Source organism: Bacillus sp. GbtcB14, from assembly GCF_019091205.1.
In the GTDB taxonomy this organism is placed as follows: Bacteria; Bacillota; Bacilli; order Bacillales; family Bacillaceae_G; genus Bacillus_A; species Bacillus_A cereus_AG.
Genome location: NZ_JAGXJT010000016.1, coordinates 1 through 56795 on the forward strand (window position 1 = coordinate 1; position 56795 = coordinate 56795).

The following is a 56795-nucleotide window of genomic DNA, read 5'->3' on the forward strand; positions in this document are numbered from 1 at the left end:
GGAGCCACTGGTTCTACGGGAGTTACAGGTCCTACCGGAGCTACTGGTCCTACGGGAGCCACCGGTTCTACGGGAGTTACAGGTCCTACCGGAGCCACTGGTCCTACGGGAACCACTGGTTCTACGGGAGTTACAGGTCCTAGCGGAGCCACTGGTTCTACGGGAGCCACCGGTCCTAGCGGAGCCACTGGTTCTACGGGAACTACAGGCCCTACCGGAGATACAGGTCCTACGGGAATTACAGGCCCTACGGGAGTTACAGGTCCTACCGGAGCTACTGGTCCTACGGGAGCCACCGGTCCTACGGGAGTTACTGGTTCTACGGGAGTTACAGGTCCTACCGGAGCTACTGGAGCTACAGGCGCTACAGCAACAACTTCTACAAAGGCTATCCTTTTTGGTGGTACTAATGCGGGATTTCAGCGCATAGCAGGATCACCTGGTGCAGATTCACAAACGCTCCCTTATGTAACAGCAGGAGCTGGTAGTGTTGTTGCGTTTTCTGCTTCTATAAATGTAAATAACTTAGGTACAGGTGTATATTTGTTGCGAGTATGTGATAATGTACCTACTAATCTAGCTTCACCGGGTGCTGGTCAAATAGTCTCTACAATTACGCTTACACTTACAGCCAATATTACTGGAACTATAGTGTTTTCGATTAAACCAACTGATATTGGAGCACAACCTGTAAAGGTATTTAATCCTAATCCAGTGGTAGCCCCTGCAACAGTTACATGGACTAGTACAATACCTGGTAATCCAGTTGCAAGGACAGATGCTATCTCACTTTTTATAACTCCAGGAATTACTCAAAGTGCTGTATACTCTGTATTTATATCTACTGCAGTTTAAAAAAATTAATACTATATACATACAATACTAGTTTTGAAGGACTACTATTGTATACGAATTTATGGTAGAGCCCAAGGGATATAGGGCTCTTTTTTTATGGATTAAGACTGGGATTTTACATTTGATATATACTAATCAAATTATACTTAGTTAAATGTTATAATTTGTATAATAAAGGCTATTCTCATGTCCCCTTATAGCATCTGCAGAGATCTTTCTACAAGTGGTTAAAGAATTAACCGTATATACAACATTGCCCTACATAACTTTAAACTACCTAAACTAAAAAATAAAAATAAATTCTTAAAGAGAGGAAAACGGAAATAATGGGAGTTAAACAATTACTGTCGGAGGCACAACGAATTGAGTTAATGGATTTATCACGTTTAACAGAATGGGATTTGGTAACATTTCATACCTTTTCTAAACATGACTTACATTTAATCTTCAAGCACCGTAGAGGATATAATCGTTTAGGTTTTGCTCTTCAACTGGCATTAATTCGTTATCCTGGATGGGCTTTAACCGAGTATAAAGATATTCCTATGTCAGTAATCAAGCATATCGCAAGACAGCTACAGATTCCTGCAGAAGAGTTTTCTAGATATGCCAATCGTAGTAATACATTATGGGAGCATCTTAGTGAAATTCGTGAGGAGTATAATTTCACTAATTTTTCTTCTAGCCATGAAGAAAATCTGTTGAAACATCTCACACAACAAGCTATGGAAAACAGCAATTCACTTCATTTAATTGAAATAGCACTGTCCATGTTACGGAAATCAAAAGTTATTCTTCCTGCCATGTATGTAATTGAAAATATAGTTTGGGAAGCCAAACAGCAAGCAGATCAAAAAGTATACAGTATTTTGTATGATGACTTAACATCTGAGCAAAAGAAAAGAATAGATGCTTTACTTCTACCCACAAATAATGGAATTTCGCCATTGGCTTGGTTAAAACAACTTCCCTCTCAACCATCACCAGAGTCTTTCCTCAAGGTTGTGGAGCGATTTGAATATGTAAAAGATATAGGGCTTGTAGTTGATACGAGCAAGATTAATTCCAACCGCCTTCGGCAGCTTGCAAGATTAGGATCAAAATATGAACCATATGCCTTTAGAAGGTTTGATGAAGTGAGAAGATACAGTATTTTAGTTGCTTTTATGCTAGAAATTACACAAGATTTAATCGATTATGCAATTGAAATACACGACCGTATTATGATGAATCTTCAATTAAAAGGAAAAAAAGCACAAGATGAGATGCAAAAAGTAAATGGTAAAAAACTGAATGAAAAACTTGTACAATTTATCAAGATATGTGGAGCACTTATTGAAGCGAAAGAAGTAGGAAAAGATGCTTTTACAGCTCTAGATGACGTTATGCCGTGGGATAAAATGGTGGAATCGGTTGAGGAAGCCAAACAGTTATCAAGACCTATAAGCTATGATTATTTAGATTTGTTGGAGACTAGATATTCTTATATCAGGCGGTATGCGCCTACCCTATTAAGGGTCTTCCAGTTTGGATCAACTAAATCGGCAGAGCCAGTACTTCAAGCGCTTCATACTATACATGATTTAAACATAAACGGAAAGCGAAAAGTACCGATGAGTGCACCTTTGAATTTTGTATCAAATCGCTGGCAAAAACATGTGTATGACGACGAAGGGAATGTTAACCGACATTATTACGAACTTGCAGCATTAACAGAGTTGCGAAATTACATAAGATCAGGAGATGTATTTGTTTCAGGAAGTAGACAGCATAAGGCATTTGATGATTACTTAATATCTGAAGAGGATTGGAGAAACATAATAAATGCGGAAAATTACTTGGCAGTTCCTTTAACGGTCGAGGAGTACTTAACAGAAAGGATTACTTCGCTAAACCAACGTTTGGACTGGTTATCAAAAAATAGTGAAAAATTAGAAGGTGTTGATATCAGCCAAGGAAAGCTATATGTGGAGAGGTTAGATAAAGGGACTCCAGAAGAAGCAAAAGCATTTAGTATCCGTCTACATAATATGTTACCAAGAATAAAGCTCACAGATTTACTATTAGAAGTTTCCAGCTGGACTGGATTTCATGAGCAATTTATTCATGCTTCAACGAACAAATCTCCTGATAAAGAAGAGAAGAATGTAGTATTAGCAACTCTGATGGCAATGGGAACAAATATTGGTCTTACAAAGATGGCAGAGGCTACTCCTGGAATCTCTTATAGACAAATGGCAAACACTGCGCAATGGAGAATGTATGATGATGCTATGGTTCGAGCTCAGTCTGTTCTAGTTAACTTTCAACACAGGCGACAATTAGCAACATATTGGGGAGACGGTAATACATCGTCTTCAGATGGAATGCGGGTACCTATTGGCGTTCGCTCTTTACATGCTGATTCAAACCCGCATTATGGAACAGGAAGAGGAGCAACTATCTATAGGTTTATAAGTGATCAATTTGCTTCCTTCTATTTAATAGTAATTAATACAAATGCCCGAGATGCACTATACGTCCTTGACGGTTTACTTCATCATGAAACAGACCTCATGATTGAAGAACATTATACAGATACCGCCGGATATACAGATCAAGTTTTCGGATTAACACATCTTCTAGGCTTCCGCTTTGCACCACGTATTCGTGACTTAATGGATACAAAACTTTTTACTATTAACGGTGTGCAAGAATATCCAAATGTTCAGTCACTATTAAAAGGGAAAATTAATTTAAAGGTTATTCAAGAAAATTACAATGATGTTTTACGGTTAGCATACTCCGTAAGAACAGGTAAAGTATCTAGCTCACTTATAATGGGGAAACTTGGATCTTATGCAAGACAAAATAAATTAGCGACCGCCCTTGGTGAAATGGGTCGAATAGAAAAAACGATCTTTACCTTAGATTATATTTCGAGTAAATCAGTGAGGAGAAAAATACAAAAAGGCTTAAATAAAGGCGAAGCCACAAATGCCTTAGCCAGAGCTATATTTTTCGGAAAGAGCGGAGAGTTTAGAGAAAGAGCCCTCCAAGATCAATTGCAACGGGCCAGTGCACTTAATATTATTATTAATGCGATAAGTGTATGGAATACGGTCTATATGGAAAAAGCCGTAGAAGAATTAAAAGATACAGGCGAATTTCGAGAGGATTTAATGCCGTATATATGGCCTTTAGGTTGGGAACACATCAATTTCTTAGGTGAATATAAGTTTGAGGGATTACATGCAACAAGTTTACAATCCTTACGCCCTTTGAATATAAAAGAGCCGATTTACTCTTAACGGAGTAAAATACGGCTCTTTTTTCATATAAATTTGCTTAGCGTGGTTTTTTTCCGAAATGCTGGCTGTACCCCTTTTAGGGCATATAAAAGCTAAGTAGAGCTTTGAGAGGCATTGAATAAATAAAGAAAAGGAGAAATGAAAAATGAAAATCGGTGTATCTGTATGGAGAGTTCTTTGCAAAGAAACAAAGTTGAAATTGCTTCAAAACGCTATGCAAGAAAGTAAAAGCCGCTTTACAAAACAATCCCTTTCCATTGCCATAAAGCAACAGAAAGGGGAAGTGTGATGAGTGATCGTATTGGTGAAGGGCACAAGAAATAAGATGCCTTCAAAAATATTTTAGCATGTTCATTTAGGAAATAAAGGGGGAATTTCATGTGATGAAAACAGTTCAATTATTGAAAAGTGAAGAATTTGAAATTGGTACAACGGATAAAAACGGGCACAAATTAAGACAGTCTGATTTTGTTGTCACACAAGATGACTTTGAAGGTATTAGTATCTGCCAAATCTTATACAACAGTATTGCAAAAGAATTTGTGGCTATGAGTGATTCTAATTGGTGGATACCTTATCATGATTTATCTGTTGCAACAGAAAGGCTAGATCATGTCATTGCAAAAGAGTTTTTGGGGCTAGAAAAATGCGGTACATATTGGGGGAAGAATTGTACACCATTTATTAGAATGCCAATTGAATATTTCAATCCTGTTGAGGAATCCACTTTTATTCTAGAAAAATTAGGGAGGCAATATGACGATCTATTGAGTGTAAAAGAAAAAGGGTGCTGGTACCTAACAGTGAACAAGAAAATATATAGTGAAAAGCGTCTTGGGATAGCCGCTTGTTTAGCCGCAATTGATACCGTAAGAAATAATAAGTAGGGATTTGATTTTAAGGAAGAAATACAAATTAAAATTATAAATAGGGGGAATCAAAATGTTACATGCAGTTATGCAAGAGCAAAATTACTGGAAAGGCCAAAAACAGAAATTCCGAAAAAATAATAAGAAGTTATTAATTTCATTAGAACCACATTTGCATGAAAGATTGGAAGAGTTCGCATTGTATAACGAAAATTTAGATCAAATTGCATCGGAGTTAGTAACAGAAGGTTTAGACTATATCTATATGGAGGATATACCTGTAAGGCAATCTTATGCTTTTCAGCACTTTGTAGAAATTGAATTATCACCATTTCAGCAAAAACTCTTACAACAATTGGCACTCAAACGAGGATGTTCAACAAGAAAAATGGCTTATACAGTATTACATTTTATGCTCAAAACAAAGTAAAAGAATCCAATCATTAAAGAAGGATTCTTTCACCAGGTATTCGTTGGCAAATGACTTCACCCGAAGAATTGAGTCTGGACCACTCAATTCTTTTTTATGTTATAAAAAACAATATAATTTGTCAAAAAGCATTTGCTATAGAATAACAAATGCTTTTTGTTGAACTTGAATTGAACACTTTCAGAAAGTATTTATATTGTTTGCCTTTTTCTCTTGAAAAATTGTACCCTCAATCACTAATTTTAACATAGAATATAAAAAATGTAGCGTTTTAATATTAAAAAACCTATTGGTTTTATATGGATTATTTCTTTATAATAATGAGAGGTAGTTCCCGAATGTAGATAGGCTCTCATGCAAAAAGCAAGAGAGCCTATTTACATAAAAAAAGATTGGATATTTGCCAACCTTTTTCGTGTAAGGGGTTTAATGACAGCTTGTTACTACAACTCGTTTTTATTTCAAAACAATTAATCAGAAAATTCAATCTAGGTTGTTTTTGCCCAAATCTCCGAAAGGGGGCATTAGCTAAATTTATTTTAAAAATACAACTTATATTTATTTGAAACATGTCAATTAAACTGTATATGTTTTGACATATTCATTTTTAAAAGAAGTAAAAATCTTTATTTTAAAGTATTTTTTGCTATTCCCCCTTTTCAAGGGGATGGGCAAAGAAACCCATATAGGGGAAAAACGAAAAAGGACGCTTAACTCCATAGAGTTAAACGCCAAAAGTGAATAGATAAATTAAAATAAGTACATAGAAGGGGAGTGATTCCCTTACTTATCATGAGTATATCACAGAATCAGGTTATAAAGAAAAACAAATGATAGTTAAGCTGGTTAAGTGATGAGGGGAAATATAGAGTAAGAGAATAAAGATCAGGAATCAAAATAAGATTCTAGAAAAAAATAACATGGAAACACTTGTTTGATTATGCAAAATTTGAGATAATATAGGTACGTGAGTAATTCCTATGTAATGTCTTGCCCTATAATGGGATGAAGAGGTTCGTTATTCTTTTAGAAATTTAATGCGGTGTCATTCAGTCAGCAACCATCAACCATTTTAAAATTAAAAATAATTAAAAATGGGGTGCTGATACATGTTTAAGTTTTTCTTTAAGAGAGATAAAGATTCAAATACAACAGAATTCTATTTTCATGTTAATTTTGATGTTGTTATCTCTGCTGTCATCATTGAGTTGATTAAACGATCTTTGAACATATAGAAATTTGAAAAAGGGAATGTGGAGATAATCCATGTTCCCTTTTTGTATGTAATGCTATCATTATAAAAGGGGAAATTTATTAAAACTAAGGGGGATGAAATAAATGGCTATTGATATAAGAAGGGTATTTCCTAAGTTTTATCGTGTTATTCCAGTAGAAGTACAAGAAGATAATGGGGAATCTAGAGAATATTCTTGTTTAGCTGATGAAAGAGGCACTGTTTATTCAAAAGAAGATGTAAAAGCATTGTTTGAGGAAATTAAAGAGTTTTATATGCGTGAAGATATGCCTAATATAGATGACTACAATAAACATATGCAGTTATTAGATTATATGAGGTGTGTATCTATTTCGTTAGAAGAAGATGAAACGGGTAAATATTTGATTCCTAAGGCTAGGTATACATATAAGAAGTTTAATAGTGATAAAAGAAATTGGTCTTTTAAGTGTAATTGGTGTGGTGAGAAAGTATCTAGCAAGACTGATGAAGGTTACTATTCAGCATATGACCGTAATTTTAAAGCTGATAATTTTGATAGAGGTTGTTCGGAGGATTGTGCTAAGTTAATTTGGAAAGATAATTTTAAACATTGGGCAAATGAACATGGGTATAGTAAATTCTTTGCATAAACAAGAAATTCCCCTACCAATCAATTAAGATCAGTAGGGGAAAGTATGAAGATAGGTTGTTTTTTCCCAAATCCCCGAAAAGGGGGAATTAGCTAAATTTATTTCAAAAATACAACTTATATTTATTTGAAACATGTCAATTAAACTGTATATGTTTTGACATATTCATTTTTAAAAGAAGTAAAAACCTTTATTTTAAAGTATTTTTTGATACTTTTTTTTGCTATTCCCCCTTTTCGAGGGGATGGGCAAAGAAACCCATCTAACGTTTTTTCTCAATATGGCTTTTCATATTTTTGAATTATAATATAATTAATTCTTTTTATTTCTATATCTGTCTCTTATCTTCCTGTTATGAATCCTTATTGAATTAAGGATTCTTTTTTATCCTAATTTTTTGATCTAATCGATATTTCCCCATTGCTTCATAGATTAAAAGGTCTAATTTTTGACTAAAATCAATTACTTTTTGATGGCTAAATCCATATTTTTTTACAAGATTGCTCAATTCTTTTTTTTGATCTTCGATCATGTCATGTAGTAATCTCATTTCCACTTTTTCTTGTAAACTCCTTTATACATAGAATCTCGAAAAAATTGTACCCAAAAAATTGCAAACAAAAACAAGGCTGAAACCAGCCTTGCCCTAAAGGAAAAAAACTAACTCTTATATCTAAGAGTACATTATGTATGGTAATTTTTGAAGTGGATATCCCATAAAAGGATAAAAAAGTTATTATTGTAATATTTTTAAAGGTTTTTTATTTTATAAAGAAACAGTCGAAATTGCTTGTTTATAAAGGAACTGTTGCTTTCCATTGCTTAAAACTAATACCGAAAATTTATCAACAGCGATAATTTTGCCAGGTACTCTGACACCATTTATTAGAAAAATCGTTACTTCTTTTTTTTCTTCTATTAATTTTTCATAAAACTTCTCTTGTGTATACATCATTTTGATGGTTGCAACTCCTCTCCTTTTTTTGAACGGTTCATAGCTTCTAAGAATACATATTCTTTTACTGTTAATTCAACAGTTGGGCAATATTCAATCTTTGATAATTCGTGAAATAAAGAAAGGTTTTTGTTTAGTTTTTCAATCATTTCATCTAAAGTGATTTCCCCTACACCATACTCGATTACTGGATTTAAAAATACGTCTATATCTATTAAACTTGGTTCAATTAGAGAAACAATTTCTTGTACCTTTGGTAAAATAATTGTTTCATAACGTTGTTTGAATAGTTCTAAGTCCTCTGGTGCGGATTCATTCTCACATAGCTTTTTGAAAGATATTACACGAATGTCATTTCGTAATGAATCAATACGCTCTTCATAAAACGCTTTGTCAAATCCTTCTTTGTCAGCAACATCATAATGAAGTTCTGTTTGTGACCTACGCTTTTTCTTATAAGAATCCATAAGGATTTTTTCTTTTGCATTAAACATCATAATAAAAACAGTACGTTCTAGATTCATGATTTGGTTTGCTACGCTTAATGTTTCATCTAACACTTTTGCGCGTTCTTCTTCACTTAACTTTTTTATAGAGGATGGAACAAGGTTTTTGACATTCTCAAACGACTCTGAATTTGTAATGTGTTGAAGAGAAAATTGAGCGACCTCTGGTAAACAAGGATCAGTGGTTTTGTCTAAGAGTAACAAATCTTTAATCGTTCGCACTGTATTTTTGATCTCTTTTTGAGCTTGGCGAACTTTTTCTATGCTTCTTTCCATGTATTCTGGTTGTTTGAGACGATTGAAAATGTATTCTCTTCTTTCTTCAAAATGTTGCTGTAAAAGTGACATAGTTGTTTCCCCTCTCTAAGTGTCTTACGGTTTTAAAATCCTTCTTATGGATGCAAAAGGAACAGTATAATTATAACATTTTATACTTTGATACGATTTTAAAATTCTTATATTTCGGAATTTTTGAGAAGACGCTTCTTTTTCGTGTTGTACTTGCACAAGTTTCATAATGTCGGCATATAGCTAATAGCGTAAAGCACGCTGATAGCTAATGATTAAAAATGTGGCCTAAAAGGGTCATTGTTTTATGGGAAAAGTGATATTACCGCTCATATCGATTAAATAAAAAAGTAGAGAATTTTTTTGTATAAAAAGGTGAATAACGTACAAACAGAAAGGAATACGTTTTAGTAATACCGATATTATCGGTCACATCGGGGAGGGTGAACAGAATGGAAAGATCAAAGTTTAGTAAACCTGTAGCATTTAATAAGAAGAATGAAAAGGATCGGATCATGTTACAGCATGTAAAGCGTAAAAATTTTTCGGGTTATGTAAAGAAATTAATCTGGAACGATATACCCGATAAACATAAAAAAATAACATGCGAAGAGGATAGAAAACAAGTACCTTCACCAATTCGACAAGACGAACAGAGTGTAACAGGAAAGAAGAAATTAAGTGCCGCGGCACGTATTGAACAAATTAAGGCGCAAACAAAAAGACAGGAGCCTTCAAAAAGCTCACTGCCTGTATTTTTACCCAACAAAAACATTAACAAGTGATCCAATAATCGCGCCTACAGCGACAGCAATTGCAACATGCATATCGTTAGACCTCCTACTTTTCATTTATAAGTAGTATGTGTAGTTCTTTTAAAATTATACGAGGGGTGTTGCATCATGACTAAGACAGAAACGATTTCTTTTCGCTCTTTTATGGACCAAAGTTATAAAAAGAAAGCACATAAAGAAACAAATAGTAAGAACGTACTTAAAAAGGTTTTTACCGCTACAGGGAGTTCATTAATATTAATACTTCCAAAAGTAACATTTGCCGCGGGAGTTAACGGGACGTTTGGCAATGTTCATAGTGCCATTATGAACGGGTTTGATGCGGGCGTAGTTTTAGTTATTATCTTTTCGGGCGCGGCCTGGGCATTGGGTCACCGTACAAAGGCAATAGAAATTTTAATTGGTGCATGTTGTGGGTATATCTTGGCTAGACATGCGGTTGACATAAGAGACTTTTTAAAGGGAATTTAAAAGGAGGGGTCCTTGTGAAATTCATTTTAGAAGGTGGAAAAATGATTGCGGCTAATACAGCTGGGTATATTGGAGAAAAGGCAAAAGAGGGTTCTTTTTTAGATCAATTAAATAATTTTAGTGATGCTATTGTAGGGAAGGAAATGGAATGGATTTTCAAGCCAGTTGGTGAATTTATGGTTGATATAGTAAGCGAATTAGGTCATTGGTTTATTCTAAATTTGCCCGATATTATGGGATATGGTGCATTGGTGACAGCTGGATTTATCATGATAGGTTCAATGACAAACAAAGGCGGAATGATGAAGCCGCTTGCCTATTTTGCAGGCGGACTTATCTTAGCAATATGTATATTAGGAGGGGCCTAAAATGATACAGGGAGAAGGCTTTATTATATGCGATATAGAAAATACAAACCTTCCTGTTTTGGCACAAAATGAATATTTGCCAGTAGTATATGAACCTAAGAAAATAAAAAAATCCTGGTTTAAAAGAAAAGAGATATATTCTTTAAAACAATTTTTACAAGTAGAAAAAAACAAAATGGTTGTATATCGGATTATTCCTCATGCGGATGTATCTAATAATACAAAGCGTTTATGGCGGGCGATCTATAAGATGTATGAAATGTACGAAAGTATGGGAAGTCGTATAGAAAGAAAAGGGATTACATTTCATTATCGTGAAAAGGACTATTTCTGGTTTGATGTTGTTTTCAAACAGAAAAAGGGCCAGAAGAAAATTGAATTTTATGTAGCAACTAGCGAATACCAAGCATTAAAGCTCAAAAGAAAACTAGAGAACAAAATGAGTGTGACAATTAAGGAAGCCGAAATAACAGATTTGCAAATTTCTAATGAAAATACAATCGTACAAGAAATGCGATATTTGAAACATGACATCTTTTCCTTAAATACAAATAGCAACGATACAAAAACGCCTATTGGTAATATTTTAAGTGTTATTGATGAACTAAGTTATGATGGAGACATTTGCCGATTGAGTATCTGTAATGAAGCGGAAAACCGCCAGAAATGGGTGAAAAACGCTTCCTGGGCCATTGAAAAGTTAAAGAAGGGTAAACCACCCCAACGGGTTAATATGAGCGGCAAACGACTTGTAACAGGGGCTAAAATTGGTGTTGCGGCTGTTATTAATGAAATAAATGATTTATTAACTGATACATTCCAGGCGTTCTCGAACGCTTTTTTTAAATCAGATAAAAAATTTAGCAAAGAGCACATCATTAAAAAGGCACATACAACCGCTGATGAAGTTGGAACAAATCGTGTGAGTTATGACAAAGGAAATCAACCTGTTTTTAAAACGCGTATACGGGTGGCCTCACATTCCCATGATCGGTTAACCAGGGAGACAATGGGGGAAACCTTAGCACTTTCTATGATGGATTTATCAGAAACGAATGAACTACATGGCGTAAAAATAAGAATGAGAAAACGCCAAACAGAAATATTACAGGAATTAAACACATTCGAACTATCAAGCAAGACAAAGTTTGATCCGAATGTAAATTTGATGAGTACCGATGAAATGAGCAAATTAGCTTTGCAAATGCCTGTAAAAGAGTTGCAACGAAAATATGCAGATGCATTGAGTGTAAAAAAGAAAGTTGAAATTGAGATACCAGCGATTATGCGGGATGAGAAAGGAATATTTTTGGGACATTCGGAATTGAAAGATCACAAAATACCAATCTATATGCCAATAGATAATCCAGACAATTTTTATAGAGGTTACGTCTTTATAGGAGGACAGGGGGCTGGTAAAGATACATCAATTAAGAATTTTGTTATTGAGGGAAATACAAAACATAAGATTAGTTTTATCATACCAGATGCAATTGTAGAAGAAGGTGGGCGGGGTATGGCAGACGGGATTCGTGATGCATTACCACCAGAAAACATTATTGATCTGGATTTAAACGACAGTGATTATATCCCACCTCTAGATTTAACAGAAGTAATTACAAAGCTAGGGCGGAACGGTGCTTCAAGATTTGCGGATGAAATGATTGATTTCATGCAAATTGAAGGATTAAGCCGAAGTGAAAAATATTTAACGGATGCGGCCAAAGCAAGTAAAGGAAGTCTATTTAATATTAAACGTATTATAGAAGATGAGGACTTTCGGGTAAATCGTATTCAAGAATTAGTGAATGAAGGGAATTTGCGTCTTGCGAATGAGCTGATACAGTGGGGAGATAATGAACAATTAGGGAATAAGTGTGATCCCATCATAACCAGATTAAACCGCTTTTTTGGGAATGAAAGATTGTATGATATCTTTGCACAAGACCCATTGAAAGAACTTGATTTTGGTAAATGGATGCAAGAAGGAAAAGTTATTATTTTAAGGGTTCCAAATGCTAGGGGATTGGGGGAACATGCAGTAAAAACCCTGGTTCACTGGATCACACTAAAAACCTTCATGACCAGGCTATTAATGACTAAAAAAGAGCAAGAAAATGGGGCGTTTATCATTTTTAATGAACCCGAGCAATATGAAAGTGAAGGATTAACTAAATTGATGGGTAGAGTGGGTACAGAGGGCAGAAAAGAGAGACTAGGAAGCATCTATGCATTTCACCATTGGAACAAATTGAAACCGTCATTACAAGAGAATTTACAAGGTGGCGGCGTACAGCAATTCCTATTTATGAACGATCATACAAAGACATTTGAATTATCTAAGTATCGATTTGAGGATACAATTTCACTAGAACAAGCATATAAAATACCAGCACATCACGCGATTATTAGTGTAAGAGCTGGGGGAGAAATGCAACCATCGTTCATTTGTAAAATGGCTCCACCGGTTAAAGCAAAATACGATAATAGTTTCCTAACAAAAAGGCATTCTCGTATGTATGGGCGATCGTGGATAGAATTACAACAAAAGTACGGATAATTCAAATGAAAAGGAGTTGTTTGTTATGAATGATTTAGCAAAAGAACTCAATGAGACATTTCAAAAGTATCAGATCGGCCCGCATGAAATTGCATATTGGATGTATCTCACATTAGAACGAATGACAGAGGATCATCGTGAGATGTATGAACAAGAATATACAAAAGAAGAAATGGAACGGTTAGAAGGCATAGCAGACGCCTTAAACAAAATTACAAATCAGTGTTGGTGGTTACTTAAATAATAAATGAAGCACAAGACATTGTCGCTTGTGCTTTTTACATTCTCCAAAAATCATGCGGTTGTGCGTAAGGGTCTATTTTTCTAATAGCTTTCAAGAGTTTTTTCATTACAAGGGGTGTTGGAATATAGGTTTTATCACGACAAGCCTTTGTCATTGTTGGTAAAGAAATACCCGCGGTACGCGCAATTTTTTGTTGCTCTATTCCGTGACGATCCAGCCATTTTTTTAACATGGTTTTATTATCTTTAAAAAACACTTTGCATCTCTCCTAAACTTGTATAATTTGGTTACAAGTTTGGACAGATTTTTTAAAATCTATTCTTTAGAGTTTAATATTTTTTTAAATATGGGAAGAAAGCGAAATTTTTATGAAACAATGAAACGAACGATTCTTTTAATTTTTAGCTAGTAATCTGGTATACATATAATGCAAAGATTTGACTTACGCATCATACAACAAATCTTTGCAAGGCGGTTTCCAGAAATACTTTGACATTTACATGTAAGAAAATATAAAAAAAGACTTAAATTGCAAACAGTAAATTAAAATTTAGTTTTGAAGAAAAGTAATTAATTTCGTTAAAACAAAATGAAGACGTATTATACAATTTTCATCATACGTCTTCATTTTTTGAAAAGAGCTTAGACCAGAATCCTTGTTTTTCTTTTGGAGCATTAAGAGCTTGTTTACTTTCTTTTAGCTCTACATGCAATTGCTCAATTTGTTTGGATTGTTTTTGTAATAGTTTTTTTTGTTCAACCATTTCTTCTGAAATGACACCTAAAATTTGTTTCAACTCACTATTTTCTTGTGTTAAAGTCTGTAATGCTTCCATTACATTTTCATAACGCGTTATGTGATGCGTGTTTTCGTCTGTGACGGGGGGCGTAATGGGCACCAAACTGTTAGGCTGATTCATTGATATAATAGCATTTGCGGCATCATCTAGCGTCATAGACTTACTTTTACTTAATTCTTGTATTTTTCTTAGAATAATAACGTCCTTGTCAAAAAAACCTCGTTGGTCATGGTCGTTACGGTGGAAGTTATAGCCGCGATCTTCTAATAAACGGGCATACTTGCGTATAGTTCCTTCCTTAACTCCTAATAATTCAGCAACCTCGCGGGTCCAGTAAACATTTTGTATATCTGTTACGGCGTCATGTGACACGTCACATACACCTCCTTTTCGGATAATATTATACACTTTTTAATAGAATCCTTGTGTATTTAATAAAAAAAGAGTTGTTCTTTTATAAAAGAACAACTCTTTTTGATTGTATTATGCATATGGATCATCTTCTAAATCATTCAGTTTATTCCATGATGTATTTTCTTCTTTATCATTGGATTCCCCAGGATTCGTTATCTCTTGACTTGTTTCGATATGAGTTTGAACCGAAACAGGTGTATGAACAGTTTTTGAACCTTCATCGTGTTTGATTGGTAAAGGTTGTGTTTCGTTATCTAATGTAAATGTGTATTTACGCGGTAAAATTTCCGCTACATCTGTATTACCAATTTGTTTATGAAGTTGTTGCGCCGCATACAAAAAGAACATTGTAAGATCACTTTGTTTGTTAATAAAATCGATCATGTCTGGTGAAATGTCTTTCTTAATATAGACATTTGCTCTATCACCAGCTTTGTATATTTTACGAGCCATTATTTTTCACCGACAGGAGCAAGCGCTTTTTCTTTTAATTCTTCAAATCTTGGAGAGCATGTGTACACAAGTAATCCGCGTGCATTTACGAAAAGTGGGTCTTTTAAGAAAATAACATTTGTTAAACGTCCTTTTTGCTCTAAAATTTGTTGTAGGCTTTCTTTTACGATTGCGGCACCGCCACCATAAATGAATACATACGGATCATCTTTCATATCATCAATTTTATTAATAATATCAGTTGCAATTCGATTTGCTAAACCCAATAACGCGCCACGTGATGCCTCTTTTAAACGAATATGACGAGGATGTTCAGAATCAAGATAAATTGCATTAAATTCAGCAATACTGTCTATTGTCTTTTGTTTATTGTTTAAGTTCCAAACCTTGATAATATCAAGTAAAGTTTCTTTCACTCCATATGGTAAACCACGACTCATTTTATGTTTAAAACTAACACCATGAGAAACAACTTCTTCTGTCGTACCAGCGCCAATATCGAAAGATAATATTGTTTTGTCAACAAAGTCTATTTCTGTAGTTTTGCCTTCTGTAGCTTCTACTTTTCTTTTGATGGTTTTACCTTTTTCATCATAAACGATTCCCCATGAACCCGCCGCACCTTCTGGTAAACACTTGCAAAATTCAATTTGGATATTAACTACTACTTCACGTCCGCTTGGGTGATGGAATTTTACCGTATGATGATTCATATAACGCTCTACAAATTCTTGTGCTGTTTGAGGCGTAATTGTTGCTACAGGTAATGCAACAGAAAGATCATAAGTAACATCAATTTTATTTTTATTTGGTTGTTTTTTCATAGCTGTAATTGCTAAACCAGCTAATGTAACAAGTAGCACAAGATCATCTTTCGATTTATCCGATTTCTTTTCCATTTCAATACCTTTAATGTTTTCATCAATCACTTTTTGACCAATAATGTAACGCAGATTGTTTGCTTTTAAGGTAGGTGATGAAATTGTAACATCAATGTTGTTTTCTAAATCTTCAACAGAAATATCCTCATCACTCAAAATGTTTGTTGCTTCTCCAATGTGATGTGAATAAATACTTGGTATGAATAAAGGATCAAGACCTAATACATTTAACTTTAAACCACTATTTCCCGCATCCGCACCAGCTTTAAGAATTGCCATATATAAAAACCTCCTAAAGATTAATTTTTATCGATTAACTTAATTCCATTATATGCTAAACTCTTTTAAAAAGTCAATACAATTACACACAAATTAATACATTTTAATACAAGTCAATACAAAAAATATTAGTGAAAATCTATAAAAATCATTAAAATACAAGTGTTTTTCGTATTGATTCGTATTTACTTGTATTCATTTGTATTGACTTTTATTGATTTTTACATAATTTAATTGTTTTTAGATCGTGGGGCCGACTGTCTTTTTGAAATAATCCACCTGTTACCTATTTTTTTAGCTTTTACTTCTCCCGCGGCACATAAATTTTTAATTGTTCCTGGTGGCATATCCCACTTTTCGGCGGCTTCTTCAACGCCCATGACTTCTTCTAATGGGTCGCTATCATCATTATTGTAATTAATCACTAATAAACGTAATGTTTCGCCTGGGGCACTTGTTTTTTTTAGAAATTGCTCCCAGACATCGTCTGGAAGCCTAAATTTTCTTTGCATAAAATCCCTTCCTTTCAATTTCGCAATGATATTGCTTTGCAAGCTGATCCGCATATTTTAAAGCCAGGTGACGTTCTCTACCTGTAAACATTTTTTCATGTTTGTAAAAACCGTACACCCGTTCATTTTCTATATAATCTGTACTGACGTTTGGTCGCATTTCTAGTTGTACATGGTATTTCACATGATTTGTAGAATAATCTCTTCTTCTAACAAGTGTCACAACGCTTTTAAATTCAGTATTTGCAACAGTTTGAGCGTGATCGTAGATATCCATTTGATAATTTTTAAGCTTTTTTATAATTTCTTCTAATCTTTCTATGTCCCGATCCACCATATCACTATAACTCTTTAATCTTTTCATATCATAGATGTGCTTGAATTTTTCACAATTTGCATTTATATACATGTGGGCATCTCCTTTTTTTAGAAAGATAAGAGGGGAAAACCCCTCTTATGCTTCAAGTTTCGGCTTGTTTTTCTTAATTCGCTTTACCTCGTGCATTGATCTGATTTCATCGAGTGAGAAGTCTTTGTTATGAAACTTCTTGTACTCTCCTTCATACCAATACCAAGCCTTTTTCTTAGATGCCCATTTAAATCCAAGTTGCTTTAATTCAGTTTTCAATGAGTAAGTGTTGCCTGTGAGCCAAATCCAGGTTCCAATGATCTCAATTTCAATATCGTATTTGATAAGTTCGTCTATGATGTTTTGGTATGCGCCTGTGTTTTGTTTTCCAGAGTTACTATGTAGTTGTTCAAAAAGTCTGTCATACTCTTTCTTTAATGCGATAAAGTCTTCATGTTTCCCGCCTAAGTCTGGATGGTGTTTCTTTGCTAGTTTCTTATATTGCTTTTTTAGTTCTTCGATGGAAGTGACACTTTGAAAAAATTTCATGGTCAACAGCTCCTTTTTAATATTTTAATGCGCTAGCGCATTTCTTAATTATATTTTATCATGCGCTAGCGCACAAAAACAAGCATTTTTTTACTTATTTTGAATTTTTTAGAAATTAATTTAGGGTTGAAAAATAGTGTAAAAAAGCCCTAGTTTTGCTGGCACCAGGGCTTTTTTATGCTTATATAAAACTCTTTTTATTGCTGTTTATTCCAGAATTGAACGTATCTATGCAGGGCCTCAACGCTTTTTAATCCTAAAAATGCTTTAATTTCAATGGGTTTCATGCCATTCTGTAGGGCATTTAATATAAAACGGTTCCGTAGCATAGTAGGCGTTATATGGATTTCAGCGCGTTTCGCTTCTTTCTGTAACATGCGTTGTACAGCGATTCTAGTTAAAGCGGCGGGTTGATCGTTTTCATAGTCCCATCGGAATGTTTGCGGGCCAAAATCAAACGCCACAAAAAAGGGATCACCCGTTTGTTGGCGCGGCCTTACAAGGTTAGGAATCTTGTTGTAATAAGATAAGGCAAGTTTTACATGCTCTTTTGAAAGGGTAATAGATCGTTTGTAGGCGTGCATCCCTCCTGGGGTAATGGTATTCGTCCCAAAGTGTATATCATGCATAGAAAGCGTGAGAATGTCCTGGATAGATAGCCCATAATCTAACATGAAATGAATTAATAAAAGATTACGCTCTAGAATAAACTTTCTTCCTGTTGCTTGGTAGTCGGTTAATCCGTTATAACTACGCATGACGCGGAATAGCTTTTTTATTTCTTTATCCGATGCAAAGTGTTTAGAAGTTAATCCAGGAGGGGAGACATCACTTTTTAAATCCTGGGCCGCACCATGAAATTGTAAAAAGTTAATTAGAATACCTCGTACACGTTTGATATTAGAAATTGACGCTCCACGTTCTTTTTTAAACGCTTTTAAGTATCTGTCTAATACATTTGTATCAAAAGAACGGAAAAACGATTCTGGAGGCAATTTGACGTGTTTCTGAATCCAAGATGTAAAAAGTGTGAGATCGTAGCGGTATTGTTTAACGGTGGAAGATTTACGGCCATGTTTTAATAAATCAGAAAGGAAAACATCAACAGAAAGTTCCCATGTCATTTTTATATACTCCTTTGTCCTAAAAATTGTGTACCGCAATTATAAGCGAGAACCATACAAACAAGCAATAGGGGATTCTAGGTCGTGACGTTTTTCGAGGGGGCTTGTGTGAGATGCCATAGCCGAGACATTGCGGGGCTATGCGGAGACATATGGGCCTGGCTAGAGAGGACGTGTAGTTGTGATATAGGGGGATATATAGATGTACGGGAATGTGTAGAAGGCGAATGATGGGCCGAGATTGAGGGAGGACGATATGCGAGGAATGGGAATGGCCGCCGCCCCGCCTACGTAGTTTTTTGAAAATCTGCCTGGCAACGGAATCTGATTCATAGCTGAATCAAGATACCCTTACCAGGAGAGCTTCGTTTTTCTTTTTCTTTATGTAAGTAGAAAAAAGCTAGAGTTTACATATATCAAACTGACTTTGCACTCATGCCGAAATGATGCCGCCTTTCATCATGTATACACTACATAGGAATCATATTTGCATCACTTTGGCATAACATAGGCATCAGTATTTTTGCTGTATGTTTAGATGGGATTAGAAATGATAATAGATAAAAGATCATCATGATATGTAGGAAAATAAACGAATAAAGCTACTCATAAATAGTGTGTTTGTTCGGAAATATGTTGAGTAACTAAAATATTGTAGATTTGCATATTAAGAGAAAATGAGGATTTTATTTTCGTATATAGATCAATTTAGGAATGATATGTAGAAGTTTATAAAAAAAGAAACTCCCAATATAGGATACTTTTTATTAATAAATCTTGTTTTAAAAAAAATTAAAACAATTAAATACATTAGGATTTATTTTTGCCCAATAAGCCTTACTCTCACAAGGGATTAGAAAATTTTTCTTATTTAATTACTAATTTAAAAGCAGGTTCAATTCGGGTTTAAATTCATAGTGGATTTGTTGTGAAAAACACCCTTATTTTGTAAAAGTATAATAGATTGATAATATGTTTAATCTATTAAAATAAAGAATGGCATGACAAAAAGCCTTGTTAGGGGGGAATTTTTTGAACAAGGCTATCAAACAATTATTTTTTTGTAAAAAATACGATTTAAGCGTTTGGATCGAGCATCTTTTTGAATAAATCAAACGGGATTTTACTCTTATTTGATTTTCTCAATCCTATATTTCTTATGTTTTCTTTCGCTTGTTGCTGTCTACGCTTCCTATTTGCAGTTAACTGTTTTGTATAGATTGTTATGAAATGTGCAGGCGTACTTTCTTGTGATTTGTTTATCTCAAAAAACTGTACACAATCCTCAAAAGTCTTTCGTGCTTCCCAATCTACGTCTGGCGGCATACGCAATGCGATTGTATAAGCATCTTTTTCAGTAATATTTGTATCTTTACTTATGATATACATATACAGTTTCTTTTGATCTTTACTCATAAACTCATCCATTTCGCGGAATCGTAGTTCTAACTTTTCACCCAAATCAGGGGCATTTATTGGCTGTTTTTCTTCTACTTCTTTATTTGAAGGAGCAACAGAATCTAATATGTCTATTCCCTGGCATGTAGGCACAGTTGGTTTTTCGGCTTGTTCTGTAGATTGCTCCTGTTTTTTACTTAGTTTTTTAGATAGAAACTTTGTAAATGTAGAAAACATATCAATTGAAAACGCCCATTTTTGCTTAAAGTATTCAATGATTTTTAAATAATTGGTATTGAGGCTTAATATGTAAATAGATGGTGCCTTCTTACCATGACGTCTTGTTTTGATTTGATGGCATACCTCAAGGTCCTCTAACCACTTCAGAATAAAGTTGATAATTGGTACAGAGATACCCGATTTTTTACTGATTTGATCTTGTCGCATTTGAGAGAAGCCTTCTTGTACGAGGTAAGATAAAACAACTTCCAATGCCTGATAGCGGCGTGGTGTTTGTACGAAGTATTCTTTAGTGGTTTTACCTTCATACTCGAACAGAATAATATCAATAGCTTTAATTACTTTTTTAACAGATTTATTGATAGCACCTGTAGGAACATGAATAAGGTTTGGACTTAATTCTCGTTTTGCTGTACTTAGTAAAAAGTTATTTAGTAGCACAAAAAACCCTCCTATTTTTTCCACCACACATTTGTTAAGGAAAAGTAGAGGATTTTCTTCACAAGAGATTCACTTTGTGCTAAAATAAACGTATATAAGTGAATAAATTCTATGCGTTAAAAATCCTACTTTCTGGGATTTTTAATTGGTGTCTAGTTTGCCGACCGGAACAACCAATTAAAAATTTGTGAGGTAGGTTTTTTTTGTTTTGATAAACTTATTTTATCGTTCTTCTTGCAGAATATCAATCTTTTGAAAGTAAAAATTACACTAAAGTGTTAATAATGTGTTTATTTTATATAGAAAGCAGTTGTTTGAAGGCCCTTATTTGTCTGAAAAATATTGAGAAACATGTACATTTACCTATTTCTGGAATAAAACCCTCCATTTAGAACAATTGTTTGATATAATATATTGAATATGTCTGAATTTTCTTTCAAGAGGTGTGAATGTATGAACTACTGGAATAGGAAATTACAAGAAGAAATTAATAATGCACATAAGACATATGATTGTTTTGCTGTTGAAGCAAAAGTTTCTAAGTCTACTCTAACTGATCTGTTTAAGTATAATAAAGAAGTTTCAATGTTTAGTGTGTTTAAAATGGCGAAAGTTCTTTTCCCAGATAGAAGAGACATTCATGAAGAATGCTGTATAAACATTTTTGCTCAATATGAAAGAAATGTAAAAATTAACATGAAGAGATTATTTGTTATTGCCTATCTTAACGGTTATTCCTCGATTTTAAAATATTTAGTTGATTTATCTAGCAGTCATACAGATTGTAATGTGAAAAAATATTCTCCACTTTTTAAACTGTTCTATGAACGTCCCAGGGGCGGAAATCCGAAGGAACACCTTTTGTGTTTAGAAGATATTCGAAAAACAGTTCCTAAAAAAGAAAATTTAGATATGGAGATATTTTGTGATATTTTATACCTACTGTCTAGTGGTGATATCGGAGATTTTGGAATGTTTGATACATATAAAGATCGTGTTGTTACCAATATTTCTAAGATTAAAAATCAAGATTTAAAACTCCTATATAATTACTGGATTACTGACATTTGGAGTTATGCTTTATTAAGAAGGTTAAAAGTTAATGAATTTAGAGAACAAAATAATAAATTAATGATGTATGAAAATATAAAATATTTTCCCGTTATGAATGCGATGAACAATTTGAGGCTAGGAGAGAGCTTTTTATTTTCGGATTATCAAAAGTCATATGAGTATACTTTAAAAGCACTTAAAGAATTAGAAAACAAATGTGATTTTAAGTATAGAATAGCTATAAATAACATGAACTTTTTAAAACTTATACACAATATAGAAATAGATACAATTAACTTAGAACAGCTTCATCCAGCAGAATTAGCGTTGTATTTTGTTTTAAGAAAAGAGTATTTAAAAGCAATAGAAATTTTAATGAACTTAAAAAATAAAAATAAAAAACTGACGCCAATTCAGTATTGTTATTTAGGTCAAGCAAAAATGGACCTGGATATAATAGCCGAATCAAAAAAGTTATTCATTGAAAATGGTGATTACTTTTTTGCCCAATATGCAACAAAGGCGTATAATGATTGTAAAGAATTGTTAAAATGTGGAGGCGTAAAATGAAAAAATTAGCCATTTTATGTACTGTATCATTAATTTTATTAAGTGGATTAAGTATTTCAGAAAAAAATAAAGTCCAAAATCCAAATAATGTGCAATATATGGTCGATCCCGGAGGAATGGGCTGACTGTAGAAAAACAAAGAGCGACAAAAGACACCGTTTATACGGTGTCTTTTGTTACTTTATAAACAGTTTTTTTAATGTTTGAGCTGGATTTCAGCGAACAAGAATATCAATTAATCCCAAAAAGGAGCGGTAATATGGAAAATATTCAAAATAAATCTAATTGCGAATCACTTATTGTTCAAATTGTTCAGGCATGTAATGGAGATTTAGAAATCATGGGAAAATTAATTGATTTATATGATAGTACAAACCATTTGGATATTGATTACTCGTAATTAACTAAAAAGTATAGATAAATATATGTACTCTAATTTGTTATTATAATGTGCTCTACTCCTCGTGTTGCGATTGCATTTCTATTTCAATTTCCAGAAGTTGCGCCATCCTAAGAATTTCTTTTTCGATTCTTGGTTTGTGTTCTTCTGGAACATTTCTATATTTTTCAATCAAAATTTGCGCCATACGTTCGATCGGATCAGTTTCACTACTATCTTTTTCTAAAATTTCGTTATCACTCATTTGATGGTGTAAAAGTCTTGATTCACTAACATTAAAAAATCTCGCGATTGTCGGTAGACGTTCAATCTTAGGGACTTTATCTCCATTTTCCCAGCTTGTTACGGTGCTATATGGTGTATTTATTGCTTGGGCAAACTCTTTTCGACTAAGGCCTTTCATTGCTCTTAACTTTCGTATATTTTTCCCAAATATATTGTTATCCATTAGGTATAATCCTCCTTTTATACTTTAGTGTTATTTTTTACACTAAAGTGTTGACTTTCGGCTTTAAGCCGAATACAATGTAATTAAGGGAAGGGAGGGTGAAAAAATGCTAGCGTCAGAAAATAAAACCATTGTACGAGAATATAGGGAATCCAAAGGTTTAAGTATTAAGGAAGTTTCTAAAGGCGCTAAAATTCCAATTGGCACATTATATGATGTTGAAATTGGGAGAAGGAGTCTCAAAGCCAATAAAGCCAAAAAAATGGCTGATTTTCTTGAAGTTCCAATCGAGAAACTTTTCAGACCAACATATTATCGTGCAATACCCATCACAGAATGAATTAACCTCATGTTATTGATTACATTTATTTTGTTCATATTCCTACTAAATGTATTGTAAATGAAATTCGGCTAAAAGACGAAATAATTATCACTAAAGTATAAATTTCTATATTTAGAAGGTTAAAATTCTAAATATTCCGTCCTTTGAAAACTGAATAATCCTAAAGGAGCTGTAAAAAATGGTTTTGAAACGATCGTATCAAACACTACTACTCTTTACGAGTGTACTTTTATTTGTGATGAGCTGCTTGATTCCACTGAATCAAGCCAGTGCGGAGGTAATCAATCGAGAAAGGTATCAGATGGATTGGGCCTATAGTCCGCAGTATGGGAAAGATGTTCGTACAGAGCTTCTAAAGAACGCAAGTGGTCAAATTGCGTATTGTCTGGTATACGGTTTGAAATCCCCAAATGGAGAGGATTTACCCGAAGCGGGCAAAACAGATGATGTATCCTATCGCGTCTTAATGAATGGGTACCCACAGAAAACACCAGAAAATTTAGGGGTTTCCAATTGGAAAGAAGCCCATTACGCGACACAATTAGCTCTTTGGAATGCACTTGGCCAGATTTCCGTTGATGAATTACAGTTCAAAAATGCGGCTGTTGAAAAAGCGGCAAAGAACATCATTCATGCGGCAAATCAAAGCCAGGATACACAAGATGTCTGGATGAATGTCATCCCAACGGATAAACAAGAAGCCCAATTAAACGGTGAATATTTTGAAACAACAACATACAACGTTCAAACAAATGCAAAAAAAGGTACATTCCATGTAGAAATGAACAACGCACCACAAGGCACACGCATTGTCACAGAACAAGGTGAAGTAAAAGAAACGTTCCAACTAGGAGAAAAGTTCCGTATTCAAGTACCAAAATCCTCTAAGAGTAGTGAACTATCTCTAAAAGTCGTTTCAAATCTAACGAATGTTCATGCAGTCGTATATAAAGGAACAAGTACGATTCAAGATGCAACTGTATTATTAGAACGCAGTACAGAACAAGTAAGCACAGACTTACAAGTATTTTGGAAAGCAAATGGCGCCTTAAAAGTGATGAAAGTGGATGGAAACAAAAAGCCGCTACCAGGCGCAGTATTTGAAGTCGCAAACAGCAATCAACAAGTTATGGGAACGATTACAGCTGACAAAAACGGTATCGCTGAAATGGGTAACTTAGAACTTGGCACATACACTGTAAAAGAAGTGAAAGCACCTGTTGGATATGTGTTAGACGCTACACCAAAGCCTTTTGAAGTAAAAACAGGTGAAGTTGCTGTTGTAGAAATGAAAAATGTACAGATCAAAGGAAATATTGAAATTAAAAAGATTAGTGATACAGGCAAGATTCTCCCAGGCGTTGAATTTACAGTATTTACGCCAGAAGGAAAGGCAGTCACAAAAGTAACAACAGATCAAGAAGGGATTGCGAAAGTACATTCTCTTCCGTTTGGAAAGTATTACTTCCAGGAAACGAAAGGATTAGAAGGTTACTTATTAAATCAAACAAAGTATCCATTTGAAGTAAAAGAGCATAATCAAACACTTACGTTTGAAGTGAAAAACGATCAAGTAAAAGGAAATGTACAGCTCTTAAAAGTAGATGAAGACGGAAAAACGAAATTAGAAGGTGCTGTTTTTATCCTAGCTGATGAAAAAGGTAAGAAAATCAGTGAGCATAAGACAGACAAAAACGGGTTCATCAAAATTGATAATATCCCATTCGGAAAGTACCAATTCATCGAAAAGACATCACCAGCGGGCTATGTGCTAGTAAAAGAGCCGATTCCGTTTAGCATCACTGAAAATGGGAAAACAATTGAGCTAGTTGCAAAGAATACGAAGATTAGAGGATCAATTGAAATTACAAAAGTAGACGTAGCCGATGGAAACAACAAGTTACCAGGTGCAGAGTTTACAATCTATAACGAACAAGGCCAGGAAGTCGTGAAAGGAAAAACAAACGAACAAGGCATTGCGAAGTTCGATAAACTCCCAGCAGGAAAGTACACATATAAAGAAACACTTGCACCACAAGGTTATGTGTCACATGAAGAAACATTCTCCTTTGAAATTAAAACGGATGGTGAAATTATAAAACACACCGTAAAAAACAAAAAGATTGAAGGTAGCTTAGAAATTACAAAAGTAGACGTAGCCGACGGAAACAACAAGTTACCAGGTGCAGAGTTTACGATCTATAACGAGCAAGGCCAGGAAGTCGTGAAAGGAAAAACAAACGAACAAGGCATTGCAAAGTTTGAGAAATTACCAGCTGGTAAATACACATATAAAGAGACATTTGCACCAGAGGGATTTTTAATCAATGAAGAAACATTCTCTTTTGAAATTAAAACAGATGGTGAGATTATCAAACATGTTGTAGCAGATCAGAAAAAAGAAGTTCCACCAACGCCAGAAACGCCACAACCAGAACAACCAAAACCACAACCAGAGAAGCCACAAACACCACAGGTCATTGAAAAACCTGTACCAACACCAGAGAAACCACAACATATTGTAAAACAACTACAACCGATGAAAGAACAACCTAAGAAAGTAGAAAGCCATTTACCAACAACAGGCGGCAAAGCTGAAAATCCATATTGGAAATGGATTGGTGTTACATTTGTCGTTCTTGGTAGCATCCTAGCTGTTTACGTAATTAGAAAACGTAAAAATCAAGAAGTGTAAAACACTCTCAACTGATAAGGGAGGGCGGGATCAAATGTGCATATTTGATGTACATTATCAAATCAATGATAGGAAATATACGAAATCATATTTACTTGCATTGGTGGAAGATGGGTTTCAGTTGCGAAAAAATATCCAACATGTTCTATTCAAAGAGCACCAACAAGAAATTAAGATTCTTTCTACAGATTTAGAGGAATTAGATTTAGTAGCTTTATAAAAACTGATACAAATGGAAAGGTGAGATTGCTATGTGTGGAACATTTATTGGAAGAAGTGCACAAATTCCAACATTTATGAAGCCAAAATGGTATGACATGAGTAAGTCAAATTCCATTGTCATAGGGAATGAAGGGAACAAGATGAATCCTCAATTTGTATTTGGAGAAGAAAATAGAAATATTCTGGTACGAGGTGGAACAGGAAAAGGAAAAACGGGTTTGATGAAGCAACTCCTTAACCTTGTCATGGCAGATCATCAACAAGCGACTGTCTTAGATGGGGAAGGAGAGTATAAAGAATACGAAAAAATGGGTGCTCACATTATCACCTTTACATCAAAAGATTCTTTTCTAAGCCAAACAGAAATAGAAACATGCAAACAATCGGATGTCGTTATTATAGATGAAGGATTAAGGTTGTATTCCAATAATCCAGAGGGATTCATCGATCTTTTAGAAGAACTAGAGGAACTGAATGTAAGAGTTTTTGTGAGTTTTCAAGCGATACCAGAAGAGTTATTGCACAGATTTGATGTGTATTTAGAATTGGACCCACTCATCGCTTAAAACTATACAATATTTCTATTTAACGATATAGAAGGATAAAACAATACAGGAGGATTTCTTATGAAACCAATTAAGCATATGCGAAGTAAACGCGGTTTTTATATTGGTCGAGTTCCACATACAACACATACACCTTCAACAAATAAGCGTACAGAAGCATGGACGGGAAAAATGGGAAAGGGCATGATTTTCTCTTCCCTTCTAGTCACGCTAGACCCCTATAAAAAAGCGCACAAATCATAATATTCATGGGAGGACATTCTTTCACTGAATATCCTCCCTACTTAAAAGGAGGAAGCAAGATGGGAAAACAAGCGTATCAAAATCGTCAAGAATGCTGGGAAACGTTCTGGAAAGAACAAGTAACGGTAGATGGTGAATTAGATATTGAACAAGTAAAGCAAGAACTCTTCAACTATAAAACACTCTTAGATCAAATTAATCAACCTCAAAACGGGATCATGCAACCTCAAATTTTGATTCAATTAGCCGCAGAAGAACGAACAGAAAAGCATCGTGAAAAGGTATTAGCCCTTGCATAAGGCCATTTCAAGGATAGAAAGGAAGTGAAGAAGTGGCGCACAGCAAGTTAGATAGAGAAATTGAAAACTTCATAGAAAAGAACTGGAAAATGCTTTTAGGTATAGGAGCTGTCGCATTTGTCTGGTTTTCTAAAGAAAAAATCCTCACAGAATTGATGAAGCTGGTGCCAACTGTAGTCGGTGTGTTTCGTGGGATTGCTTTATTGATCTTGTTGGGAATTGTCATACGGATTGTCTTACATGGCATCTATTTATATCTAGAAAAGAAGCGGTATCGATATGTATTGTTCATCCCGCACATAGATGATGAAGTTACACCAGATAAGCTAGGGCAAATGATTCGGCATGTACATGGTTCGGGTCGAAAGCCCTTAGAACGTCTGTTAAAAGGTCGCGATTGGTACCGCATGACGATGTATCGTCCAGAGGGAGAAAATGAGCGTGTCCGCTTTTATGTAGGTGGTCCAGAGGATAAGATCAAACAGGTTGTGCAAGCGATACAAAGCGCCTATACCCACAGTGAAATTTATACCGTCCCAAAGGAAGAAATGCCATTTCCAACAAGAAAAGCGGTAGGAGGACGGATGGTATTAAAGAGAAAGCGGCTAGATGCCACGTTATCACTAGCACGCTATACACGTGATGTATTACCGATGTTAGGAAGCGCAATGGAAGAAAAAACATGGATTGATATTGCTTTTACACCAGATAACGGATATCAGCTGACAAAAGGGATTCGAAAAGCAGAAAAGGCCATTCGAAAGAAGAAAAAGCATGGGCTAGATGCCTTTGAAAAAGAAGAAATTCGCGCATTAAATAAGCGGTTTGCAAAAAACGAAGTGGCGTTTCAAGTATCTGTTTCATTCGCAAGTGAGTATTACCCTGGCGTACCTGTTATTAAGAACTTAGGACATATGGTCGCAAGTATTATGGCTGATGTGAATGAGCTGAGATACAGAAGGTTAAGACGCAGTATGCCAGCTGTACCACATCCCGTATACGGAAAAATGATATGGACGGGATCAGAGCTATTAAACTTGTTGCATCTTCCAAATGTAACGGGTGATAAAAACAGCAAGACAGAGCGAAACATCTTGTATCTAGATAAAGGGGAAAACATGATACCGAATGATTTATTGGCCGAAGGCATTTCAATTGGTCATGTGATGCATCCTTATATCAAGGACCGATTAGTAAAAATTCGAGAAGACTTTTTCAAGAATCATGGCTACATTACGGGGAAAGTTGGGTCTGGTAAAAGTACCATTGCCATGAGGTTAATGCAAAGTGTCATTGATAAATGGCTAGAAAATCCGAATGAAGCGGGTGGATTGTCTCTATTTGATCCAACCGAAGATTTGGCATATGTAGCAATGAATCGACTATTGAAAGCGGAAAAGGATGGGAAAGAAGTGGATTGGAGTAAGGTTCACTTTATCCGTTTTCGAAACACAGATCATCCGCCAGCTTTGAATTTGTTTCATCGTTTTCCAAATGAAGATATCCAAACAGTGGTTGAATCCATTATGGAAATGATTAAGTTAATGATTCAAGGGCAAGCACAACAAACAGAACGATTACTAAGGGCGATTATTGGGACGTTACTTTGTGATAAGAGTCAAATTCATACGATTTTAAGTATCCCACTCTTTATTAGTGATGAACTGTTTCGAGCAAATGTAATCGCAAATTTACAAGGTCCAGAACAAAAATATTACTCTCACTTTTGGAAATATGAAGTGGGAAGCGCGTTAGAAGACAGCACACAAGCGATTTTGAACCGATTAGATATCTTTCGTAATACGCTGTATTTAAAGCGGATGTACGGGCAAACGGGCTTTTCTTTAGAAATTCGGAAGTGGATGGATGAAGGCCACCTTATCTTTTACGATTTAGCGGGCATGGGAAAAGAAGATACATTACTTACAGTCGGTTACATTTGTAATCAATATCACCGTATCGCCCAACAGCGGCCGCATGGTTCCAAACTACATTTAGGCGTGATAGATGAAGCTCATGACGTGCCAGTACCCGTTCTTCCAAAAATCATTGCAAAGGATCGGAAACATGGATTTGGATTATGGGTGATTACCCAGCAAGTTTCGGGACAGTTAGACAGAGAGCTAACAGACATGTTAACAGAGGCGGGCGGAAATTACTTTGTATGTAGGCAAGGTCATAATTCCGCGAAAACGCTAGAGGGCATTATGCAAAAGCAATTCCGTACAGAGTATTTGCAAAACCTTCCTAACTTAGTTGTAGCGATTCAAACGCAAGATTATATCAGAGGTGAAGCAAAAAATGTGTGGTGTACCATACGTGTTCCACCATTAGACCGCTATCTACCAAATGGGAAAGCGGCCAATTACAAAAACGAAAAAGAAATTCATGCATCAAATGAATGGACCAGAGCAAAGATTCATTCTTTAGAGCAACAAAATGGGAAAGCAGGATTAGAGATCGACAAAGAAATTGATGAGTTCCTATATGGAAAAGGCAAGTATCAACAAGCCGAAAAAGTCAATTTAACCAAAGAAAAACCTGTTGTGACATCGGGATTTGATGAGTTAGAAAAGAAACTATCTTCTAATGAAGAGGTGAAAGAAACGGTTTCAGAAACAGAGCTAGTCGAACCCACACAACAAGCGCAAATTATCCCATTCCGAAAACAAGCTACGACAACAACAGAAGGAAAGAAAGAAAATAAGCCAGTAAAAGAGCCTGTTACAACAATCGAAAAAGAACAAGCGGTATCAATTGAAACAGAAAATGTAGAAATAAAAGAAGATACACCACAAGAAGAAGTAAGTATTTTCGATAGTTGGGAAAAGGAGTAAGGGGCATGGGAAACATTTTATTTCAAATCACAGATGAACAATTACTCATGAATTTGCATACACACATTTACTTGGATATTGAGTACATTCATCAAAAGGTGTATGTAGATTATACCAAAAAATCGGTAACGAATCGTTTATATAAGCTAGAACAAGCGGGTTATATCCGTTACGAGTATTTACCTGTTACATCATCGAGGAATCAGAAACGAAAATTTGCGAAACCTCAACGGATTTATACATTAACACCCAAAGGAGTTGAAATGGTTCGTGGATTTCGAGGGGAAGTGCATTGGAAAAATAGTTGGTCCAAACGTTCAGCATCCTTTGTGTATCACAGTTTAATGCTAGCAAAGATTGAATGTGCCATGACATTAATATCGAAGAGAGAAGAAAGATTGGAATTAAAGGAATGGATAAATGAACCGCGGGCCACATTTCAATATGCAAAAGGAAAAAGTCGTGTCATACGCCCAGATGGAGTTGCGGTGATTGGTTTAAAAGAAGCGATTGATAAAAACATTGGTGTATTTATGGAAATGGAACGTTCTTACGGGTCAAAAGAAGTATTAGAAAAAAAGATTATCCGTTATAACGATTTCATGGCGCAAGAAGGAAAAGCGGCAGAGTATCGGACGCATGTTGGTATGGGGTATGAAATATTGCAATGGCGCCTGGTATTTATCGCGGGTAGTGAAAGTAGAGAAAAAGAATTGATTCGCTACTTAAAAGGGGTAAGTAGTCCAGAGATACCAGTGTTTATCACACTGTTTCAAGATATATTACAAGACCCATTCGGCAATATTTATCGCAATATTCAGAATCCCGAAAAGAAAGTGAGGCTGTAAAAATGTGTTTCGGTTTATTTTATCGATAAGCGCCAGTATTTTTCTGTTAGTTATCTTTTCAGATTGGTTATTTGAAAGAGTACCAGGATCAAGAGAAGCCTGGGAAGCGGTGAAAAGTAAGGTCGTGGAAATTTACTATACACAAGGATGGGAAGGTGTTTTGCTTTTCTTCCTAGTGGTAGTGGGAATATGGAAGATGGTCGATCATAAGGGGGGCTAAAAGATGCCGTATCCTAGTCTAATATCTTCACATGGAAATCCCATTTTGGTAGGTATTGTCGTCAGTATCGTCATGTTTGTGTTAATCGGGTATGCAATGTACACAAAAAAATGGGAGATGTTCATTTTCTGTTTCTTAGCATGGATGATTCTTTTCATAAAAGTAGTTTTTCCGCATGAAATGGCGGATATTGCATCTAAGTTGGCGGATCATCACCTTTGGATAGATAAGAAGTAAAAAAGATGAGGGGGAGATAGACAATGTTTACCCATAAAAACACTTACGAAAGAGGAAATGTGGGAGAAGTTGAAGCTCAATTTCTAGTGGAAATCTATGAGGGAATAGGTTGTGAGGAAGTACATGAGATTTGTTTGTCTCAAACAGATGTATATATGCAGAAGTTTTATCTGATGGAGAACGGAAAAATTATCGAAATAGAAATTGGATTAAATACAGATGAATTGGAATGGAAGTGTGATGGGGTAGAGCTTACAAAAGAAAAAGCCATGTTAGAAATCGAGCGTGAAATCAGCTGTTATGACATGTTCGAGCAAGCAAGAATAGATAAAGGGTGGATGTTTAAAGAAAAGGCAAACAAGTTTCTTACAGCTTTAAGAGAAAAGGAGAGTGCATGATGGACGAATTGGAAGGTTTGGAGTTTGTAAGGGCGTTTCGGGCTACAGATGGAGCGTCCTTTGAAGTGGGGAGGGATGAAGACAAACGGTATGTGGTTCATGCTAGATTCCCGTATATCACAGGCAGTCAAACAAAACTCAACAATTTTATCAATTATGCAAGAAATGAAATAAAAGATGAATCAACCGCGGTTGGCATGGCTTCATTCGCTTGTGATTGCTACGAACGATCTTTACGCCAGTACCGAAATTGAAAGGGGGATGAATATGGTTCAAAAGGTGAAACAGTGGTTTGCAAAAACATTTGAAAGTAAACAGGGGAAGGCAAGGAAAGCCACAAAGATTCCTTCCTATAAAGGCCGCTTAATTGGAAAATGGGCCTTTTGGCTCCTGTTTTGTTGGATGCTCATTGTATCCATCACAACCGTAATAAAAGGGAAGGGAGATATACAAGCAAAGGCCAGCACCACTCCAAAGGAAGTCACACAAAAACAAAACCTTGCCTCACGTCCAGAAGCGATTGAATTTGCTCGCGGGTTCGTAAAAGAATACTTTACGTGGCAAAGAGGGGATGAAGGCAAGAAGAAGCGTTCAGAGCGCTTACAGCTCTATGTACCGAAAACATTTGATCCACAAGTTGGTTTGGATTTTGCAAGTATACAATGGGATTCCCATTTTCTATACGCAACTGTATTAAAAGTAGATGAGGTCACAGATAAAGAAGCAAATGTAATTTTTAAAGTGAGATACAAATTAAGCCGCATGAAAGCAGATAATAGTGGGCCAGAGGATAAGGAGGTGATCCAGCAAGTGTCGGTTCCTGTTCAATCAGATGGAAAGGCTTTTGTGATTAGTGGATTCCCTCAAATCGTCAAGGTGAATGAAAAAGCAGAAGTACCAGAAGGGAAAGAAGAGAAAGAACGAGAGGAAATTCATGAAATGACTGTAAAAGAAGACATTCGAGAATTTTTGCCAACCTTTTTTAAATCCTATACGACCGCAACACAAAAAGAACTCGCGTATGTTTTAGCCAATACAGATATTAAAGGGTTAGAAGGAGCCATGAAATTTGAAAATGTACTTTCCTCTAAGATTTATCCAGGAAAAACAAAAGGCACATATGAGGTACAAACAGAGGTATCTATGATTGATCCACATTCTGAATCGAAAATGAAAACAGGTTATACGTTGTTTGTAAAACAAGATGGAAAGCAATGGATCGTAACAGACTTAAAAACAAAATAGGAGAGGGGCATGTATATGTTCAATATAAATCATTTTGTGTTAGGAATCGGGTTAGAAGGATTTTTCGAAATGATGAAGACACAAGGAACATACGCGTTATATTGTGCGTTTATCATTGTTATCTTGATCGTAGCGGCAAAGCGCGCATGGGGAAAAGCGATCACATTAATTGTTGGCGGCGGGATTGTTGTATTCTTCATTAACAAGCCAGATGCATTAAAAACAATTGGAACGTGGTTAGGTGGATTATTTGGCGTCTAAGTAAGGGATGGAAAGGGAGAGGGCTACATGAAGGAAAAAGAATCAAAATCTATCATTGTCTATTGTTTCGGAAGCTATATGAACTATATGCGAAGACAGTACGAAATTATGGGGTATCGTCTTCCGCGTGCGGTTACATGGAGGGCACTTGGTTATTTTGCGGCGGTAGAAGCGGGGCTTGTAGCCTTCCGCTTCCTTCCTCCCTTTAAATGGATATTTGGGGATATGATCGATCAAGTTTGGCTCATGTATTATGGTGTGATCCCTCTTTTCCTTGTATGGGGCGCAGATAAATATAAAACAGATGGAAAATCACTTTTCTCTTTTGTTCGGTCCTGGATCACATTTCGTTTACGGAAGCATCAAAGTAGTCGATTGGTGAATGTACCCAAACTTAAAAAACATGTGTTTTATGGTCATGTATGTGTACAACATGACGTCAAAGATTTACCAATCGTACATTCATTCAGTGAAGAAGAGAACGACATACACGCTTATGATGTAACATTTTTACCCCAAAAGGAGGAAGTTGAATATGTTGAAAACGATGAAAAGACCACCATTAAAGCACGTTGAAAAGAATTTAGCGTTTAGTACAGACGGAAAAGTATCCGCAGTGTATGAAGTAGACGGATTTGAATACGATCATCAAGATGAAAGTACGAAAAAAGTATATTATCGCAATCAACTCGCTCTATTTACCCATCAAGAATATGATATCCACTTGCTTGTGATTCCTCGTACAACAAATTCAGATGAAATTCTGGATGAACATATTTCCACTTTAAAAGGGCCAATGGCCCCAACAGGACGCTTTCTTTTTAAAAAGGTAAAAGAATACTTACGAAATGCGGCCATTGCGAAAGAGAACATGGAATATCGCTTTTTCGTTTTAGTACAACTGAATATGGAACAGAAAGAAAGACAAATTCGTAACCCTGTCGTAGAAACATGGAAGTTTATGAAGAAGGTTAGAGAAGGATTTGCAGAGACAGCTCAAAATATATCGGGTATGAATGTGACGGATATTTTAGAAGAGGAAATTGAAAATTATTTAGAAGTAGAAGACGTGTTATTTAGCCAGGTTAGAGGGGCCTTTCATAATACAAGACGTGCGAAACCATCTACAACACGCTTTTTATTCCATCATAACTTCAAACGTGGCATGAAAGAACTAAATCGGGATCAAAACTGGAAAGTAGGTTCTACGGTTACCTTGAAAAATGAAGAAGGAAAGGCGGTAAAAGTACGTCGGCCAGATTTACAAGAAATGGTGCACTTAACGGATACGGTGATTGATGAAAGCCCAGGGCGTTCTCTTATACTCGAAAGACAAAATGAAGAAGGAGAAATCGAAACCTCTCATGTTGCTTTTCTTGCGGCGAAAGATATGCCCGAAATATCGGCTTTTCCTGGTGGAGAGTGGATTTATCGCATTCAATCTCATTCATTAAAGTTTCCTGTTGAAATGAGTATTCGAGCGTATCACTTAGAAAACCAGATGGTCACACAAAAGCTCTCAAATAGTGAATTGGAATTAAACGATCAACGTCAACAAGCAATGGTAGGTGGTCGCACAACAGATTTAACAATTGATCGTAAAGCAAGAGGCGTCAAAATTGTAAAAGATCGATTTGAAACAACAGGAGCACCTGGATATGAACTAAGTGTACTGTTTTGTGTATATGCCGAAGATGAAAAAACATTAAAATCACGCGTCAATACGCTCATTACAGAATATCGCAAAATGAAAATTGAATTGGTCAATCCATTTGGAGAACAATTAGCATACTTCTACGAGTTCTTACCAGGCTCTAAACGTTATAATACAGACTTTAAGTTATTTGTGGAACCAGGCGTACTTGCACAGGGAATGTTTGGGGCAACGACACAAATTGGCGACAATCAAGGGTTTTACATTGGAAAGACAAAGAAATTAAATCGTCCTGTTTTTATTCGTCCCGAACTAGCGGCGAAAGCATTAGATAACATTGTGACAGCGTTTGAAAGTTTATCAGTTATGTTTGCGGGGCAAACAGGGAAAGGGAAATCTTTCTTAATGAACTTACTCGCTTTCTGGATTGTTATGAGTGGCGGAAGGGCATTTATCATCGATCCTAAGGGTGATCGCACAAGATGGCCCGAATTATTGCCAGGGTTCAATGAGGATACCTTGCAAGTATGGACGCTTGGGAAGAATAAAGAAGATGCGGGCTGTTTAGACCCATTCCGAATCAGCGCAACGATAGAAGATGCGAAGAGTTTAGCACTTGAAATTTTGACGTTCCTATCGGATGTAGGTTTAGAGGATATCCGATATGACTATTTATATAAAGCGATTGAACGAGTGGCGGAAAAAGAAGATGCATGTTTAACTTTGGTTCGTAAAGAGCTAGTGGAAATGAAGAAAGAACCTAACTTATTGCCAACTGAATTAGAACGGTTAAATGCCCTTACAAATCGTTTAGCGACTTTAGAAGGCATTCAGCTAGGAGATTTATTGTTTGGTAAACAAGGTCAAGATTACCGCGTATTAAGTCTAGAACGTCCGTTACAAGTATTACAAATTCAACATTTACGCATTCCGAAATCAGAGGAAAAGAATGAAAGTGTTACAGACAAATTATCTCGTAGTATCTTAATTGCATTAGCGGCATTTGGTAAATCCTTAATGCATTCCGACCGTAGTATTTTCAAAGTATACCTACAAGATGAAGCATCAAGTATTTTGAAAAATAAAGAGGGTGCGGCGTCTTCTGACAAAATCATTCGAGAAGGACGTTATCACAATATCGGCTTGTATTTAGGCACACAAAATGCATCCGATTATCAATCAGAAAACAAAGAGGTTGCAAATGTGGGGATGAAATTCTGTTTTGCATTGAAATACGATAAGGAAGCGGAAGAAATGTTGCGTTACTATAACTTACCGGTCACAGAAGAAAATATCTTAATGTTACGCCAGCTTAGACGCGGCGAAGCCTTGTTCCAGGATATTTTCGGGCGAACCGCGGTTGTAGAAATTGATCCTGTTTTCCAAGAATTAAAGACTGCATTTGATTCCTCTACGAAAACAGACGAAGAACGCGCACAACAATTAGCGTAATTCGTATTACAATACAGATAAGAGTATTCTAAATTATCTGTATATGGAGGATGGAACGATGAAAAAATTACGTATGTTATCTGGATTATGTGTAGCAGGAATGTTAATGGTAACGGGGATTGCGGGTTGCTCAAATGAAACGAAAAGTAATGTAAATCAACAAGAGAGTCAGAAAGAACGTGACATGAAAGAAGCGGATAAAGCCGCAATGAACTATGTAAGAGCCTATATTGAAATGGATCGAAAAAAAATGAATGAATTACAATACAAAAAATTTGATTTTGGAGAAGATCGAATTAAACATCCAGGTGCTAGTAAGGGAATGAAGGAGCGATATGACTTATACCGATTTGACTTAAAAGAAGGAGAAAATGAGTATTACTATCGTGTGAAATACTTTGATCCTGTAGAAAATGCACAGATGGGAATGAAATTGAAAGTAGTAAAAGATGAAAAGGACGGGAAATGGAAAAATTACGAATGGAACTGGGATGGTCATAATAGTTTAGATTCTATTGTGGGAAGTATAGAGCCAGTTCATGTTCATAAATGGGGGCAAAAGGAATGAAAAAACTTTTCTCTATTTGTATGATTCTTGTATTCTTTTTACTACCGTTAGGGCCTCATGTGGCCCTAGCGGAAGATACAAAAACAGAAGAAAAACAAGAACAAAAAGGAGCACGAATTTCTGAAAATCTATTTAGTGGGTACACAGACGGGATTTACAAAGATAAGTATTACGAAATTGATACGTACCAGCCGAAAGAAGACGATAAAAACGTGTTTCAAAAAGTTGGTGGATACTTATTTGGTGATGATAGTGTGGGAAAAGACTTACAACGGATATTGTATACAACTTGTCAATGGTTTGCGAATATGGCCTTTCAGTTAAATGTGATTCTGGGCCAATTAACCATCTTTTTAGTCGATCAAGCGTTGAACCTGGATATTGTAGATACGGTTGCAGATAAATTAGGAGCGGCTATGCAAAATATTGCTGGTATTGGAAAAGGCGGCTTTTTATCTTCGGGGTTATTCCCAGCAATTATCGGCATTGCGTGTGTGTTATCCGCTTGTTATGCGGGATATATCTTTTTTATTAAACGCCAACCCTCAAAAGGTTTAAGTGAATTAGTAAAAACAGTATTTGTCATTGCTTTTATTGTTACGTACATCGGGAACGCAAGTACAATTTTAAAGAGTGCGAATACAATTAGTTCTGAAATTAGTGTAACAGTATTGGCGAAAGCAACGGGAACGGTTGCGGGTGATCCAGGACGTTCTAAAGCAGATGCAATTTTTTCAGTGAAAAAGCAGATTTGGGATTTATTGGTTGAACGACCATATTTGTTTCTACAGTATGGGGAAGATTCTAAAGAAAAAATAGGAACTAAAAGAGTAGATGGATTACTAGCGAAAGCACCAGGTAAAGAACGTGATGATCTAGTTAGAAAAGAAGTAACAGATGATGGAAACCAAATGATGGTTATTTCATCGGTGGGAGAGCGTCTTGTATTTACAGTCATGTATTATGTCGTGAATACATTCGCAGGTGTTCCAGTAATTGCGTTTTGTTTACTAATTGTAGCATTCCAATTATGGTTCCTTGTCATGAGTATTATCTCACCAATCGTTATGGCGGTGGCTCTATTGCCAGGACACCGCAGAGTTATTGAAAGCTGGGCTTCACAATGGATTCGCCCATTGGCATTAAAAATATTTATGTCAGTTATGCTTGTTATCATCTTTACGGTGGCAGAATTACTGTATGTATTACCAGAAGCGGGCGTTGCAGGATATGTGTCTACAATGATTTTTCAAATTCTTGTTTTCGTTCTTTGCTACCTGTTTAGAGGAAATATTGTTGCGGCCTTTAGTCGAGCGCGCGGCGTGTATGAAACGGTCACAAATATATCTCTTATGACTGAAAACTTTGTAGATAAAGGAAAAGAGTACGCTGGAAATACAATGTCTTATATTGGAGACAAAATGGGAGCACATTTTAACAGCGCGGCTGAATTAGCGGCGGCAGGCGGCCAGTTAGAAAATGCAGGGACAGACAACGAAAAGACAAAAGCTAACCCGTTAGTGCAAGCGAATATACCGAACGATTTACCAAATAATCAAACGGAACAAGAAAAAGAAGAGAATAAAAAGAAAGGAAAGCTGATTTCCTTACAGGATCGTGATAAAGAAGGGAATTTACCACAGCAGGAAGAGGAAGGAAAAGAACAAACGACACCAGGTGAAGAAGAGGCACCAATGCAACAAGACCTTATCAGCTTAGATAAGGAAGCATTAGAACAAGAAATGGAAGAACAACAAGAAGGAACAGAAGTAGAAGAATCAGAAATGGAAGTTCAACCAGAACTTGTATCTTTAGAAGATGAGGAAATTCCAACAGGAGAGGAAATGCCAGCTGATATAGAGGGATATGAAGAAGTTCAACCAGAAGTGCCAGAACAAGAGGTACCATTAGGAGATATTCCGCCTGATATAGAAGTATACGAAGAGGTACAACCAGAAGTACCAGAACGAGAGGTACCATTAGAAGAGGTTTCAACTGATATGGAGGCATATGAAGAAATCCAAACAGAGGTACCAGAACAAGAAATGCCACTAGAAGAAGTTTCAAGCGATATGGAGGCATATGAAGAGATTCAAACAGAAGTACCAACACAAGAACTTCCATTAGAGGAAGTGTTACCAGATCATGAAACATTTGAAGAAATCCCATCCGATATCCCACAACAAGACATTCCAACAGAAGAAATTCCGATGGATATTTCAAGAGAAGAAATACAGCCAGAACAGGAAACTTCAACACATATTCCACAACAAGAAATCCCAACACCAATTGAAACAGAGGCAAATGATCCTTTAATACCAGATACAATTCGTGCAGATGTAAATGAGGAGGGTGTCATTGTCCCTCATACACCAGAAACAACAAGTGCAGATATTCCAGATGCTATTCCTGCAGAAGTAAATGAGTCTGGGGAGATTGTTGCAAAAAAACCTAATATAGATGTCGAGTCAACTGTACAAGAAATAAATTCTTCTGACTCATTTATCCCAACGGAATCCATTTCCCCTACTGATTTAACACGAGTAAATGAGAAAGAAGTAAGCAAAAATGAACCGATTCAAGGAGAAGCGGAAACAATCGATACACCAGATATACAATATGGAGCTGTAGCCGCGGGAAGTGAAAATTGGATGCCTTCTACTGATCCACAAAACTTAGATAACTTAGATGATTTGGAGCCACAAAAAAAAGATGAGTAGAGTCCTAGACTTTTAGGACTTTACTATTTTTTTACGAAAAAAGGAGCGATATAGCTATGAAACACTGGGGATTAACGTGTATGAAAATGGTGAGTATCAGTATTTTTCTCTGTATTGGGTGTTTAGGGTGGATGAACATAATCATTCTTTTCATACAGAGAGAATGGCCGACAGATTTATTAGGATGGATTGGTTTAGGGTTACTTATCTGGTATACGCTTATTCTTTTAACTCTCCAAATTATCCATAATGAGTTACGTTGCTCTATTGATGACAGGGCCAAACTAGCCTTTTTTATCTGGTTTGTAGGAATCGGTCATTTTGGATTATTAGACTTTATACAAAACCAGCAATCTACTCTTTTAACGTTACTATTTCATGTTTTAGCGATTATACCTATTCTTTTGGCCCTTACATATGGGCTGATTGTTCGAAAGTATTCCAATCAATCTTGATACATGTTGTAAGGGGGGAGGGATGATATGAGACCAGAAATAAAAGAAGTTGTAGATAAAACGGTACAAGAAGAGATTGCACAAGAACAAAAAAAGAAGAAGAAAAAGAAATCCTGGTTACTGACATTTCTTTTTGGGAGTTCTACTTTCACGATAGGATTGTTCGTTTGTATTGGATTTCTTTTATTTATCGTTTTGGGGCAAGGCATTGGCAAAAAAGAAGAGGAAGCACCAGCAACCATCCCAAGTAATGGAATGACGGTTTGTCGGCCAGGTGGAAAAACAGTGGCACCAGAAGAACTACAACCCCACCTGGGCGGCGTTTTTACAGGGAAAGCACAAGCCTTTTTAAATGCAGGAACACAAAACCAAATCGATCCCGTTTTACTAGCGGCCATTGCAAGATTGGAAACGGGTAATGGTACTTCTAATGCAGTAAAGAACTATAACAACCCTGGTGGCCTCATGGACCCTGGTAGTTCACAAATGAAAGGATTCATGAAGTTCGCCACTTTAGATGAAGGAATCAACGCTATGGCACGAAACTTATATAAAAATTATATCGGTATGGGGATTACAACAATAGAAGCAATAGGAGCGAAATATGCACCGCCAGGAGCCGCAAATGATCCGCATGGCACAAATGGTTTATGGCCTGTATTAGTAACAAAGTTTGTGGCGCAAATGGGCGGCCTTACTTTTAATTGTGAAGCGGGAAAGCCAGGCGGCGTTGTAGATACTGGATCAGCAAGCTCACAAGGGTTTATTCGTCCTATCGCTCAAACAACGATTACAAGCCCATTTGGGCCACGCTGGGGCACTATTCATAAAGGTATTGATTATTCTTGCCAAGACGGTGTCACACCAATTGCCGCGTCGAAAGGTGGCGTTGTAGAGTGGGCGAAATTTGGCGCTTCCGGTTCGGGGTTTGGCGGATACGGAAACGTAGTTGTAATCAATCATGGGAATGGATATTGGAGTTTATACGGTCATATGTCGTCCATTACTGTACAGGAAGGTCAAAACATTGGAGTCGGTCAACAGATAGGTGTTTGTGGAAGAACAGGGCAAGTAACAGGGCCACATCTTCACTTTGAGATCAAAACATCTTTGACGTTTGGTCAAGTCGACCCAGCACCTTATTTGCCGAAATAAGCGGAAAGAAAGGGAGGATTAGGGATGAAAAAGGGAATCGTTGGTTTAATCATAGTTGTACTAGTGGGTATCAGTGTATGGTTATGGAATCAAAATCGCACCTTACAGCATAAAGTTGAGCAGACAGAAAAGAAATGGACGGAACAAGTAAAAGAGCTAAAAACAGAGAATCGAGCATTGGAAAAGCGTGTAACAGTTTTAACAGAAAATACCCAAGATAAAGGGCAAGAAGTAGCAAAACAGTTTGTAGAGCTGTTAATACAGAATGATAACAAGCAAAAAGAAAAGCCAGGATTTGAAAAGATCAAAGAAATGATAACAGGGGAAGCACGAAACAAATTATTAAATGCGCCAGAGGATGCACATAACCATATACAAGATGATGGCTCTATGCACATTCAAACGAAAGCAAAGATAACAGATATGTATTACATCAAAACCGCTGATAATAAAGCGGATGTAACAGTTAAATATGATTATCTTGTAACGGTTGATGGAACAGAACAACAAGAAAAACACACTATGAAATTAAATTTAGTATTAGAAGGTGAGAAATGGTTTGTAGAAAATTATGAGTTCCAAATCAATACAGGAATTGAAGGACCATAGAGAAAGGAATGAGGGGAGTTGGTGAATCAAAATGTATTGCATCATATCGGGTATGAAATATTGCAAGAAACGTTTGTATTGATTCGAAATGTATTTTCCTATTCAAGCCAAGATGAATCCAGTGTAACATATGTGCGAGAAATTGCGGATGCCTTGCATAACATCCCACATTCGATTCAGAAACAGCATGATACATTTTTAGAATTCGAGTTCAAACTGTTAGAAGAAACATTAATGCAAATGGATTTTGGAAAGGTTGCCGCGCAAAACATTCCCTATTTTAGAATGTATGCGGCACGTGTACAGCAATTGTTACAGAAGCGCTATAAAGAGGTGTAATCTAGTGGAAATGGGGCGATAAAGAATGATTGTATTGGGAATTGGGCTGTCAGTTTTGCTGATAGCCTTTTTGTTTATCCAGGTGTATCCGTTCCAGGAACAAAAATTAGAACAGAGAAAATATGATGAATATGGAATCTGGATCATTATTTGTACAGGAGTATGTCTCTATGTTTCGCACCATTTTTTACAGGAAAACACATGGCAATGGGGTTTAAAAATCATAGGTGCAACTTTTTTTACAGGTTTTTCAATTGGATGTGTTGGAAAACAAAGTATATATGATTTTCAACACAAAAAGTTTCCATTCCAGAAAAAATGACGCCTCAAATTCGCTTGTAATTAATTTTAAAGGGATTGTTAATACAATTTGGTATCGAATGAGTTTGTGACCCTTATTCAGCCTTTTAAGTAGTTCAAATGAATTTTTAAAGAAAAAGAGGTGTGAAGATGATTCTTTTTAAGGTTATTGCATATATTTTGCTAAGTATAGGAGTTTGTACGCTTGTTTTGGCAGGAATTGCCGCGATTGTAAAGAAACAAATGATAATCGCAAATATAAACCTATTATTGGCCATGTATTATTTTTGTTCGGGAAGTCTTCTGTATTTGTGCACGTTATGGGAAACACAAGATATTTTCCTACAAGCCTTTTTGATTTTAATTGTGGGAATTGCGATCATCCGCTTAAGAAAAAGCTGGTATGTACCGCAAATGCGTACCTATCTTCAAAAACAACAGGAGCAAGCGACAAATAAGAATGATCTGTGAGGAAATCCATGAAAAAAGGAGTGGAGAAATCTTGATACATCAATATGAATTGAACTTTTCAGTGATGTATAGTGGCAAGGTAACAGGCTCACAATCTACAATTATTCCAGCAAGTTCTCTAGAGGAAGCAAATGAAAAATTACAATCGGAAGTAAAACGGCGATTAGGAAAGTGTAGTATAAAAGTGAATGCGGCCAATTTATGTGTTTCAGAAGATAGTCGATATACGATTGAATAAAATAATGAAAAAAGTTCCCTAAAAAGGGAATAGAAGAAGGGAAAATGCAACTTATTCGCGGTATGCATAAACATAGGATGCTGATAGAAGATATTACAAAATTTACAAATTTACGTATAGAAAAAATACGAAACATTTTACAAATATAAATGACTAAAAACACCATTTACAGTATTTGTAGATGGTGTTTTTGTACCTATTATACCGATAGTCTTTTTAGTGTATTTTCAAGTTCATTAGTATTGGCTAAGTATGGAAGAGTTGAAAAATGTTATAAGTGTAATGTTTAAAAGAATGAGTGTAGATTTTGGTAAATATATGTTCTTCCTGACATTAAATTAGGTATAATAGAGATATCTCAATTGACGTGTTTTTTGAGAACTTATAGAGGAAGGGTGAAATTGATTTGGCTAGTAAGTACAACCTGTTTATAAGTCATTCATGGGCTTATAGCAACGAATATGAAGGTTTAATAGAATTGTTAAATAAAGATGAGGATTTTTTATATAAAAATTATTCAGTTCCTAAAAATGATCCGATTCATAATGCAAAGAATGATAAAGAATTACGCGAAGCAATTAAGAGGCAAATGAGTTCGTGTCATGTGGTTATTATTTTAGCAGGAGTATACTCTTCATACAGCAAATGGATTGATGAAGAAATTCAATTGGCTAAAACAGGATTTATCGTTCCTAAAAAAATCATAGCAGTGGAACGCTTCGGCTCTCAAAGGACATCTAAAAAAGTAAAAGACAATGCGGATGTTATTGTAAAATGGAATTCAAAGTCATTAATCAAGGCAATTAAGGGTGAACTGTAAAGGAGGAAGGTAGATATGTATGGTGCGAAAAAAGCACTTATTATAGGTCTGGGTAATTACCCGACAGCTCCTTTAAAAGGAGCGATAAGCGACGCACATAGTGTACATAGTGTACTGCAAAGTAATAGCGATGGTTCTCCTAATTTTGATTGTAAACTTATTACAGACGAATGTAGCAAAGTTGGGTTAAAAGCAGCAATACGTGAGTTGTTTGAAGGTGAAAATGATGTTGCTCTTTTGTATTTCTCTGGTCATGGGGTTGTAACATCTACGGGTGGATATGTGGCTACAACTGATTATCAAACAGATAATGAAGGAGTATCCATGCATGATATTTTAAGTTTCGCAACTGAATCAAAAGCTAAAAATAAAATTATTATATTAGATTGTTGTAATTCGGGGATGTTTGGTATACAGGACAGTAATAAAACAACGGGATTAGCTTCTATTTGTGAAGGAATGACAGTTCTAACAGCTAGTAGGAAAAATGAACCGGCATTAGAAGTTGATGGTTCGAGCGTATTTACATCGTTGTTAGTAGAAGCATTACATGGTGGAGCTTCAGATTTGATGGGGAACATTACACCAAGTAGTGTATATTCTTATATAGATAGAACGTTAGGCGCATGGGATCAACGACCAATATTTAAAACAAACGTGTCTACATTTACATCATTAAGGACAGTTAATCCGCCTATTTCTGTGGAACTCCTTAGAAAACTAAGCGAATATTTTGCTAGTCAAGAAGAGTATTTCTCATTAGATCCATCGTTTGAACCAACAGAAGAACCACGTAATCCTATAAATGAAGAGATTTTTGGAAATCTTCAGAAGCTAGCACGTGTTGGATTGGTAGTACCAGTTGATGCAGAACACATGTATTATGCTGCTGTGAATTCAACAGCTTGCCGTTTAACTGCTATGGGATATCATTATTGGAAGTTGGCAAAAGCACGTAAGATATAAAAGTTGGTATTTAACCTATAATTAAACTAAAAAGAAGCTAGTATACTAGCTTCTTTTTAGTTTAATTATTTTTGTTTTGTTTAGGTGGTTGTGCAGGTGGAGCGGGAGGTCTAGGTGTTAAAGGTTTATCATTTAATCCACCTTTTTTTATAGAACTTTCTTGTAAACTTTTATTTTTTTCCATTATAATTCCTCCTGTACAAAATATTATGCTTTTAAGGGAATTCAATTATTAAATTAGATTTATCTTTAGTGATGTACACTGCTTGCATAGAGTAAAGTTTTTGAGCATCAGAATTTCTGTATACATCTACATCTCGAATGAAAAGTTCATTATTATCGAATGTATCGGAAAAAGCTTCAACCCATCCTTGATACATTAAATCATTTTCTAAATCTCTAATAATTACCCAAACGGATTGTGGTGAATCGAATACATATGACCAAACATCTAATTGACCAAATTTTTTGCTGACCCCTATTTTTTTTGCTAATTTATGCAGAAATTTACGATTAAGTATTGTAGAAATAACAAAGGCTAATAATATCGCCACAAATGTGGCAATTACAACTTCTTTGATATCTATAGATGCTTGTTTGTTGACTAGAGAGTTTAGGAAGCTAACTTTCCATGTAGGGATTAGTCCTTTCATTATAACGAAAAAGTTATTAATAGAAATGAATACATATAATAAAAAATACGATGCTAACCCTAGTATAAAGGAGTGAAGTAGAAACATTTTAAACTCTCTTACCCTATGAGGTGTTAGAGTATCAATGAATAGTAATGAAATAATGCCAGGGAAAAATATAAGTAATAGTCTGATTGTTAACTCTGAAATTTTGTTCAATCCTCCTTTTAGGCTAATTTATAGTATATATTTTTAGATATTTAATTATAACAGAGCTGTATAGTAAGTGGTATGTTTTGTTGTAAAATAGATAATGTAAAGGAGATTTATATGAGATGGATTTTGAAGAACTTTTCTGAAGGAATACAAATTAATATGTTGACATAAGGGCTTAGTTGCGTGTGTATCACTTTTTTATGTACAATGAAAGAAAAACATCATATGAGATGGGGAGAGGAAAACCCATGTCCAACCAACAATTAGTGAATTTACGCATTGATTTTGCTTTTAAACAATTATTTGGCACAAGTGGAAATGAAGATATTTTGATTGCTTTTTTAAACGCGATGTTGCAGGATTCTTTAGAATCACCTATTGTTTCGTTACAATTAGAAGATCCACACTTGCACCGAGAACATGAAGAGGATAAATTATCGATTTTAGATATTTCCGCTACATTAGATACAGGTACAAAGGTAAATGTAGAAATACAGCTGAATAACAATCATGATATGATTAAGAGAAGTTTATATTATTGGGGAAGGCTATATACATCCCAGCTACAAAAGGGAATGCCGTATAGTTCCCTTCATAAAACAATTACGATTAATTTGTTAAATTTCGTTATGTTTCCTGAATACAAGGCATTCCATACAACAGGCATTCTATGGAATCAACAGCAACAAAAGAAGTTAAGTGATGATATTGAAGTTCATATTGTGGAGATTCCAAAGCTGATGCAACAGTGGCGGAATGAACAAGTAAATCCCTGGGAAGATTCGTTTGTTCGTTGGTTATTATTACTTCCAGCGAATGAAGATGAACAATTAACCCAAACATTGGAGGATATTGCGATGAGCCAAGACCCGATTTTACAAAAAGCCATGAATAAATGGGAACGTATGAGTCAAGATTCTTCTTTCCGACAAGCGTATGAAGCGAGGGAGAAAGCGTTGATGGATGAAGCCGCAAAATTTGCTTATGCAGAACAAAAAGGGATTGAAAAGGGCATTGAAAAAGGGAAAATACAGCTTATTCGTGGTATGCACAAAAACGGAATGCCAATAGAAGATATTGCAAAGTTTACAAATTTACGTATAGAAGAAATACGTAACATTTTACAAGCCTAAATGGTTAAAAATAATGAATATCCATTGCCATATAAAAACGGATACGCACTTTTAAAAAGGGTATCCGTTTTTATATGGATGATGGGTATCTCGCGTATATGCATCATACCCCGTAATCATCAGAATAGAAAATTAAAAGAGCGTAATTTTTGCTGATTTTATACATAACGGCTTCTCAGGATTGTGTATACCATTTAGTAAGAGCTTTTATCACTTTTCTTCTTAATCGTGGCTTTAACTTTGCTAAAGCATCTTGTAATTGATCATTTGCCATTAAAAATTGAGTATCTAGCATTAAATAATATGCAGCATCATTTACATATTTATTATGGCGTGTATATTGTTTCCCATAAGTAGTATGATTTTCTCTATTTTGATTCAAAGTTTCAATATTTTTATAACAAGCTTCTTTTTTTATGTCATATATATCTTTAGTTTTAAATGTTAGTTTACCTCTAGGGTGCCTATTTACAAACAAAATTTCATTTTCATATTTTAGACTATTGGGTGTATAAGAGGCTTTAGCATATTTGGTTAATAAAAAATCGGGGTGCATAATAATGTCTTCGACTGGGACTTTAAAACCAACCTTTATCAATTTGTGACCATAAGCTGTATCTAAATTCCTATTAAAGCATTGTCCAGATAGCAAAATATTTGTATCAATTTCGAATGAAAATTCTGGATTATTTAAACCGCCAATGTCTATTTGGCGTAGGACTTGTGCTAATTCGATAGTATTTAAAGAGCGATAAACTCGTATAAATCCCCCCTCTTCTACTAATTCACATACTTTTAGCATGTATTGAACATGATTATAGATATTCTGGATGTCTCTAATCGCTTCATAAAACATGTCATCAGGAATTGAATTTGCTAAGGACAAGGTATCTTCAAAGTATTTATGGCGATAAACATTTTGTCCATATTCAATGGGCATATAGTATGTCTCTTCATATCCTAAACGTCTTTGAATATTAAAGGCGAATTTAATTAAGGATGTTAGATAATATCTAGTAAAATTATACCGTTCATTATCAATGGTAAAAGGTACAATTTCTATATCATTTATTGTGCCACCTTCAATACAAGCACCCACTAAAGGAGAGCGTACCCGATAACGATAGAGGTTTGCCAAATTTGATGAAGTTGTATCATGGAAATAATATGTTTCTTGGTCTTCACAATCTTGAACGTATTTCATAAGCCCTCTCCTTGTATTAAGTGCTTATCTTGGTAATGTGAATTCTTTTTCTTTAGATGGATCTGCAGTCCAACAACTACTAATATTATAGGTTTTGCACATTTTATATGCCTCTTCACTCAGCCATTGTTTGGTTTTAGCGAGATTCTTAGGTCTAACTTTTTCCCCCCTTATTGTGTTGTCTCTCCAGTCATAAAAGTAAATTTTCTCCGGTTCTTCTACATCTTTTCTATAAGGTGCAAAGTCTCTTGGTTTTGGAAGCTGTCTGGGGCTTGTGGTATTTGGAATTTTGCTGTTAATTTCCTCATAAAATTTCTTTGGACTAAAAGGTTGTGAAGGACTTGAAGTTAATCCTAGTGCTTCGCAAATGTCCCCGTATTTGTCCCCTAAATACGGATTAATAATAAATCCTTTTTTGACGGCAACTTCAAAGAAGAGATTTTTATTTCTTACTCCAATAGCAAGTGCATGAGGCGTAGAATCTATTATGTAAATAATACTAAAAACAGCTTTATTAATGGTTATTGAAAATTTCACACGTTGAAGGTCTTGTTCGATCATACTGTTATACAATGGCTCTAGTCCTGTTAATTGCATTTGTAAAGCCCTCCTATAAAATAATGGTCCAATTATAACGTTTAATTATTCGGAATAATATAATTATAAACCATTTGCAAATTAAGGTAAAATAAAAAACAGAAAACAAGTTTTACAAAAGATACAAAATGTTAAACTCATAAGAACTAGCGATATCATGCGATTTTCTATGGTATTACTGTTTTTTTTTCGCTATAAAATAAAAAGAAAAAGATTATCAGTTTAACAAAATATAGTTATTGTTAAAGTAAGTTTTACATATTGTAGCTTACAACAGAGTTTTAGGAGGTCAAGTTTTATGACGAAAGGGGGACGAAAACCTGGGGCAAATGAGCTAATTCGTTCAATAGAAAAAATTGAAGAAATGAAAGATTGGCTGTTGCAAAATTCCTCATATCGAAATTACTTTTTATTTTGGAATTAACACAGGTTTACGCATTAGTGACATTTTACGGTTGTGTGTAAAAGATGTTCGTGGAAAAGATGGCATGAAAATTAAAATGGAAAAAACAGATACAACGGTAGAAGTGTATTTCAATTCAGTCTTACAACAAGAAATTGCGAAATACACAAGCAATCGTGCTGATTCTGATTGGATTTTTCCAAGTCGTCAAGGGGATAAACCCATTACAAGACAAATGGTACATAATTTCTTGTATAAGGCGACCGAGGCTTGCGGTATTGATTCAGAACAATGGGGAACACATAGTATGCGAAAAACGTTTGGATATCACTATTATCAGAGAAAGAAAGATGTGTACTATTTGATGAAACTATTTGGCCATGCGACGCAAGGTCAAACTTTACAATACATTGGTGTCGAAGCTGATGAAATTCGTAAAACAATGGAGGATTTCACTTTATAAGAATCCAAAGGGGGAAACCAGAGTATGAAAGAGGGAAGATTAGAACAGGAAAGTAAATCCCGAAAGTACGAACGTATTTTTATCATCTCATTTCTTACCACGATAGTTCTTATTATTGGAAGTATAGTTGTTGTAGGGCATACAGGTTTTAAATACATAAAGTACTTGGCGGTAGCAATTATAGTCAGTATAAGTATTACTAATGATATACAAAAAAGATATAAGAAATATTCTAATTTAAGCAATAAAGAATAGGGGGGTATAGATGGAATGTGTAGAGTTTGAAATTCTAAAAAGTTATGAATCACCAACAGTTTATTTTTGCGAACATGAGATGAAAAATAGTTGTTTGATTGCAATTCCATCCTGGAATTGGAGTTTCTTAATAGATTACACGATTAATTTTATAGATGAAAAGCCTAGGTTAATGAAAGCATTGGAGAAGTATGTTTCTTATCATCTTGTGGAGAATGTTGCAGATGCATTTTATGACTACGCGTTTAGCCAATTCGATTAAGATTTTCATAAGGGGGAGCATAATGAATTTTAAAGGGGCGGTAAGTAGTATTTTAGTAATGGGATTACTATTTTCGGGATGTTCAGCAATTCAAAATTCAAATCCTGCAAAACAAACAAGTGGAACACAAGATATTGCACAAGTTATAGAGTTTCCATCAAATAAGTATCCGGAAACCGCGGCGCATATTAAAGATGCGATTGCAAGTGGCAAAACAGATATTTGTACAATTGATCGGGGTGGAGCCGCAGAAAGAAGAAAACAATCATTAGCAAATGTTCCAACGAAAAAAGGATATGATCGGGATGAATATCCTATGGACCTTTGTCGTGAAGGCGGAAAAGGTGCTGATATTAGGCATATAAAACCAGCTGATAATCGTGGCGCAGGTGAAAATTGTTGTAAAGTAAATTAGGAAATTGATTGCAATGGATATAATATTAAAGATCCCTAGTTACGGAATTAATTGTAACTAGGGATCTTTAATAAAAGTTTCGATCAACTTAATACATATGGATTTGTTTTTGACGGTTTAACTTTCCTTGCAAATTTAAATATTGAGGTTTTTCTTGTTTCTTCTCATCTATTACTATTTTTGAAACTTTATAATTTATATCGGAAAAAATAGCTATATGTTTGATCCCTTCTTCAAACTTTTGCATAACTTCCTCAACAAGTGATTTATTATAAATCGTAATAGAAACGGAAGGAATTCGCTTTATATTATCTTTATCTGCTTTTTCAACCCAAGGAGAATAAAGTGAAATGCTATGGTATGGGAATGTTTCAGTTGGTTTGTTTATTGATTTAATTCGACCATGAAGGCAAATGGGATGATCTGGAGATGTAGAAAGGTAGTCGAAAGCCTCCCTAAAATTCTCGGTATCATAAAAAAATTTATTCCAATCAATCTTTTTGTTATGAAATTTTAATACTACAAGATTACGTAATTCTCTGTCTTGATCTTCAAGTTGAGTACGTAACTGCATAATTTTTTTCATAGATGCAAGGTAAGAAGAAAGCTTCCCTTTATTTTCATAAACTTTTTGAGGATTCTTTTGTTTGGCACCTGTTGGTACTAAAACATCACTAGCTACAGCGCTGTTTTTCTTTTTGTGTAAAGCGTTTTTAATAACATGTAGTCTAAATTCATACTTTCCATTTTCTAAGCTAGTCATTAAGTCTTCTGCACTTCTTGCAATTACTTTAACTTGATCAGCAGTGTTGAATTGGCAAGTTTCAATATGTTTTTCTTTACCAGCTAAGCGAAGAAATGCTCTTACTTTTATTGTTTTGTCATTATATTTACGTTCGAACTCATCCACAAAACTAAGTTGTTTACGACAATTTTCATCAGTACAGTATAAATCAGTTTGTAAGGCTTCATTTTCTTGAATCTCATCAATCCCGACAATTCTATTTAAAAAGGGATGATAAGCACTAGACATTTTAATTCCCATTTTACACCCTCCTATATAAATTGAATGTTCTTTATTTTATAGTATCAAATATTTCAAGGAAGATAATGGGTTATTTTTAAAAACAGTTATTTTAGGGGTACGGAAACGATTCTGGGTATGAGGGGCCACTCTGGGGTTTAATTACAAATTAAAGAAAGAACTTTATTCAAGTTCTTTTAATCTACGATACAGAGCGGCCTGACTCACACCTGTAATCTGGCAGATTTCCTTAACAGTTTTATTGGTATGCTTCCTTAATTCAATCGCATGATTCATACCTGGGTGCTTGTCTGTATATTTCTTCAATCTTCCTCTATACACTCCTTTTTGTTTCGCTAACTTTATTCCCGCACGTTGTTTCTCCTTAATCATTTCTCGATCTAGTTCACTAAAGGCGGCCATGACGGTTAAAAAGAATTTTCCTGTTGGCGTTCTCGTATCTATTCCTAAATCTTATTGTTGAGATAAGAGAATTCTTTCCTTTATTTTTAAAATGATTTCATCAGGATTAATTTTTTTTGCTGATGGAACTCCTAAGATAAGAGAAGCACCCTCACTTGCATATACTTCTTCTCCATTTTCGTGAGAAACAACAAATAATCCTTGTCCTTCAAATTCAATATATATAATTTCTTTGATTTTTTTTACATTTGTTTGTATAGACCTATAGATTTTATATAAATCTTTACTACGGTTTTCTCCCCCCCATACGTATAGGCTCTTGTTCGTTTGTAAAAATTAATCCCTCTGGGTTGTTTCTATTTAAAATAAACCATAATTTTTCATCTGTAGGCAATAAATATTCAGATAGATTTTTGGAGTCATTATTTATAATGTTTTGTTGTTGTATTTCATAAACATGGAAAAAAATGTGGATATTTCTAAAGTTGAATTAGACGTAAAATTATGATTTTGATGAAGTTGCTTGCCATCTTTTAATAGAGTGCCTTTACTATTTTGATAATCTTTTAGTGCTATCTTTTCAGGTGATTCTTTAGAGTTATCAGTTGCTTGAGCAATTTTATTCATACTTATTAATCCAATACTAAAAAATACAACTAAAATTATAGTTCTCGTTATTTTTTTCATAAACTTATTTCCCTTCTTATTTTCATTTAATATTCTCTACTAATATCTTGAACTGTTTCATTCCACCAAAATCTATCGTTATTTTTAAATGATTCAAAGTTATGTTGATAATGATCTCCATACCAAGGATCCATATAAGTAATATAGTTCATATTATTTATACCTTTAAAATAACCATCTAACACAAGAAAATGACCAATATTCCCTCCATTTTTCCAGTTAATAAGTGTAATTATTGGCTTATTGCTATTAATTTGGCTTCTAAACCCATCATAAGAAAGAGTTCCCCTATTAATTGTTGAAGTTAAACCAAAATAATTAAGACCATTTTGTATTTCTCTAGAAGTAGCTGGATAATTGTATAAGCCACCTTTTACATATCCTACAAATTGCTGTTGTGTAGTTGGTTGCCCCAAATAGTTTAAAACAGATACTGAAGTACCTGCCCAACACCAATTAGACTGCTGTTGTTTAATATTAGGAACATTTAATTTAACAGTTGTTGTAGAATTAGGTGGATTTCCATTTATAAATGCCGAAGCAACATATGCTTTTTTACCGTTTTTAAAAAAATAAAACCAACGATTATCTATACTTCCAGTCCAATAATCCTTTAATCCCTCTCCATATTCCCAACCATTGAAGTAAACGGTTTGATTTCCTTGAAGAACATCTATTATATTTCCAGTTAAATTTTTATTATCGCGCACATTTACTCCGATGGGAGCAGTTACACCTGAAAATTCAACTTCCTCGGCAAACACATCATTGACATTAGAAAAATTCCACAGAGATAAAATAAATGCAACTATAATTAAAATTCTTTGTGCAAGCTTCATCTTCTCACATCCTCATATGGTATGTTTAAAACACTATTAAAACGAAAAATTAAGTTGTTTAACTTTTTAAAATTTCAAGTACACACTACTTTTTTATAACTCATGATGTAATACTCCTTTCATTTTATTTCTATACTATTTTAATTTATTCAAATATCCTTATAATACCTCTTGGAATTCTAATATGTAATAAATATGACACAATTAAAATCTAGTTTTGGAATGCTCTCTAGCTAATAAATAGGATCATAAAATGTGAGAAAGATAGTTAAACATGGCTGTTATAAGAAAATAGTAGATAGAAAAGGAATCAATCAATAATAAATCATAAAAATACCCCTAGAGAAATTTGCAGGCATTTTTTATAGATGAAGTATTCAAAATCATCCCTTCAACTCATTTTTTAGAAACATCCTTACGCCCTTTAATTTTAATATTCTGAATTCATTTTGGGAATAGACAATACTTTATAGATATGAATATGTAATTATTCATATCTATATAAATACTTTGAAAGTAATTGTATATTTAATTTTGTAATTATATTTTTTATTTTACTTATATTGAAGGGGGAAAATGTATGAAAAAAACTGTTATTACATTGCTTGCTGCAGGAACAATGTTAGGTGCGCCTTTTTCAACTGCATTTGCAGAAGAACAAGCATCCCAAAAAGAAGTAATGGATAAAATGGAAGTGCAACAAAAGAATTGGAATGAGGAACAAGGAAGTCCATCATTTCTTTCAGGTGAATTATCTGATAAAAAGGTAGAAACTCAAAAAGCAGTGAAAGAGTTTCTTGAAGAAAATAAAGAACTATTTAAGGTAAATCCACAAACGGATCTGACACTGAAAGAAGTGAAATCGGATGATTTAGGTATGAAACATTATGTTTATACAAGGTCTGTAAATAAGGTGCCTGTTGATGGTGCACAATTCATTGTTCATACAGATAAAGAGGGCAAGGTAAAAACAGTAAATGGAGATGTTCATCCGGCTGCTGCAGAAAGTTTAAAAGGTGATACAGAAGCAAAGATTACAAAAGAAACAGCGCTTTCAAATGCTTGGAAACATATTAAACTTACAAAAAATGATACATTAGTAAAAGTAGATGGAAACACATTAGACCAGGTAAAAGAAAACTTAGATTCTACAAATGAAAAAGCGGACTTAGTTGTATATGAAAAAGACGGAAAGTATTATCTAACGTTTAAAGTGCAACTGCAATTTATTAAACCTTATGGAGCTAACTGGCAAATTTATGTGAATGCAGAAGATGGATCAATCATAGATTCATATAATGCAGTTACAGACGCAGATAGCGCTCAAAAAGGATATGGATATGGAGTATTAGGGGATCGAAAAGAACTGAATACAACATTTGATAGTGTACAGAAAAAATACTATTTAAAAGACACAACAAAGCCTATGAATGGAGGCTATATTGAAACATTTACGGTAAATCATAGTGATGCAGATTATCCAGTTAACTATCGTCTACTGGATAATGATAATGCTTGGATAAATAAAGATCAAGGACCTGCGGTCGATGCTCATTATAATGCTGGAAAAGTCTATGACTACTATAAAAATATTCACAATCGTAACAGTTTTGATGGAAAAGGAAAAACAATTCGCTCTGGTGTAAATTATGGAGTAAATGTAAATAATGCATTTTGGAATGGGCAGCAAATGGTTTATGGAGATGGTGATGGGCGCATATTCTCTCCACTTTCAGGTTCCCTTGATGTTGTTGCGCATGAATTAACTCACGCTGTGACACAGTATTCAGCTGATCTTCGTTATGTAAATCAATCAGGTGCATTAAATGAATCTTTCTCTGATGTATTTGGATATTTTGTTGATCCAACAAATTGGGATTTAGGAGAAGCTGTATATACGCCTGGTATTTCTGGAGATGCACTTCGCAGTTTATCAAATCCTGAAAAATATGGCCAACCTTCTCATATGAGGGATTATCAATACCTTCCTGCAACTGAAGAAGGCGATAACGGTGGGGTACATATTAATAGTGGTATTCCGAATAAGGCTGCATATCTGACAATCAATGCTATTGGTAAAGAGAAAGCAGAAAAGATCTATTATCGCGCGTTAACAACATATTTAACACCAACAAGTGATTTTAAACAAGCTCGTACAGCTTTATTACAATCCGCAGCTGATTATGATGGCTATGGTAGTGCAACCTATAAAGCAGTAGAAAATGCTTGGAATCAAGTGGGCGTAAAGTAAATTAAAATTCGTTTATAATATTTTTATGTTTTTAACATTTAAATCATAAAAGGACCTATGTCTTGTTAATACAAGTAGGTCCTTTTATTGTATTAATTATATTTATTAAATGTTATAATATGTGTAAACGATAAATGGAGGTTATTATGAATCTTTCATCAAGTGTAAGCAATCAGGTACTAGATCAAACAATGATTTTGGTTGGACTGGAATCCAATTTAGCAATGATAGAATTTAACTTAGATACAGAGGTAATTTGGGTAAATGATCATTTTGCACAAGCTTTAGGTTATACAATCAGTGAAATGAAGAACATGGTACATAAACAATTTTGTCCCCATAGTTTTATAAATAGTAGAGAATATAATCAGTTATGGGAGAATTTAAAAAAGGGAATTAAGTTTCAAAAGAAAATTCAAAGAG

At 35.0% G+C, this 56795-nt stretch carries 66 protein-coding genes and 4 pseudogenes (1 of these 70 running past the window's edge); 49 read left to right on the forward strand and 21 right to left on the reverse strand.

The annotated features are described in order from the left end of the window. From KVT31_RS26555 to KVT31_RS26580, 6 genes are all read left to right on the forward strand, one after another. On the forward strand, window positions 1-855 hold an 855-nt coding region (locus KVT31_RS26555), incomplete at its 5' end, for a collagen-like domain-containing protein (protein WP_217613660.1). 326 nt (window positions 856-1181) lie between these two features. Beyond that, window positions 1182-4145, forward strand: coding sequence for a Tn3 family transposase (locus KVT31_RS26560; protein WP_217613661.1), 2964 nt, complete (start codon window positions 1182-1184; stop codon window positions 4143-4145). Between the two features lie 145 nt (window positions 4146-4290). Further along, the gene (locus KVT31_RS26565) at window positions 4291-4434 is read left to right on the forward strand and encodes a hypothetical protein (RefSeq protein WP_000690451.1); all 144 of its coding nucleotides are present in this window, start codon (window positions 4291-4293) and stop codon (window positions 4432-4434) included. Window positions 4435-4528: 94 nt separating this feature from the next. Beyond that, window positions 4529-5032, forward strand: coding sequence for a hypothetical protein (locus tag KVT31_RS26570; RefSeq protein ID WP_061678418.1), 504 nt, complete (start codon window positions 4529-4531; stop codon window positions 5030-5032). Between the two features lie 55 nt (window positions 5033-5087). Further along, entirely contained in the window at window positions 5088-5444 is a 357-nt protein-coding gene (locus KVT31_RS26575) for a hypothetical protein (RefSeq protein ID WP_061678385.1), read from the forward strand. Between the two features lie 1338 nt (window positions 5445-6782). After that, window positions 6783-7310, forward strand: a complete 528-nt coding sequence (locus tag KVT31_RS26580) for a hypothetical protein (protein ID WP_061676393.1) — start codon at window positions 6783-6785, stop codon at window positions 7308-7310. A gap of 370 nt (window positions 7311-7680) precedes the next feature. Here KVT31_RS26580 and KVT31_RS26585 read toward each other — a convergent pair whose 3' ends face one another. From KVT31_RS26585 to KVT31_RS26595, 3 genes are all read right to left on the reverse strand, one after another. Continuing rightward, window positions 7681-7866: an aspartyl-phosphate phosphatase Spo0E family protein gene (locus KVT31_RS26585; RefSeq protein WP_061678386.1), complete on the reverse strand. Its 186-nt coding sequence runs from the start codon at window positions 7864-7866 to the stop codon at window positions 7681-7683. 210 nt (window positions 7867-8076) lie between these two features. Further along, a complete protein-coding gene (gene hfq, locus KVT31_RS26590) occupies window positions 8077-8265 on the reverse strand; it encodes an RNA chaperone Hfq (RefSeq protein ID WP_016123539.1) in 189 nt (62 codons plus the stop codon). Then, window positions 8262-9119 carry a hypothetical protein gene (locus tag KVT31_RS26595; protein WP_061678387.1) on the reverse strand — a complete coding sequence of 286 codons (858 nt, stop codon included), beginning with the start codon at window positions 9117-9119 and terminating at the stop codon, window positions 8262-8264. Before KVT31_RS26595 ends, hfq begins: the two co-directional genes overlap by 4 nt. Before the next feature lie 392 nt (window positions 9120-9511). Here KVT31_RS26595 and KVT31_RS26600 point away from each other — a divergent pair, with 392 nt between their 5' ends. The 5 genes from KVT31_RS26600 to KVT31_RS26620 all read left to right on the forward strand — a co-directional run bounded on the left by KVT31_RS26600 (window position 9512) and on the right by KVT31_RS26620 (window position 13496). Further along, a complete protein-coding gene (locus KVT31_RS26600; RefSeq protein WP_061655298.1) occupies window positions 9512-9844 on the forward strand; it encodes a hypothetical protein in 333 nt (110 codons plus the stop codon). Between the two features lie 117 nt (window positions 9845-9961). Next, window positions 9962-10324, forward strand: a complete 363-nt coding sequence (locus tag KVT31_RS26605) for a hypothetical protein (RefSeq protein ID WP_000167718.1) — start codon at window positions 9962-9964, stop codon at window positions 10322-10324. Window positions 10325-10338: 14 nt separating this feature from the next. Then, window positions 10339-10692, forward strand: a complete 354-nt coding sequence (locus KVT31_RS26610; protein ID WP_000668764.1) for a hypothetical protein — start codon at window positions 10339-10341, stop codon at window positions 10690-10692. A gap of 1 nt (window position 10693) precedes the next feature. Then, window positions 10694-13252 carry a hypothetical protein gene (locus KVT31_RS26615; RefSeq protein ID WP_061678388.1) on the forward strand — a complete coding sequence of 853 codons (2559 nt, stop codon included), beginning with the start codon at window positions 10694-10696 and terminating at the stop codon, window positions 13250-13252. A gap of 25 nt (window positions 13253-13277) precedes the next feature. Continuing rightward, window positions 13278-13496, forward strand: a complete 219-nt coding sequence (locus tag KVT31_RS26620) for a hypothetical protein (RefSeq protein ID WP_061678389.1) — start codon at window positions 13278-13280, stop codon at window positions 13494-13496. A 34-nt stretch (window positions 13497-13530) separates the two neighbouring features. On the opposite strand, the gene KVT31_RS26625 is transcribed toward KVT31_RS26620, so the two are convergent. The 9 genes from KVT31_RS26625 to KVT31_RS26665 all read right to left on the reverse strand — a co-directional run bounded on the left by KVT31_RS26625 (window position 13531) and on the right by KVT31_RS26665 (window position 20936). Next, window positions 13531-13752, reverse strand: a complete 222-nt coding sequence (locus KVT31_RS26625) for a helix-turn-helix domain-containing protein (RefSeq protein WP_061678390.1) — start codon at window positions 13750-13752, stop codon at window positions 13531-13533. Between the two features lie 358 nt (window positions 13753-14110). Next, window positions 14111-14668 (reverse strand): MerR family transcriptional regulator, encoded by a 558-nt coding sequence (locus tag KVT31_RS26630; protein WP_061678391.1) that lies wholly within the window; start codon window positions 14666-14668, stop codon window positions 14111-14113. Window positions 14669-14779: 111 nt separating this feature from the next. Then, complete coding sequence (locus tag KVT31_RS26635) at window positions 14780-15163, reverse strand: hypothetical protein (RefSeq protein ID WP_000101420.1); 384 nt, start codon at window positions 15161-15163, stop codon at window positions 14780-14782. Then, the gene (locus KVT31_RS26640) at window positions 15163-16323 is read right to left on the reverse strand and encodes a ParM/StbA family protein (protein ID WP_000996173.1); all 1161 of its coding nucleotides are present in this window, start codon (window positions 16321-16323) and stop codon (window positions 15163-15165) included. The genes KVT31_RS26635 and KVT31_RS26640 overlap by 1 nt, the downstream gene beginning before the upstream one ends. Before the next feature lie 230 nt (window positions 16324-16553). Then, complete coding sequence (locus tag KVT31_RS26645; protein ID WP_001189040.1) at window positions 16554-16835, reverse strand: helix-turn-helix domain-containing protein; 282 nt, start codon at window positions 16833-16835, stop codon at window positions 16554-16556. Then, entirely contained in the window at window positions 16819-17244 is a 426-nt protein-coding gene (locus KVT31_RS26650) for a hypothetical protein (protein ID WP_061678392.1), read from the reverse strand. The genes KVT31_RS26645 and KVT31_RS26650 overlap by 17 nt, the downstream gene beginning before the upstream one ends. Window positions 17245-17289: 45 nt before the next feature. Continuing rightward, entirely contained in the window at window positions 17290-17733 is a 444-nt protein-coding gene (locus KVT31_RS26655) for a molecular chaperone DnaJ (RefSeq protein ID WP_061678393.1), read from the reverse strand. A 197-nt stretch (window positions 17734-17930) separates the two neighbouring features. After that, window positions 17931-18857 (reverse strand): tyrosine-type recombinase/integrase, encoded by a 927-nt coding sequence (locus KVT31_RS26660; RefSeq protein ID WP_061678394.1) that lies wholly within the window; start codon window positions 18855-18857, stop codon window positions 17931-17933. Window positions 18858-19934: 1077 nt separating this feature from the next. Continuing rightward, entirely contained in the window at window positions 19935-20936 is a 1002-nt protein-coding gene (locus KVT31_RS26665) for a hypothetical protein (RefSeq protein ID WP_061678395.1), read from the reverse strand. A gap of 453 nt (window positions 20937-21389) precedes the next feature. Here KVT31_RS26665 and KVT31_RS26670 point away from each other — a divergent pair, with 453 nt between their 5' ends. The 3 genes from KVT31_RS26670 (at window position 21390) to KVT31_RS26675 (ending at window position 22959) form a co-directional block, all read left to right on the forward strand. Then, on the forward strand, window positions 21390-22559 hold the full coding sequence (locus KVT31_RS26670) for an AimR family lysis-lysogeny pheromone receptor (protein WP_061678396.1): 1170 nt from the start codon (window positions 21390-21392) through the stop codon (window positions 22557-22559). Next, on the forward strand, window positions 22556-22684 hold the full coding sequence (locus KVT31_RS30650) for a hypothetical protein (RefSeq protein ID WP_255259297.1): 129 nt from the start codon (window positions 22556-22558) through the stop codon (window positions 22682-22684). Before KVT31_RS26670 ends, KVT31_RS30650 begins: the two co-directional genes overlap by 4 nt. Before the next feature lie 134 nt (window positions 22685-22818). Beyond that, on the forward strand, window positions 22819-22959 hold the full coding sequence (locus tag KVT31_RS26675; RefSeq protein ID WP_163248476.1) for a hypothetical protein: 141 nt from the start codon (window positions 22819-22821) through the stop codon (window positions 22957-22959). Between the two features lie 55 nt (window positions 22960-23014). Here KVT31_RS26675 and KVT31_RS26680 read toward each other — a convergent pair whose 3' ends face one another. Further along, entirely contained in the window at window positions 23015-23407 is a 393-nt protein-coding gene (locus KVT31_RS26680; RefSeq protein WP_061678397.1) for a helix-turn-helix domain-containing protein, read from the reverse strand. A 106-nt stretch (window positions 23408-23513) separates the two neighbouring features. Here KVT31_RS26680 and KVT31_RS26685 point away from each other — a divergent pair, with 106 nt between their 5' ends. From KVT31_RS26685 to KVT31_RS26810, 27 genes and pseudogenes are all read left to right on the forward strand, one after another. Continuing rightward, entirely contained in the window at window positions 23514-23747 is a 234-nt protein-coding gene (locus KVT31_RS26685; RefSeq protein ID WP_061678398.1) for a helix-turn-helix domain-containing protein, read from the forward strand. Window positions 23748-23928: 181 nt separating this feature from the next. Then, window positions 23929-26445: a SpaA isopeptide-forming pilin-related protein gene (locus KVT31_RS26690; RefSeq protein ID WP_061678399.1), complete on the forward strand. Its 2517-nt coding sequence runs from the start codon at window positions 23929-23931 to the stop codon at window positions 26443-26445. A 34-nt stretch (window positions 26446-26479) separates the two neighbouring features. Continuing rightward, window positions 26480-26665 (forward strand): hypothetical protein, encoded by a 186-nt coding sequence (locus KVT31_RS26695; protein WP_016099495.1) that lies wholly within the window; start codon window positions 26480-26482, stop codon window positions 26663-26665. 31 nt (window positions 26666-26696) lie between these two features. Next, window positions 26697-27233, forward strand: a complete 537-nt coding sequence (locus KVT31_RS26700) for a type IV secretion system DNA-binding domain-containing protein (protein ID WP_061678400.1) — start codon at window positions 26697-26699, stop codon at window positions 27231-27233. Between the two features lie 60 nt (window positions 27234-27293). Continuing rightward, a complete protein-coding gene (locus KVT31_RS26705; RefSeq protein ID WP_061678401.1) occupies window positions 27294-27476 on the forward strand; it encodes a hypothetical protein in 183 nt (60 codons plus the stop codon). 59 nt (window positions 27477-27535) lie between these two features. Beyond that, window positions 27536-27775: a hypothetical protein gene (locus tag KVT31_RS26710; protein WP_061678402.1), complete on the forward strand. Its 240-nt coding sequence runs from the start codon at window positions 27536-27538 to the stop codon at window positions 27773-27775. Between the two features lie 32 nt (window positions 27776-27807). Continuing rightward, complete coding sequence (locus KVT31_RS26715) at window positions 27808-30612, forward strand: type IV secretory system conjugative DNA transfer family protein (protein WP_061678403.1); 2805 nt, start codon at window positions 27808-27810, stop codon at window positions 30610-30612. Window positions 30613-30617: 5 nt separating this feature from the next. After that, window positions 30618-31460, forward strand: coding sequence for a replication-relaxation family protein (locus tag KVT31_RS26720; protein WP_061678404.1), 843 nt, complete (start codon window positions 30618-30620; stop codon window positions 31458-31460). 223 nt (window positions 31461-31683) lie between these two features. Then, on the forward strand, window positions 31684-31917 hold the full coding sequence (locus tag KVT31_RS26725) for a hypothetical protein (RefSeq protein WP_061678405.1): 234 nt from the start codon (window positions 31684-31686) through the stop codon (window positions 31915-31917). Window positions 31918-31940: 23 nt separating this feature from the next. Beyond that, window positions 31941-32315 carry a hypothetical protein gene (locus KVT31_RS26730; protein WP_061678406.1) on the forward strand — a complete coding sequence of 125 codons (375 nt, stop codon included), beginning with the start codon at window positions 31941-31943 and terminating at the stop codon, window positions 32313-32315. After that, entirely contained in the window at window positions 32312-32569 is a 258-nt protein-coding gene (locus KVT31_RS26735) for a hypothetical protein (RefSeq protein ID WP_033685378.1), read from the forward strand. Before KVT31_RS26730 ends, KVT31_RS26735 begins: the two co-directional genes overlap by 4 nt. A 13-nt stretch (window positions 32570-32582) precedes the next feature. Next, window positions 32583-33560 (forward strand): conjugal transfer protein, encoded by a 978-nt coding sequence (locus KVT31_RS26740; RefSeq protein ID WP_061678407.1) that lies wholly within the window; start codon window positions 32583-32585, stop codon window positions 33558-33560. A 9-nt stretch (window positions 33561-33569) separates the two neighbouring features. Beyond that, on the forward strand, window positions 33570-33821 hold the full coding sequence (locus tag KVT31_RS26745; protein ID WP_000281809.1) for a TcpD family membrane protein: 252 nt from the start codon (window positions 33570-33572) through the stop codon (window positions 33819-33821). Between the two features lie 27 nt (window positions 33822-33848). Then, window positions 33849-34397, forward strand: a complete 549-nt coding sequence (locus KVT31_RS26750) for a TcpE family conjugal transfer membrane protein (RefSeq protein ID WP_061678408.1) — start codon at window positions 33849-33851, stop codon at window positions 34395-34397. After that, window positions 34357-36927, forward strand: a complete 2571-nt coding sequence (locus KVT31_RS26755; RefSeq protein ID WP_061678409.1) for an ATP-binding protein — start codon at window positions 34357-34359, stop codon at window positions 36925-36927. The genes KVT31_RS26750 and KVT31_RS26755 overlap by 41 nt, the downstream gene beginning before the upstream one ends. Window positions 36928-36985: 58 nt before the next feature. Further along, entirely contained in the window at window positions 36986-37495 is a 510-nt protein-coding gene (locus KVT31_RS26760; protein ID WP_061678410.1) for a hypothetical protein, read from the forward strand. After that, on the forward strand, window positions 37492-40215 hold the full coding sequence (locus tag KVT31_RS26765; protein WP_086717773.1) for a CD3337/EF1877 family mobilome membrane protein: 2724 nt from the start codon (window positions 37492-37494) through the stop codon (window positions 40213-40215). The genes KVT31_RS26760 and KVT31_RS26765 overlap by 4 nt, the downstream gene beginning before the upstream one ends. Window positions 40216-40271: 56 nt before the next feature. Then, the gene (locus KVT31_RS26770) at window positions 40272-40670 is read left to right on the forward strand and encodes a hypothetical protein (protein ID WP_000683510.1); all 399 of its coding nucleotides are present in this window, start codon (window positions 40272-40274) and stop codon (window positions 40668-40670) included. Between the two features lie 27 nt (window positions 40671-40697). After that, entirely contained in the window at window positions 40698-41825 is a 1128-nt protein-coding gene (locus KVT31_RS26775) for a peptidoglycan DD-metalloendopeptidase family protein (protein WP_061678412.1), read from the forward strand. A gap of 24 nt (window positions 41826-41849) precedes the next feature. Further along, window positions 41850-42434 (forward strand): hypothetical protein, encoded by a 585-nt coding sequence (locus KVT31_RS26780; protein ID WP_086717774.1) that lies wholly within the window; start codon window positions 41850-41852, stop codon window positions 42432-42434. A gap of 18 nt (window positions 42435-42452) precedes the next feature. Further along, a complete protein-coding gene (locus KVT31_RS26785; RefSeq protein WP_000248033.1) occupies window positions 42453-42773 on the forward strand; it encodes a hypothetical protein in 321 nt (106 codons plus the stop codon). A 25-nt stretch (window positions 42774-42798) separates the two neighbouring features. Then, complete coding sequence (locus tag KVT31_RS26790) at window positions 42799-43095, forward strand: hypothetical protein (RefSeq protein ID WP_000636253.1); 297 nt, start codon at window positions 42799-42801, stop codon at window positions 43093-43095. A gap of 128 nt (window positions 43096-43223) precedes the next feature. Next, the gene (locus KVT31_RS26795) at window positions 43224-43544 is read left to right on the forward strand and encodes a hypothetical protein (RefSeq protein ID WP_000600086.1); all 321 of its coding nucleotides are present in this window, start codon (window positions 43224-43226) and stop codon (window positions 43542-43544) included. Between the two features lie 31 nt (window positions 43545-43575). Next, window positions 43576-43782 carry a hypothetical protein gene (locus KVT31_RS26800; RefSeq protein WP_012580580.1) on the forward strand — a complete coding sequence of 69 codons (207 nt, stop codon included), beginning with the start codon at window positions 43576-43578 and terminating at the stop codon, window positions 43780-43782. A 20-nt stretch (window positions 43783-43802) separates the two neighbouring features. Next, window positions 43803-43931, forward strand: a pseudogene (locus tag KVT31_RS30445) (Rpn family recombination-promoting nuclease/putative transposase); the annotation flags it as partial. Window positions 43932-44188: 257 nt separating this feature from the next. Then, window positions 44189-44602, forward strand: a complete 414-nt coding sequence (locus KVT31_RS26805; RefSeq protein WP_000157351.1) for a TIR domain-containing protein — start codon at window positions 44189-44191, stop codon at window positions 44600-44602. A 15-nt stretch (window positions 44603-44617) separates the two neighbouring features. Then, window positions 44618-45568 carry a caspase family protein gene (locus KVT31_RS26810; protein WP_000274130.1) on the forward strand — a complete coding sequence of 317 codons (951 nt, stop codon included), beginning with the start codon at window positions 44618-44620 and terminating at the stop codon, window positions 45566-45568. A 61-nt stretch (window positions 45569-45629) separates the two neighbouring features. Here the strand turns inward: KVT31_RS26810 and KVT31_RS30655 are convergent, their stop codons facing one another. Beyond that, window positions 45630-45752, reverse strand: coding sequence for a hypothetical protein (locus KVT31_RS30655; protein ID WP_012580577.1), 123 nt, complete (start codon window positions 45750-45752; stop codon window positions 45630-45632). 31 nt (window positions 45753-45783) lie between these two features. Further along, entirely contained in the window at window positions 45784-46419 is a 636-nt protein-coding gene (locus KVT31_RS26815) for a DUF6338 family protein (RefSeq protein ID WP_001033845.1), read from the reverse strand. Between the two features lie 245 nt (window positions 46420-46664). Between KVT31_RS26815 and KVT31_RS26820 the strand changes: the two genes are divergently transcribed. After that, window positions 46665-47549, forward strand: coding sequence for an Rpn family recombination-promoting nuclease/putative transposase (locus tag KVT31_RS26820; RefSeq protein WP_000070879.1), 885 nt, complete (start codon window positions 46665-46667; stop codon window positions 47547-47549). Window positions 47550-47724: 175 nt separating this feature from the next. On the opposite strand, the gene KVT31_RS26825 is transcribed toward KVT31_RS26820, so the two are convergent. Continuing rightward, on the reverse strand, window positions 47725-48753 hold the full coding sequence (locus KVT31_RS26825; RefSeq protein ID WP_000878402.1) for a hypothetical protein: 1029 nt from the start codon (window positions 48751-48753) through the stop codon (window positions 47725-47727). Between the two features lie 24 nt (window positions 48754-48777). Then, window positions 48778-49350: a DUF6037 family protein gene (locus KVT31_RS26830; RefSeq protein WP_001177549.1), complete on the reverse strand. Its 573-nt coding sequence runs from the start codon at window positions 49348-49350 to the stop codon at window positions 48778-48780. A 298-nt stretch (window positions 49351-49648) separates the two neighbouring features. Here KVT31_RS26830 and KVT31_RS30450 point away from each other — a divergent pair, with 298 nt between their 5' ends. Genes KVT31_RS30450 through KVT31_RS26850 form a run of 5 tightly spaced genes read left to right on the forward strand, consistent with a single transcriptional unit; the run spans window position 49649 to window position 51148 of the window. Continuing rightward, window positions 49649-49774 (forward strand): hypothetical protein, encoded by a 126-nt coding sequence (locus tag KVT31_RS30450; RefSeq protein WP_000160190.1) that lies wholly within the window; start codon window positions 49649-49651, stop codon window positions 49772-49774. A gap of 31 nt (window positions 49775-49805) precedes the next feature. After that, a complete protein-coding gene (locus KVT31_RS26835) occupies window positions 49806-50216 on the forward strand; it encodes a tyrosine-type recombinase/integrase (protein WP_002028802.1) in 411 nt (136 codons plus the stop codon). Between the two features lie 24 nt (window positions 50217-50240). Beyond that, a complete protein-coding gene (locus KVT31_RS26840; protein WP_000658017.1) occupies window positions 50241-50471 on the forward strand; it encodes a hypothetical protein in 231 nt (76 codons plus the stop codon). A gap of 10 nt (window positions 50472-50481) precedes the next feature. Next, entirely contained in the window at window positions 50482-50733 is a 252-nt protein-coding gene (locus tag KVT31_RS26845; protein WP_000389052.1) for a YueH family protein, read from the forward strand. 22 nt (window positions 50734-50755) lie between these two features. Further along, on the forward strand, window positions 50756-51148 hold the full coding sequence (locus tag KVT31_RS26850; protein ID WP_061678415.1) for a NucA/NucB deoxyribonuclease domain-containing protein: 393 nt from the start codon (window positions 50756-50758) through the stop codon (window positions 51146-51148). Window positions 51149-51236: 88 nt separating this feature from the next. Here the strand turns inward: KVT31_RS26850 and KVT31_RS26855 are convergent, their stop codons facing one another. The 4 genes and pseudogenes from KVT31_RS26855 to KVT31_RS26870 form a co-directional block, all read right to left on the reverse strand. Beyond that, window positions 51237-52193 (reverse strand): hypothetical protein, encoded by a 957-nt coding sequence (locus KVT31_RS26855; RefSeq protein ID WP_000511678.1) that lies wholly within the window; start codon window positions 52191-52193, stop codon window positions 51237-51239. A gap of 162 nt (window positions 52194-52355) precedes the next feature. After that, window positions 52356-52646: pseudogene (locus KVT31_RS26860) on the reverse strand (recombinase family protein); the annotation flags it as partial. Next, window positions 52647-53282, reverse strand: a pseudogene (locus KVT31_RS31050) (hypothetical protein). It abuts the pseudogene before it with no gap. A 26-nt stretch (window positions 53283-53308) separates the two neighbouring features. Continuing rightward, complete coding sequence (locus tag KVT31_RS26870) at window positions 53309-54121, reverse strand: papain-like cysteine protease family protein (RefSeq protein WP_061678416.1); 813 nt, start codon at window positions 54119-54121, stop codon at window positions 53309-53311. A 580-nt stretch (window positions 54122-54701) separates the two neighbouring features. Between KVT31_RS26870 and KVT31_RS26875 the strand changes: the two genes are divergently transcribed. Both KVT31_RS26875 and KVT31_RS31055 read left to right on the forward strand, forming a co-directional pair. Continuing rightward, on the forward strand, window positions 54702-56372 hold the full coding sequence (locus KVT31_RS26875; RefSeq protein WP_000754399.1) for a M4 family metallopeptidase: 1671 nt from the start codon (window positions 54702-54704) through the stop codon (window positions 56370-56372). Between the two features lie 224 nt (window positions 56373-56596). Continuing rightward, window positions 56597-56795, forward strand: a pseudogene (locus KVT31_RS31055) (PAS domain-containing protein); its annotated part runs 116 nt beyond the window's last position; the annotation flags it as partial.

Coding starts and splice junctions, on each gene's coding strand:
- KVT31_RS26845 (WP_000389052.1), top strand. CDS start 50,482: ATGGAATGTGTAGAGTTTGAAATTCTAAAAAGTTATGAATCACCAACA.
- KVT31_RS26875 (WP_000754399.1), top strand. CDS start 54,702: ATGAAAAAAACTGTTATTACATTGCTTGCTGCAGGAACAATGTTAGGT.
- KVT31_RS26575 (WP_061678385.1), top strand. CDS start 5,088: ATGTTACATGCAGTTATGCAAGAGCAAAATTACTGGAAAGGCCAAAAA.
- KVT31_RS26740 (WP_061678407.1), top strand. CDS start 32,583: ATGGTTCAAAAGGTGAAACAGTGGTTTGCAAAAACATTTGAAAGTAAA.
- KVT31_RS26640 (WP_000996173.1), bottom strand. CDS start 16,323: ATGGCAATTCTTAAAGCTGGTGCGGATGCGGGAAATAGTGGTTTAAAG.
- KVT31_RS26615 (WP_061678388.1), top strand. CDS start 10,694: ATGATACAGGGAGAAGGCTTTATTATATGCGATATAGAAAATACAAAC.
- KVT31_RS26570 (WP_061678418.1), top strand. CDS start 4,529: ATGAAAACAGTTCAATTATTGAAAAGTGAAGAATTTGAAATTGGTACA.
- KVT31_RS26725 (WP_061678405.1), top strand. CDS start 31,684: ATGCCGTATCCTAGTCTAATATCTTCACATGGAAATCCCATTTTGGTA.
- KVT31_RS26565 (WP_000690451.1), top strand. CDS start 4,291: ATGAAAATCGGTGTATCTGTATGGAGAGTTCTTTGCAAAGAAACAAAG.
- KVT31_RS26710 (WP_061678402.1), top strand. CDS start 27,536: ATGGGAAAACAAGCGTATCAAAATCGTCAAGAATGCTGGGAAACGTTC.
- KVT31_RS26830 (WP_001177549.1), bottom strand. CDS start 49,350: ATGCAATTAACAGGACTAGAGCCATTGTATAACAGTATGATCGAACAA.
- KVT31_RS26645 (WP_001189040.1), bottom strand. CDS start 16,835: ATGCAAAGAAAATTTAGGCTTCCAGACGATGTCTGGGAGCAATTTCTA.
- KVT31_RS26790 (WP_000636253.1), top strand. CDS start 42,799: ATGATTGTATTGGGAATTGGGCTGTCAGTTTTGCTGATAGCCTTTTTG.
- KVT31_RS26775 (WP_061678412.1), top strand. CDS start 40,698: ATGAGACCAGAAATAAAAGAAGTTGTAGATAAAACGGTACAAGAAGAG.
- KVT31_RS26685 (WP_061678398.1), top strand. CDS start 23,514: ATGCTAGCGTCAGAAAATAAAACCATTGTACGAGAATATAGGGAATCC.
- KVT31_RS26720 (WP_061678404.1), top strand. CDS start 30,618: ATGGGAAACATTTTATTTCAAATCACAGATGAACAATTACTCATGAAT.
- KVT31_RS26635 (WP_000101420.1), bottom strand. CDS start 15,163: ATGGCTCGTAAAATATACAAAGCTGGTGATAGAGCAAATGTCTATATT.
- KVT31_RS26770 (WP_000683510.1), top strand. CDS start 40,272: ATGAAACACTGGGGATTAACGTGTATGAAAATGGTGAGTATCAGTATT.
- hfq (WP_016123539.1), bottom strand. CDS start 8,265: ATGATGTATACACAAGAGAAGTTTTATGAAAAATTAATAGAAGAAAAA.
- KVT31_RS26870 (WP_061678416.1), bottom strand. CDS start 54,121: ATGAAGCTTGCACAAAGAATTTTAATTATAGTTGCATTTATTTTATCT.
- KVT31_RS26855 (WP_000511678.1), bottom strand. CDS start 52,193: ATGGGAATTAAAATGTCTAGTGCTTATCATCCCTTTTTAAATAGAATT.
- KVT31_RS26810 (WP_000274130.1), top strand. CDS start 44,618: ATGTATGGTGCGAAAAAAGCACTTATTATAGGTCTGGGTAATTACCCG.
- KVT31_RS26605 (WP_000167718.1), top strand. CDS start 9,962: ATGACTAAGACAGAAACGATTTCTTTTCGCTCTTTTATGGACCAAAGT.
- KVT31_RS30650 (WP_255259297.1), top strand. CDS start 22,556: ATGAAAAAATTAGCCATTTTATGTACTGTATCATTAATTTTATTAAGT.
- KVT31_RS26760 (WP_061678410.1), top strand. CDS start 36,986: ATGAAAAAATTACGTATGTTATCTGGATTATGTGTAGCAGGAATGTTA.
- KVT31_RS26850 (WP_061678415.1), top strand. CDS start 50,756: ATGAATTTTAAAGGGGCGGTAAGTAGTATTTTAGTAATGGGATTACTA.
- KVT31_RS30450 (WP_000160190.1), top strand. CDS start 49,649: ATGACGAAAGGGGGACGAAAACCTGGGGCAAATGAGCTAATTCGTTCA.
- KVT31_RS26750 (WP_061678408.1), top strand. CDS start 33,849: ATGAAGGAAAAAGAATCAAAATCTATCATTGTCTATTGTTTCGGAAGC.
- KVT31_RS26765 (WP_086717773.1), top strand. CDS start 37,492: ATGAAAAAACTTTTCTCTATTTGTATGATTCTTGTATTCTTTTTACTA.
- KVT31_RS26650 (WP_061678392.1), bottom strand. CDS start 17,244: ATGTATATAAATGCAAATTGTGAAAAATTCAAGCACATCTATGATATG.
- KVT31_RS26730 (WP_061678406.1), top strand. CDS start 31,941: ATGTTTACCCATAAAAACACTTACGAAAGAGGAAATGTGGGAGAAGTT.
- KVT31_RS26735 (WP_033685378.1), top strand. CDS start 32,312: ATGATGGACGAATTGGAAGGTTTGGAGTTTGTAAGGGCGTTTCGGGCT.
- KVT31_RS26660 (WP_061678394.1), bottom strand. CDS start 18,857: ATGACATGGGAACTTTCTGTTGATGTTTTCCTTTCTGATTTATTAAAA.
- KVT31_RS26705 (WP_061678401.1), top strand. CDS start 27,294: ATGAAACCAATTAAGCATATGCGAAGTAAACGCGGTTTTTATATTGGT.
- KVT31_RS26780 (WP_086717774.1), top strand. CDS start 41,850: ATGAAAAAGGGAATCGTTGGTTTAATCATAGTTGTACTAGTGGGTATC.
- KVT31_RS26820 (WP_000070879.1), top strand. CDS start 46,665: ATGTCCAACCAACAATTAGTGAATTTACGCATTGATTTTGCTTTTAAA.
- KVT31_RS26755 (WP_061678409.1), top strand. CDS start 34,357: ATGTTGAAAACGATGAAAAGACCACCATTAAAGCACGTTGAAAAGAAT.
- KVT31_RS26825 (WP_000878402.1), bottom strand. CDS start 48,753: ATGAAATACGTTCAAGATTGTGAAGACCAAGAAACATATTATTTCCAT.
- KVT31_RS30655 (WP_012580577.1), bottom strand. CDS start 45,752: ATGGAAAAAAATAAAAGTTTACAAGAAAGTTCTATAAAAAAAGGTGGA.
- KVT31_RS26675 (WP_163248476.1), top strand. CDS start 22,819: ATGGAAAATATTCAAAATAAATCTAATTGCGAATCACTTATTGTTCAA.
- KVT31_RS26745 (WP_000281809.1), top strand. CDS start 33,570: ATGTATATGTTCAATATAAATCATTTTGTGTTAGGAATCGGGTTAGAA.
- KVT31_RS26655 (WP_061678393.1), bottom strand. CDS start 17,733: ATGAAATTTTTTCAAAGTGTCACTTCCATCGAAGAACTAAAAAAGCAA.
- KVT31_RS26620 (WP_061678389.1), top strand. CDS start 13,278: ATGAATGATTTAGCAAAAGAACTCAATGAGACATTTCAAAAGTATCAG.
- KVT31_RS26700 (WP_061678400.1), top strand. CDS start 26,697: ATGTGTGGAACATTTATTGGAAGAAGTGCACAAATTCCAACATTTATG.
- KVT31_RS26600 (WP_061655298.1), top strand. CDS start 9,512: ATGGAAAGATCAAAGTTTAGTAAACCTGTAGCATTTAATAAGAAGAAT.
- KVT31_RS26695 (WP_016099495.1), top strand. CDS start 26,480: ATGTGCATATTTGATGTACATTATCAAATCAATGATAGGAAATATACG.
- KVT31_RS26840 (WP_000658017.1), top strand. CDS start 50,241: ATGAAAGAGGGAAGATTAGAACAGGAAAGTAAATCCCGAAAGTACGAA.
- KVT31_RS26580 (WP_061676393.1), top strand. CDS start 6,783: ATGGCTATTGATATAAGAAGGGTATTTCCTAAGTTTTATCGTGTTATT.
- KVT31_RS26795 (WP_000600086.1), top strand. CDS start 43,224: ATGATTCTTTTTAAGGTTATTGCATATATTTTGCTAAGTATAGGAGTT.
- KVT31_RS26560 (WP_217613661.1), top strand. CDS start 1,182: ATGGGAGTTAAACAATTACTGTCGGAGGCACAACGAATTGAGTTAATG.
- KVT31_RS26670 (WP_061678396.1), top strand. CDS start 21,390: ATGAACTACTGGAATAGGAAATTACAAGAAGAAATTAATAATGCACAT.
- KVT31_RS26690 (WP_061678399.1), top strand. CDS start 23,929: ATGGTTTTGAAACGATCGTATCAAACACTACTACTCTTTACGAGTGTA.
- KVT31_RS26680 (WP_061678397.1), bottom strand. CDS start 23,407: ATGGATAACAATATATTTGGGAAAAATATACGAAAGTTAAGAGCAATG.
- KVT31_RS26595 (WP_061678387.1), bottom strand. CDS start 9,119: ATGTCACTTTTACAGCAACATTTTGAAGAAAGAAGAGAATACATTTTC.